Here is a 50,890-nt window from a genome sequence, read left to right as displayed (position 1 = left end):
CGCGGCGCGCAGGGTGCCGGCCTGGCGCAGCGCGTCGGCACCGGCGGCCACAGGGGCGAGTACGGACAGGGCGAGGGCCAGGGCGGCCGGCGTCCAGGCGCCGTGGAGCCGGCCGCCGGTGGTGGCGGCACCGGCGGCGACGACGCCGACGAGGGCGAGGACGACCAGCACGTCCTGGACGGCGGCGAAGGCGCCCTCGTGCCGTGCCTCGGCACGCTGCGCAGCGGTGAGCCGGCGGCCGGCGGCGGCGAGCTGGGCGCGGCGGCGGTCGAGGGCGCCGTGGGCGAGGAGTTCGCGGATGCCGTCGACGGTGTCCACCGCGTCGGCGGACAGCCGGGCGGTCGCGGCCCTGGTGACCTCGCCGCGGGCCGTACGGCCGCCGGTCCCGAGCAGCGCGTGGGCCACCAGCGCGGCCGCGGCGGCCAGGGCGGCGGCCAGCAGCCAGGGGTCGAGCAGGCCGAGGACGGCCGCACCGGCGGCGAAGACGAGGGCGGAGGCGAGGAGCTGGGCGATGGTGTGGGCGTAGAAGAACTCCAGCGCCTCGATGTCGTTCATGGCGGTCGCGGCCAGGTCCCCGCTGCGGCGCCTGGCGATCCGGGCGGGGGCGCTGCGGGCGAGACCGTCGTAGACGCTGACGCGCAGGCGGGCCAGGACGCGGTAGGCCAGGTCGTGGGAGAGGTCCAGCTGCCGCCAGGTGGCGACCGCGCGCAGCAGCACCAGTCCGGCGAGGGCGCCGACGGTGGCGCCGTCCGGGGCGGTGCCGTCGATGACGGCCTGCCCGGTGGCGTGGGCGAGCCAGGTGCCGAGGACGACGAGGGAGGCCTGGTCGGTCAGGCAGGCGGCGGCGGTGCGCGCCGCCATGGCCCGGTGCGGGCGCAGGGCGGGCAGCAGGCGCCGCAGCGCTCGCCGCGGCGGGCCCTCCGGCGGGGCGGGCGTCGCCGATTGCTGGTCCATGCTTCCTCCCGCCCGTCAGGGCTGCAGGTCTGCGGCGGCGAGCGCGGCGTACGTGCCGCCGTCGTCGGTGAGGCTGCGGTGGTCGCCGACCGCGTCGAGCCGGCCGCGGTCGAGGACGACGATGTGGTCGGCATGCCGTACGGCGGCCAGGCGGTGGGCGACGATCAGGCAGGTGCGGCCGTGCGTGAGCCGCCGCAGCGCCTGGGTGATACGGGTCTCGCGGGCCTCGTCGACGGCGCTGGTGGCCTCGTCCAGGATCAGTACCGGCGCGTCGGAGAGCAGCGCGCGGGCGAGGGCCAGCCGTTGGCGCTGGCCGCCGGAGAGAGTCGCCCCGCGCTCGCCGAGTACGGTGGCGTAACCGGCGGGCAGCGCCGCGATCTCGTCGTGGATCCCGGCATCGAGGCACGCCGCGGCCAACTCCTCCTCGCTCGCGTCCGGGCGGGCCAGTCGCAGGTTGTCGGTGACGGAGGCGTGGAAGAGGTAGGTGTCCTGGGCGACGACGGCTATTCCGCGGCGCAGCGCGTCCAGTGCGAGGTCGCGGATGTCGGTGCCGTCGAGCCGGACGGCGCCGGCGTCGGGGTCGTGATGGCGCTGCAGGAGCGCGAGCAGCGTCGATTTGCCCGCCCCCGACGGGCCGACGAGAGCGGTGGTGCGCCCGGCCGCGCAGGTGAACGTGACGCCGGCCAGGGCGGGCCGGGCGGCGCCGGGGTACGTGAACGTCACGTCGGCGAAGGTCAGGGCCGGCGCCGTGGTCCAGCCCCGGCGCAGCGTGCCGGTGTCGGGGACGGCGGGCCGGGCGGTGCGCAGGGCGGCGATGCCGTCGGCGGCGGAGACGCCGAGGTAGCCGGCGTGCCACTCGCGCGACAGGTCGCGCAGCGGCCGGAAGCACTCGGAGGCGAGCATCAGCAGCAGGTACGTCTCGGCTCCGGTGGCGTTGCCGGTGGCGGCGGAGACGCAGGCCAGGAGGACGGAGACGAGCGTGCCCGCCTGGATGGCCAGGTCGGTCAGGGCCGTGTCCACCAGGGAGACGCGAAGCTTGGCAACCGTGGCCCGGTGCATCTGCGCGGAACGCTCCTCCAGCGCGGCGCGCTTGCGGCCCACGGCCCCGGCGGCGCGCAGCACCGGCATGTGCTGCAGCGCCTCAAGGTAGTCGGCGGCCAGGTGCTCGTACGTGTCCCAGTGCTCCTTGCCGCGGCCCGCGAGCGCCCGGTCCCACAGCCGCGGGGCGAGCAGGGCGAGGGCGACGGCGGCGGCGAGGACCGCGGCCGCCACCGGGTTCAGCACGGCCACCCAGATCAGCAGCGCGGGCGTGGCCAGGCCCACGACGGCCAACTGGGGCAGGTAGCGGGAGAGGTACGTGTTGACGCCCTCGACGCCGTCGACGACCGTGGCGCGCAGCGCACCGGCCCGCGCCGCGACGCGGTGGGCGGCGCCGAGGCGGCCGAGCTGCCCGACCAGCTCATCCCGGAGCCGCAGGCGGATGAGGGCCCCGGCGCCTGCCGCGGCGATCCGCTGCCGCCAGGTCAGCAGCGCGCGCAGGGCGACGCCCGCGACGACCGCGCCGAGCAGGGCGTGCAGCCGGCCGTCCGCGCCCCGGGCGATGTCGGAGAGCGCCACTGCCAGCAGCGCGGCCTGCGCGACGTGGGCGGCGGTGACGGCAGCGAGCAGCGCGGTGGCGCCCAGCAGCGGGCCGCGGGCCGTGCGTGCCGCGCGCAGCAGCTCGGGGTGCACCATCATCGGGCCTCGCCCCCCGCGGAGTTCGGGACGTCGGCGGGACGTCCGGCCGGTGCGGGCGGACGGGGCGCCGGGGCGGGCGCCAGGGCGGTCGGCGTGTCGGGATAGCACACCGGCCAGCCGCGTACCGGATCACGGCCCACCCGCCCGTCGACGCCGAAGACGTCCCGCAGCAGGTCCGGAGTGACCACGTCCGCCGGCGGGCCGTCCGCGGCCACCCGCCCGTCCCGCAGTGCCACCAGCCGCTCGGCGAACCGAGCCGCCAGACCCAGGTCGTGCAGGACCATCAGCACCGTCATGCGGCGCTCGGTGCGCAGCCGGACCACGAGCTGCAGCACCTCCAGCTGGTGGCGCAGGTCCAGGTACGTGGTGGGCTCGTCGAGCAGCAGCAGCGGGGCGTCCTGTGCCAGCGCGAGGGCCAGGCGTACGCGCTGGCGCTCGCCGCCGGACAGCTCGTCGACGTGCCGGTCGGCCCAGTCGGCGACGCCGACGTCGGCCATGGCGCGGCGGCTCACCGCGTCGTCGCCGTCGCGCAGCATGCCGAGCGGGCCCCGGGTGGCGTAGCGGCCCTGTCGCACCAGCTGGCGTACGGTCATCCCCGGTACGGCGGGCGCCGTCTGGTGCAGCAGCGCCACCCGCCGCGCCGCCGCCCGGCGGGGCAGCCCGGAGACGTCCGCCCCCGCCACCCGGATCCGGCCGGCGTCGGGTCGCAGCATGCCCGCGGTGAGGCGCAGCAGCGTGCTCTTGCCGCAGCCGTTGAGACCGACGAGGGCGATCAGCTCCCCGGCGCGCACGGACAGGCTCACCTCGTCGAGAACACGCCGCCCCGGGTAGCCGAAGCCGACCCGGTCGACCGCCAGGGCGGGCGGGTCGCCGGCACCGGGGCCCGGCTCGTCGGGGGCGAGGCCGGGCGCCTTCGATGCGGCGGTCGCGGGCTCGGTCACGTCGTGCTCCTCGTGGGTACGCGGGCGGGAGCCCGGTTCGTACGGCTCACAGTTCGGTGGTGTGGCGGCGGGCGACGGCCAGCAGGACCACCGCGCCGACCGCCGTGGTCACCGCGCCGACGGGGATGCTCAGATGTCCGGCACCCCACGACACGGCGGCGCGGGAGGAGAGTTGGGCGACGGCGTCCGCGCCGCACACGGCGACCGCACCGGCCAGCGCGGCGCCGGGCAGCGCGAGGCGCAGGTCCGCGCCGAGCAGCGCGAGCGCCACGTGCGGCACCAGCAGCCCGACGAAGCCCAGCGCGCCGACGGCCGCGACCGCACCCGCGGTCAGCCCCACCGCGCAGGCCAGCGCGAAACCCCGGGCCCGGGACGAGGCGAGACCCGCGGCCCGCGCCACGTCCTCGCCGCAGCGCAGCAGCATCAGCGGACCCGCCGTCAGCCAGGCGGCCGCCCCCCACGCCAGCGCCCAGGGCCACAGCAGCGCCCAGTGGTCCCACGTGCGGGCCTCGGTGGTGCCGACCAGCCACTGCACGACGCTGCCCAACTCGCCCGGCGCGACGAGCAGCACCATGGCCGTCAGCCCGCCCAGCACGGCGGAGACCAGCACGCCGTGCACCGCCACCGCCGCCGGGTCGGAGCGGTCCCGCCCGGCGAGGAGCCACAGCAGGCCCGCCCCGGCGCAGCCGCCGGCGACGGCGGCGACCACGACGGCGGTGGGCGACGCCCAGCCGGCCAGACCTGCGGCGGTCGCCGCGACGGCGCCGAGCACCGCCCCCGGGGTCACACCGGTGACCTCGGGCCCGGCCAGCGGGTTGCGCAGGGCGGCCTGGAGCACCAGCCCCGCGAGCCCCAGGCAGGCGCCCGCGACCAGCGCCACCAGGACGCGCGGCACGCGGAGCTGCCAGACGATGTGACGCGTCGTCGGGTCGACGGCGCCGCCCGTGAGCGCGGGCCACACCTCGCCCGGCGCGACCGCGCCCCCCGCCAGCAACCCGGTGACTGCGGCCAGCAGCACGGCTGCCGTCAGGCAGCCCAGCACCAGTCGCGGCCTGCGTACGGTCTGCGTACTCACCCGGCGCCGCCCCCGTCGGCCAGGCCGCGGCCGCCCGCCGCGTCGGTGTGCGACGCCGCAACCGGCGCTGGCGCCGGCGCCGGGAAGCGCCCGGGACCGGCCGGACTGCTGTCCACCGCGGTGCCGCCCGCGTCGGCGGGGCCGTCCCCCGCGTCGGCGGAACCGCGCCGCTTCCCCCTCGTACGCCACGGCCCGTCCTCTCGCCGGCGGTCCCGGCGGCCCCGGCGCCGGCCGGTCCGCAGCAGGGCCACCCCGGCGGGCACGCCGACCAGCGCGGTCCAGGCCCCGACTGGCGTCTCAACCGGCATCAGCACCAACCGGGCGGCCTGGTCGGCCCAGACGGTGAGCACGGCGCCCCAGGCCGCGGTCCACGGCAGCAGCCGCACCACGTCGGCCCCCGGCCGCAGCCGCCGGGCCAGGTGCGGGGCGAGGAAGCCGATCCACGCCACCGGACCGCACACCGCGACCACGGGGGCGATCAGCAGCACGGCCACGGCCAGCGCGGCCAGCCGGGCCCGCCGCACCCGTACGCCCAGGGCGCCGGCGTCCTCGTCGCCCAGCCGCAGCACCGCGAGCACCGGCGCACACAGCACGAGCAGCGGCACCGCCGCCACCAGCCAGGGCCACACGCCCGCCCAGGACTGCCAGGTCAGGCCGGAGAAACTGCCCAGCAGGTAGCGGTAGATGAGCTGCAGGTCGAGGTGGTCGGCCATGACCATCAGCACCAGCAGCCCGCTCTGCAGCGCGGCGTTGACGGCGGCGCCGGTGAGCAGCACCGCGGCGGGGCTGCGACCGAAGCCGGCGGCGAGCAGCGTCAGCACCCCGCCGGCGACCGCGCCGGCCACGGCCAGCAGCGGGTGCAGCCAGCCCGGCAGGGTGAGGGCGAGGACGAGCGGCGCGGCCACGCCGACCGCGGCGCCGGAGGAGACCCCCAGCATCTCCGGTACGGCCAGCGGGTTGCGCAGGGCCTCCTGCAGTACCAGACCGGCCGCGCCCAGGCAGGCGCCGGCCGTGAGCGCCAGCAGCAGCCGGGGCAGCCGGATCTGCTGGACGACGAGCGCTTCGAAGCGGGCCACCCCGTCCCCACCGGCACCGTCGCCGAGGAGTGCGCCCGGCAGCCGGGCCGGCGGCACGGCCGGGGTACCGAGGCTCAGCGCGCACCACGCGGCCGCCAGGAGGAGGGCCGCGGCGACCGCCCAGGGAGAGGACCTCCGGAGGGCGGCCCTCATCGCAGAGCGGCCGTGGCCTCGTCCAGAACGATGCCGAGTGAGCGGGTGCCGCGGCCCTTCGCCCACACCTCCGGGTCGACCTCGATCACCTTGCCGTTCTGCACGGCCGGGATCTGCGACCACAGCGGGTTGCCGGCCAGCTTCTCGGAGAGCTTCTGGTCCACCGCGCCGAAGGAGAGGGTCTCGACGAACAGCACGTCCACGTCGTTGGCGAGGATCTCCTCCATGCTGTACGTGCCCTCGACGCCCCGGTCCCGCCACGGGTAGTCGCTGATCCCGGGGAACAGCCCCGCCGCGATGTCCCTGCCCGGGGCCGCCACGCCGAAGTTCTCGTCGCTTCCGAAGATGACGAGCGCCGTCTTGCCGCTCCTGTTCCGCTGTGCGCGCTCCAGCTTGCCGCGGAACCGCTTCTCCGCCGCCACCGCCTGCTCGCCGCGGCCGGTGAGCGCGGCCAGGTCCCGCAGGTAGGCCACGCTGTCCCGCCAGTCGTTCGGCTGGACCGGCCAGAACGCGGTCGCGCCCTTCAGCGCGGGAGCGAGCTTGCCGTGGGTGTCCTCCAGGCCGATCACCAGGTCGGGTTTGTGGGACAGGATCGCCTCGACCTCCGGGGCGATGAACCCACCGGGTATGACGGGGACCTCGTCCGCCTGCTCCTTGCCCAGGAAGTCCGGGTGGGCGAGGACCTGGGAGTTGGTCGCGGTGGGCACCATGCCCAGCTCGGTCAGCATGTCGTCGCAGAGCGCGACCAGGCAGACGATCCGCTTCGGGGGGCGCTCGGGAGCCACGTGCACGCCGCGTGCGTCGGTGATGCGGTCCGCCTCGTCGACGGGCTCGACCGGCGGCAGTTCGGCCGCCGGGCTGCCGGTGCCGTCCCCGGAGCCCTTGCCGGACGACGTGGCTTCGCCACAGCCGGCGGCGAGCAGGGCGCCGGCGAGCGTCAGGGCGGCGGTACGGAACAGGGCGGATCTGCGGGAGCGCGGCATGGGCGGTGGTTCTCTTTCGTCGGCGGGAAGCTGGCCAGCGAGGGTGTCGCGTGACCACCCCCATCGAGCAGTCATGATAATCGTTTTCAATTTACTCGACCACTGCCCCCCCCCGGAGGAGCCTTGTGACCGCCCTGCAAGGGCCGATGTCGGGGGGGTGATCGGGCCGGGCGGGGCAACGGCCCCGGCCGGGACGGCGACGCGCCCGGGCCGGTCCCGGCGCCGAACGTGCCGAGGACGGCTCAGGCCGTCTCCGGCACGGGCGTGACGAGCGCGCCGCGGTCGAGGAAGCCGGCGAGGTTCTCCAGGGTCAGGCGCTCCATCTCCGCGCGGGTCTGGACCGTGGCGCTGCCGACGTGGGGGAGGAGCACGACGTTGTCCAGCGCGAAGAGGGCCTCGGGGACGTGCGGTTCGGCGGCGAAGACGTCCAGGCCGGCGCCGCCGAGAGCGCCCGTCGTGACCATCTCGACCAGCGCGTCCTCGTCGATGACGCTGCCGCGGGAGACGTTGACCACGTAGCCGCCGGGGCCGAGCGCGCGCAGTACGTCGCGGCTGACCAGGCCGCGGGTGCCGGCGCCGCCGGACGTGGCGACGATCAGCACGTCCACCGCGGCGGCCAGCGCCTCGGGGGAGCCGGCGTACGCGTAGGCGGTGCCGGGCACCCTCCTTCGGCTGTGGTAGCTGACGGGGCAGCCCAGCGCGGCGAACCGGGCGGCGATGGCGCGGCCGATGCGGCCGAGGCCCAGGACGCCCACCCGGGCACCGCTGACCCGGCGCATCAGCGGGAAGCCGCCGTCGCGCGGCCACCGCCCCGCGCGTACGAAGCGGTCGGCCGCGGAGAACCCGCGGAGCAGGTCGAGGGTGAGCCCGAGCGCCGTGTCGGCCACGCAGTCGGTGAGCACGTCGGGGGTGTTGCTCACCAGCACGCCGCGCCGGCGGGCGAGCGCGGTGTCCGTGGTGTCGTAGCCGACCCCGAAGCTGATGACGGCGCCGAGGCGGGGCAGCGCGGTCATCAGGTCGGTGCCGACGCCGAAACGGCCCGAGGTCACGGCGGCGACGACGTCCCCGCCGTGCGCGGCGAGGAACGCCGCGCGCTCCGGGCCGTCGTCCGGCAGCTCCAGGGCGTCGTACGAGGTGCGCAGGGTCTCGGCGAGCGAGGGCCCCAGCGGGCCGACCCGCAGGACGCGGCCGGCCGCGGCCCTCCCGGGGCGGGTCATGCGTCGGCTCCTTCCCCGGCCGCGCCCCGGACCGCGCCTCCGGCCGGCTCCCGGTCGAGCGCCGGGCGCTTGGGGTCGAAGCGCCAGCCGGGCACGAGGTACCGCATGGCGACGGTGTCGTCGCGGGCGCCGAGGCCCTCGCGGAGATAGAGCTCGTGCGCGGCCTCCAGCCGGTCGTGGTCGACGGTGACGCCGAGGCCCGGCGCGGTCGGGACGTCGATCCCCCCGTCCTCGATGACCGGCGGGTCGACGGTGAGCCGCTGGCCGTCCTGCCAGATCCAGTGCGTGTCGATGGCCGTGATGTCTCCGGGGGCGGCAGCGGCGGCGTGGGTGAACATCGCCAGGGAGATGTCGAAGTGGTTGTTGGAGTGCGAGCCCCAGGTGAGCCCCCACGCCTCGCACAGCTGGGCGACGCGGACCGACCCCGCCAGGGTCCAGAAGTGCGGGTCGGCCAGCGGGATGTCGACGGCGCCGGCGCGTATCGCGTGCCCGAGCTGCCGCCAGTCGGTGGCGACCATGTTGGTGGCGGTGGCCAGACCGGTCGCGCGCCGGAACTCCGCCATCACCTCCCGGCCGGAGTAGCCGTCCTCGGCGCCGCAGGGGTCCTCGGCATAGGCGATGACGTCGCGCAGGGCGCGGCCGTGGCGGACGGCGTCGGCGAGCGGCCAGCAGCCGTTGGGGTCGAGGGTGATCCGGGAGTCCGGGAAGCGCGCGGCGAGCGCGCGCACGGTCTCGACCTCCTGTTCGCCGGGCAGCACGCCGCCTTTGAGCTTGAAGTCCGTGAAGCCGTAGCGCTCCCGGGCCGCCTCGGCGAGGGCGATGACGGCCTCGGGGGTCAGGGCCTCCTCGTGCCGTCGCCGGCTCCAGGCGTCGACGGCGTCCGGCTCGGCGCGGTAGGGCAGGTCGGTGCGGTTGCGGTCACCGACGAAGAAGAGGTAGCCGAGGACCGGTACGCGGGTGCGCTGGGGCCCGTCGCCGAGGAGCTCGGCGACGGGGACGCCGAGGAACTGGCCGTGCAGGTCCAGCAGGGCCGCTTCCAGGGCGGCCTGGACGTGCACGGTGGTGCGCAGATCGTAGGTCTGCGCACCGCGGCCCCCGCGGTCGCGGTCCCGGAACTCCGCGCCGACCGCGCGGACGACGGACCGGTGCCGCGCGGGGGACTGGCCGGTGACCAGCGGGGCAGCGTCCTGCAGGGTGCGCCGGATCGCCTCGCCGCCCGGCACCTCACCGACACCGGTCCGGCCGTCCGAGTCGGTCAGCAGGACGACGTTGCGCGTGAAGTAGGGGCCGTGCGCGCCGCTGAGGTTCAGCAGCATGCTGTCGTGGCCCGCCACCGGAACCACCAGCAGCGCCGTGACGACGGGGGTGCCGGAGGCGACGGGCGCGGCGGAGCCGTCAGTCCCGGGTGAGCCGGCCATCGACCTGCCTCCACAGTCCGAGGGAGTTCGTCTCGTCCACCGGCGCGGGCAGCAGCCCGGCGGGGACGTTCTGGTACGCGACCGGCCGCAGGAACCGGTCGATCGCGAGGGTGCCGACCGAGGTGCTGCGGCCGTCGGAGGTGGCGGGGTACGGGCCGCCGTGCACCATCGCGTGGCCTACGTCGACGCCGGTGGGCCAGCCGTTGAAGACGATCCGCCCCACCTTGTCCTCAAGCAGCTCCAGCAGCGGCGCGGCGAGTTCGCCGTCGTCGGCGGCGGCGTGCACGGTCGCGGTGAGCTGGCCTTCGAGGGCACCGAGTACGGCGCCGAGCTGCCCGGCGTGCTCCAGGCGCACCACCAGGGACGCGGCGCCGAAGACCTCCTGCTGCATGGCCGGCTCGGCCGCGAAGGCGTCGCCGGTCGTGGTGAAGAGGCGGGCCCGTCCCGGCGCCGCGATGTCGTCGCCGACGGGACCCGCGGCCACCTGCGTCACGTGGTCGAGGCCGCCGAGGCGGGCGACGCCCTCGGTGTACGCGGTGTGGATGCCGTCTCCGAGCATCGGCAGGGTCTGGCCGGCGGCGATCGCGGTGGCGGCCGAGTCGGTGAAGGCGTCGAGGTCGGCACCGGCGACGCCGAAGACGAGGCCGGGACAGGTGCACAGCTGGCCGGCCCCGGTGGTGAGGGACTCGGCGAACTGCCGGCCGAGTTCCGCGGCACCGTCGCGCAGCGCGCCGGGGAGCAGCACGACGGGGTTGATGCTCGACATCTCCGCGTAGACGGGGATGGGCACGGGGCGGGCCGCGGCGGCGCGCATCAGCGCGGTGCCGCCGGCGCGGGAGCCGGTGAAGCCGACGGCGCGTATGTGCGGGTCGGTGACCAGGGCGACGCCGACGTCGCTGCCGGCGCCGAAGACCATCGAGAACACGCCCTCGGGCAGGCCGTGCCGGGCCACCGCCCGCTGGATCGCGGTACCGACCAGCTCCGAGGTGCCGGGGTGGGCGCTGTGGGCCTTCACGACGACGGGGCAGCCGGCGGCGAGGGCGGAGGCGGTGTCACCGCCGGCGACGGAGAAGGCGAGCGGGAAGTTGGACGCCCCGAAGACCGCCACCGGGCCGAGCGGGACCCGGCGCTGGCGGATGTCGGGTCGGGGCAGCGGCGTGCGGTCGGGGAGCGCCGGGTCGATGCGGGCGCCGGCCCAGTGCCCCGCCCGGACCAGGTCGGCGAAGAGCCGGAGCTGGCCGGTGGTGCGGGCGAGTTCGCCCCGCACCCGGGCGCGCACGATGCTGGTCTCGCGGACGACCCGCTCGACCAGGTCGGCGGAGATCGCCTCGATCCCGGCGGCGATGTCCTCCAGGAAGGCGGCCCGGGCGTTCGGCGCGGTGGCCCGGAACGCGGGGAAGGCGTCGGCGGCGAGGGCGGCGGCCCGGGCGGCCTCCGCCGCGCCGCCGAGGCCGAACGCGGGGGAGAGGCGCTCCCCGGTGCGGGGGTCGACGCCGTGCACGGTGCCGTGGGTCCCGTGCACGCGCTCGGCGCCGATCACCATGGCGCCGGACAGCGCGCCGCCGCCTCCGGTGCCTCCGCTGCCTCCGGGGTCGCCTCCAGTGTCGTCGTGCGTCATGTCAGACCACCTTCTTCACGAGTTCGGCGAGTTCCGCGTGCTCGTCCCCGGTGAGATCGGTCAGCGGGGGGCGCACCGGGCCCGCCGGGTGGCCGGCGGCGGTGAGCCCGGCCTTGACGATGGAGACGGCGTAGCCGGGGGCGCGGTCGCGGATCGTCAGGTACGGCAGGACGAACTCGCGCAGCCGGGCGTAGACCTGGTCCTTGTCGTGGGCGCGTACCGCCGCGTAGAAGTCGGCGGCCCACCGGGGGGCGAAGTTGAAGATAGCCGAGGAGTATGTGGTGGCGCCGAGTTCGAGGTACGGCAGGGCGTAGGTCTCGGCGGTGGGGAGGCCGCCGATGAGGACGAGGCGGTCGCCGTGCTCGGCGTGCAGCCTGGCCATCAGGTCGATGTCGCAGACGCCGTCCTTGAACCCGACGAAGTTCGGGAACTCCGCCACCAGGCGGGCGACGGTCCCGGCGGTGAAGCGGGCGTTGGCGCGGTGGTAGACGACCACGCCGAGGGAGGTGGCCGCGCACACCCGCGCGACGTGGGCGTGGAGGCCCTCCTGTCCGACCTCGGTCAGGTACGGCGGCAGCAGCAGGATCCCGTCGGCACCGTTCTCCTCGGCCTGCCGGGCCATCGCGGTGGCGGTCGCCGTGCCGTAGCCGGCGGCGCCGACGACGGGCAGGCCGTCCGCGGCCTCGGCGACCGTGGCCCGCAGCACCGCCTCCACCTCGGTGTGGGTGAGGGAGAAGAACTCGCCGGTGCCGCCGGGGGCGAAGAGGCCCGCCACGTCGTAGCCGGTGAGCCGCTGCAGGTGGGCGCGGTAGGCCGGCTCGTCGAAGGCGTAGTCCGCGGTGGTGTGGGTGACCGGGAAGGACAGGAGGCCGGAGCCCAGGACGCGGCGTAGGTCGTCAGGCGAGAAGCGGGCCATGGGGGTTCTCCAGGATCGGATGGTGAGCGCAGCAGATCGTCAAGCTAACAGATCAGGCACAGACATGAAAACATCGTCTACATATGCAATCCTCGTGCAGAGGCTGCGCATTCCCTTGACGCTTCTCCGGGTGCCCCTCTACCGTGCGTTCACTGATCGAGACGGCATCTACATTTGTGGACGCAGATGCGGATGCCGCGGTGGAGGAATCCCATGTCCCCTGTTTCCGACCCCCGCCCGGCCCGTGCCGGTGGACGCCGTCGGCGTGCGGCCGTATCGCTGGTGCTCTCCACGGCGCTGGCGGCCAGTGCCTGCACCGTGGCCAACAGCGACTCGGTGACCGCGGACGGCGACGCGCTACGCGTCGTGCTGCCGGAGGAGCCGCCCACGCTGGAGCCGTGCGAGGCTTCCCTGACCTCGACGGGGGTGGTGGTGCGGTCCAACATCACCGAGCCGCTGACCGAACGCCACCCCGGCACCGGCGAGCTGGAGCCGAAGCTCGCGACCTCCTGGAAACGCACCTCCAGCACGGAGTGGACGTACCGGATCCGCAAGGGGGTGACGTTCAGCGACGGCTCGCGCTTCGACGCCGAGGACGCCGCCTACTCCATCGACCGGGCCGTCAACTCCGAGCTGGGCTGCAACGTGGAAGGGTACGTCTTCGGAGACACGGACCTGAAGGTGGCGGCGCCGGACGCGCACACGCTCACCGTGGCCACCCCGAAGGCGGATCCCATCCTTCCGCTGCGGCTCTCCTTCATCGAGATGGTGCCCACGTCCACCGACGCCGAGAAGAAGGTCCGCGAGCCGGTCGGCACCGGCCCCTACCGGATCGCCAACTGGGAGCCGGGCCTGCGGCTCACCCTGGCCACCAACAAGCGGTACTGGGGCCGGGCTCCGGCCTACGGCAGCGTGGACTACCAGTGGCGCACCGAGGGCAGCGTCCGTGCCGCCATGATCGCCAACGACGAGGTCGACGTGGCCACCTCGCTCAGCCCCGAGGACGGCGCCGGCGACGCCGCCGAGCAGTACCCCAACAACGAGACCACCGCCCTGCGGATGCAGGTCACCGAGCCGCCGCTGGACGACAGGCGGGTGCGCCAGGCGATCAACTACGCGATCGACCGCGAGGGCATCGTCGGCTCGCTGTTCCAGGGGAAGGCAAAGGCCGCCGCCCAGCTCGTGCCCCGGGGAGTCGTCGGATACAACGAGAGCCTGCAGCCCTGGCCGACCGACCTCGCGAAGGCCAGGAGGCTGCTGGCCGAGGCGGAGGCCGACGGGGTCGACGTGGACCGGTCGATCCGGTTGATCAGCCGGACCGCGCTGTTCCCGAAGGTCGACGAGACCGTGCAGGTCATCCAGAACCAGCTGAACGACCTCGGCCTCGACATCGACATCGAGATGAAGGACACCGCGGGCAGCACCGAGTTCCAGGAACGCCCCTTTCCCGAGGACGCGGGCCCCTACCTGATGCTGATCCAGCACGGCAACCAAGCCGGTGACGCCGCCTTCAGCATGGATCAGTACCTGCTCAGCAAGGGCTACCAGAGCTCCGGAGGCACCGCCGCGTTCGACCGGAAGATCAGGGCCGCCGAGGCCCAGACCGGAGCCGAGCGCCAGGACGCGCTCGCCGAGGTCTTCGCCGACGAGCCGGACGAGATCTCCCAGTACGCCTACGTCGCCCACATGTACGGGGTCATCGCCCTCGCCCCGGACGTGCGCTACCGACCGAACTCCGCAACCGGTGACGAGATGCGGCTCGCCGAGTTCACCCCCGCCGACTGACCGTGCCCTGCGGCCGGTGCCACGCCCGGCGCCGGCCGCGGGCGACCGACTCCCACCTGGGGACAGCGATGTTCCATTTCGTCCGCCGCCGCATGCTGAGCAGCGTCCTGCCGCTGGTCGCCGTGCTGCTCGGTGTCTTCGTGCTCGCGAGGCTCACCGGTGATCCCGCATCCTTGTACCTGCCCGAATCCGCCACCCCCGCCCAGCGCGCGGCCTTCACCGAGCGCAACGGCTTCGACGACTCGATATGGCAGCAGATCGCCGACTACTTCGGCGGCGTGTTCCAGCTCGACTTCGGCGAGTCGCTGCGCACCGGCGAGTCGGCGGCGACGATGGCGCTGCGGGCCTTTCCCGCCACCCTCCAGCTCGCCGGCGCCACCATGCTGATCGCCGCGGCCGGCGCCGTGGTCATCGGCAGCTGGGCGGCCTTCCGCCCCAACTCCCTGGCCGACCGCATCGCCTCGTTCCTGTCCATGACCGCCGCCAGCGTGCCGGACTTCTGGTTCGCGATCACCGGCGTGTGGATCTTCGCCGTCGGCCTCGGGGCGCTGCCCACCTCGGGCGTCAGCGACGGCATGCTGTCCTGGGTGCTGCCGGTCGCCACCCTGGCGATCCGCCCGCTGGGCGTCCTCACCCAGGTCGTGCGCGGCGCCATGGTCTCCGCGCTGTCCGCGCCGTACGTGCGGCTGGCCCGCAGCAAGGGCGCCGGCAGCGTTCGGGTGGTCAGCCACCACGCCCTGCGCAACGCCGCGGCGCCCGCGCTGACCGTCGCCGGCGACCTCACCGTCTCGCTCGTCAACGGAGCGGTGGTCGTCGAGACGATCTTCGGCTGGCCGGGCATCGGGAAGCTGATGATCGACTCGATCACCGGCCGGGACTTCGCGGTGCTGCAGGCCGCGGTGCTGCTCACCGCGATGACCATCTTCGTGCTGAACATCGTCATCGACGTCTGCTACGCGCTGCTCGACGCGCGCGTCCGCGAGACGGCGACGGTCTGAGGAGGACACCGTGAGTTCCCTGTCCGACAAGGCCGCGGACGGCCGTCCCGGCACCGGCCCCGACGCTCCCGCCGCGGGCGCCGAGCCCGCTGCCCCGGCCCGCGACAGCCGGGTCAGCCTGTGGCGCATGCTCCTGCGCGACCGGGTCGCGACCGCCGCGGCGGCGGTGCTGTCGCTGGTCGTGCTCACCGCCGTGTTCGGCCCGCTGCTGGTCGGGTCCGCCGCCACCGAGCAGGATCTCGACAACACCAACCAGCCCCCGTTCTCCTTCGACGACGGGTGGCTCGGCATCCTGGGCACCGACCCGCTCGGCCAGAGCGTGCTGGCGCGGCTCGTCGTCGCCGCCCGCACCACCTTCAGCGTGGCGGTCCCCGCGGTGGCGCTCGCGCTGGCGATCGGCGCGCTGGTCGGCATGTGGGCCGGCTACCACCGCGGCCTGCGGGAGACGCTCGCGATGCGCGTCGCCGACATCATCATGAGCTTCCCGTCGCTGCTGATGGCGGTCGTCGTGCTGTACGTCTTCTCGCCCAGCGTGGCCAACCTCGTCGTGGTGCTGGCGATCACCCGCATCCCGGTCTACCTGCGCACCGCCCGGGCGGAGTCCACCGAACTGCAGAGCCGCCTCTTCGTCGACGCGGCCAGGACCTTCGGCACCTCCAGCGGTGCCATCATCCGGCGGCACGTGTTCCCCATCGTGCTGCCGACCCTGCTGACCCTGGCCACCCTGGAGTTCTGCTACGTCATGCTCGCGGAGTCCTCGCTGAGCTTCCTCGGCATCGGCATCCAGCCGCCCGACGTCAGCTGGGGCCTGATGGTCTCCCAGGGGCGCAGCTATCTGCAGACCGCGTGGTGGCTGACGTTCTTCCCGGGGCTGGCCATCATCGTCACGACGGTGTCGGCGACCGTGCTGGCCGCCTGGGCGCGGCTGGCCACCGACCCCGCCCAGCGCTGGCGGCTGACGCTGCCGCGCCGGGCCCGCCGCGCCCGCAACGCACCGGCACCCCAGGAGGCACAGTCGTGACCGGCACCGTCCTTGAGGTCGACGGCCTGAGCGTCGACATCCGCACCCCGCACGGCACCGTACGCGCCGTCGACAAGGTGAGCTTCAGCGCCCGGCGCGGCCGGACGCTCGCGCTGCTCGGCGAATCCGGCTGCGGGAAGTCGATGACCGCCCAGGCCGTCGTCTCGCTGCTGGACCCCACCGCCGAGGTCGCCGGGGGCCGGGTCCTGCTGGACGGCACCGACCTGGTCGCGGCCGACGAGCAGACCCGCCGCGCGATGGCGGGTCCCGAGCTGGCGATCGTCTTCCAGGACGCGCTGACCGCGCTCAACCCCGTCTACACGGTGGGCACCCAGCTCGCCGAGCCGTTCCGGATCCACCGCGGGCTCTCCCGCAAGCAGGCCCGCCGGGAGGCCGTCGACCTGATGGCCAGGGTCGGCATCCCCGAGCCGGAGACGCGCGTCGACACCTACCCGCACCAGTTCTCCGGCGGCATGCGCCAGCGGCTCCTGATCGCCGTCGCCGTCGCGCTCTCGCCGTCCGTGCTCCTCGCCGACGAGCCGACCACCGCGCTCGACGTCACCGTGCAGGCGCAGATCATGCAGCTGCTGCGGGAGCTGCGCACCGAGCGGGACATGAGCGTCGTGCTCATCACCCACGACCTGGCGCTCGTCGCGGAACAGGCGGACGAGGTCGCGGTGATGTACGCGGGCAACGTGGTCGAGTCCGGGCCCGTACGGGAGGTCTTCGACCGGCCCCGGCACCCGTACACCAGGGGCCTGCTGGATTCGGTGCCGGTGCACGCCGCCCGCGGCGAGCACCTGAAGTCCATCGGCGGCGCCCCGCCGGACCTGCACTCCATCCCGGCCGGCTGCGTCTACCAGGACCGCTGCCCGCTGGTGCGGGACCTGTGCCGGACCCGCCGGCCGGAGCCCGCCGAGGTCGCGCCCGGGCGCACGGCCGCCTGCCATTTCTCTGCCGAGGTGAAGTGATGACCCACACAGCCGACACGGCCGGCACAGCCGGCACGGCCGACCCGTCCGGCGAGCCCCTGCTCCAGGTCCGCGACCTGACCAAGACGTTCCCCGTCCGCAGCGGCGGCCGGACGCGGCAGCTGCGCGCGCTGGGCGGCATCTCCTTCGACCTGCGCCGCGGCGAGACCCTCGGCCTCGTCGGAGAGTCGGGCTGCGGCAAGTCCACCCTGGCCCGCACGCTGCTCATGCTGGAGCGGCCCGACAGCGGCACGGTCCGCTTCGACGGCGTGGACCCGTTCACGCTCAGGGGAGCCCGGCTGCTCCAGTGGCGGCGCCGGGTGCAGATGGTCTTCCAGGACCCGTTCGCCTCCCTCAACGCCCGGATGACGGCGGGCGACATTGTGAGCGAGCCGTGGCGCACCCACAAGGACCTGTTCCCCTCCGCCAAGGAGCGCGGCGCCCGGGTGCGCGAACTGCTCGGCCTCGTCGGGCTGCGCGCCGGCGACGAGCACCGCTACCCGCAGGAGTTCTCCGGCGGCCAGCGGCAGCGGATCGGGATCGCCCGCGCGCTCGCGCTCGACCCGGACGTGATCGTCTGCGACGAGCCCGTCTCCGCGCTCGACCTGTCCGTACAGGCCCAGGTGCTCAACCTCCTGAACGACCTGCAGCGGCAGCTCGGCGTCTCCTACGTCTTCATCTCCCACGACCTGTCGGTGGTGCGGCACGTCGCGGACCGGGTCATGGTGATGTACCTCGGCGGGATCGTGGAACAGGGCGGCACCGAGGCCGTCTTCGGCCGCGCCCTGCACCCGTACAGCGCCGCGCTGATGTCCGCCGCCCCCTCGCTCGACGAAGCCGGGCGCGGCCGGCAGATCATCCTGGAGGGCGAGCTTCCGTCCCCGCTCTCGCCGCCGTCCGGCTGCCGTTTCCGCACCCGGTGCTGGAAGGCGACCGACGAGTGCGCGGCCGCGTCGCCGGAGCCGGCCCCCGACCCGGAGGACGGCGGGCACACCGCCGCGTGCTTCCACCCGATGGGGAAGGAGGCCGAGCCGGTACCGGCGGGCCGGGGAGCGCGGTGACGCTCACCGGCTACCTCGTGATCGCGGCCGCGGTGGTGCTCGCGTCCTGCCTGCAGGCGTCCATCGGCTTCGGCATGGGGATGTTCGCCGCGCCGGTGGTGGCGCTGGTCGACCCCGCGCTCATCCCGGGCACGCTCATCATCATGGCGGCCATGGTCACCCTGCTGGTGGTCATGGCCGAGCGGGAGCACATCGACCTGCGCGGCACCGGCTGGGCGCTCGTGGGCCGGGTGCCCGGCACCGTGGCCGGGGCGCTGCTGGTGGCGACGCTGCCGGCCCGCGGCCTCGCGCTGCTGCTCGCGGGCGTGGTGCTGGTCGGCGTCGCCCTCGCCTCGCTCGGCTGGGCGCCGCGCCCGCGCCGGCAGAACCTCGTGCTGGCCGGCTCCGCGTCCGGGCTGCTGGGCACGGCGACGTCGATCGGCGGACCGCCGATGGCGCTGGTGTGGCAGGGCAAGGACGGTCCGATGCTGCGCGGCACGATGAGCGGCTTCTTCCTCATCGGCTCCGTGCTGTCGGTGGGGATGCTCGCGCTCACCGGCTCCATCGGCACCGACACGCTGGTGGCGGCCGCCCTGCTGACGCCCGGGCCGGTGCTGGGGTATGCGCTGTCACGCCACGTCAACCGGCTCCTGGACAAGCGGCGGCTGCGCTGGTCAGCCATCGCGATGTCGGCGCTGGGGGCCGTGCTGCTGATCGGCCGGCAGCTGATCTGAGGGGCCCGGCCGCGGAACGTCTCCTCGGTGTGGCCCGACTGGTGCGGGGTGAGCACGACGTTGTCGAACCCGGTGAAGTCCAGGTGCGACGGCGGCGGTGCACCGGGCTCGCGCGGGTTGCGCCACCACACGTCGACCGCGGCGCCGGCGATGGCCCGTTCGGACAGGGCGGCGTGCAGCGCCTCCTCGTCCACCACCGGCCCGCGGGCCACGTTGACGAGGACGGCGGACGGCTTCATCGCGGCCAGCGCCGCCGCGTCCACCAGCCCGCGGGTCTCCTCGCTCAGGGGCACCGTGACCACGACGACGTCGCTGCCGCCGAGCAGCTCGTGCAGCCGGTCCCGGCCGCCGACCCAGTCGACGTCCACCCCGGCGGGCAGCGGCGCGGCCGGGTCGCGCCGTACCGTGCGCACCCGCATCCCGAGCGCGGCGGCGGTACGGGCCACCGCGGTGCCGATCTCGCCGAGGCCGAGGACGCCGAGGACCCGGCCGGCGAGGACGCCGCCGAACGGATAGGCGTCGTCGACGATCGCGTTGCGCCAGACGCCGGCCCGCATGTCCCGCTCGGCGCGCGCGACGTCGCGCAGGAGCATCATCGACACCATCATCACGTGCTCGGCGATCGAGCGGCCGTGGTGGAAGGTGTTGGCGACCTGGACGCCGGGCCGGAGCGCGGCCAGGGGGATCTTGTCGTAGCCGGCGCCGGTGACGTGCAGCAGCCTGAGCCGCGGCATCCCCGCCAGCAGCCCGGCGGGCGCCGCCGAGCACACCAGGACGTCCGCCGTCGCCGCCGCGGCGCGCACCGCCGGATCGTTGCCGGAGGCGGTGGGCGAGCCGTACGCGAAGGTCCAGCGGTGCGCGGGCCCGGCGCCCTCCGCGGTGAGCACGTCCCGGAACCGGCCCATCACGGGCTCGGTGACCAGGACGTGCAGCGGCGCGCTCACCACCGCGGGCACGCGGGGTCGAAGGCGGGCTCGAACCGGCGCATGTAGCCGGTGTCGTCGCGCTCCCGGATACCGCAGTCGACGTACTGCCGGTGCAGCCGGGCGAGCGCGTCCCGGTCCAGCTCGACGCCCAGGCCGGGGCCGGCGGGCACGGCGACGGCGCCGTCCCGGAAGGTGAGCGCGCCGGGCACGATCACGTCGTCCGCCGGGTCCTTCCACGGCCAGTGCGTGTCGCAGGCGTAGTCGAGGTTGGGGGTGGCGGCGGCCAGGTGGGTCATGGCCGCGAGGCTGATGCCGAGGTGCGAGTTGGAGTGCATGGACAGGCCCATGCCGAAGGTCCGGCAGATGCCGCCGAGCAGCTGGGAGCGGCGCAGGCCGCCCCAGAAGTGGTGGTCGGAGAGCACGACCTGGACGGCCTCCGCGCGCACGGCCGGCGGCAGGTGGTCGAAGGCGACGACGCACATGTTGGTGGCCAGCGGCATGGACACCTCGCGGGCCACCCGGGCCATGCCGCCGATGCCGGGGGTGGGGTCCTCCAGGTACTCCAGCACGCCGTCGAGCGCTCGGCCGACCTCGATGGAGGTGGCCACCGTCCAGGCGGTGTTCGGGTCCAGGCGCAGCGGATGGCGGGGGAAGGCGGCGCGCAGCGCACGTATCGCCTCGACCTCCTCGTCGGGGGCGAACACGCCGCCCTTGAGTTTGATCGCGGTGAATCCGTAGGCGTCGACGACGCGGCGGGCCTGGCGGACGAGTCCGTCGGGGTCGAGCGCGGCGCCCCACTCGTCCTCGTCCTGACCGGGGTGGCCGGCCCACTTGTAGAAGAGGTACGCGCTGTACGCCACCCGGTCGCGGACGGCACCCCCGAGCAGGTCGCTCACCGGCCGCCCGACGATCTTGCCCTGGAGGTCGAGCGCGGCCACCTCGAAGGGGGAGACCACGCGGTCTGCGGCGGCGGAGGTCATCACCATTCCGCCCATGCCGTGGCCGCCCTCGCCGCTGTCGTCGGCGAGCGACGCGGTGACCGCGCGCAGCAGCCCGTTCACGTCGAAGACGTCGAGGCCGACGAGGTGGCGGCCGGCCTCCTCCAGCCGGCGCAGGTGGGGGAGGTCGCCGTAGGACTCACCGAGGCCGTGGACCCCGCTGTCGGTCACCACCTCGACGACCGTGCGCAGGGCGAAGGGCTCGTGCACCCCGACGGTGTTGAGGAGGGGGAGGTCGCGGAAGGCCACCGGGGTCACCCGTACGTCGGCGATCCGGTGCTTCTCGGCGGGCGCAGGAGGGGCGCCCGGGGCACCTGAAGCAGAAGGGGGCATGGCGGCATCCTGTCATGAATCTACGAATGAAGACAATGCCTACGTATGGGGATCTCTTCGCTGACGGTTTCGTATGCGGATGCAAGGTGTATCCATGGAGGGCGGCCCGCCATCGGATGCCCGTCCCGTATGATGGAGCGTACTTTCCCAAGGGGTGACAGAGTGGTGGAAAACGACGCCGCGACAGGCCTGCCCGAGTCGAAGTCCGGCCGCGGCCCTGTCAAGTCGGCCGAGCGCACGGCCCGGATCATGGAGGTGCTGGCCGAGTCCGCGGACGCGTTGAGCCTGAGCCAGCTTCAGGAGCGCACCGGCTATCCGCGCTCCAGCCTCTACGCACTGCTGCGCACCCTGACATCCCTGAAGTGGATCGAGACCGCGGACGGCGAGCAGAGCTACGGCGTCGGCCCGCGCGCCCTGCTCGCCGGCACCGCCTATCTCGACCACGACCCCGCGCTCCCCATCGCCGTCCAGCAACTGGAGAGCCTGCGCGCCGCCACCGGCTACACCGCACACTATGCGCGCCTGGACGCACCCCACATCATCTACCTGGCCACCAGGGAGGTCACCGAGCCCAAGCGCCTCGTATCCCGGGTCGGGCGGCAGCTGCCCGCGCACGCCACCGCGCTGGGCAAGGCACTGCTGGCCGAACGCACCCCGGAGGAGGTGGACGCGATCCTTCCCGAGGAGCCGCTGGCCCGGCTCACGGAGCACACGGTCACCACCCGCTCCGCGCTGCACGCCGAGCTGGAGGCGAGCCAGGCGCGCGGCTGGGCGCTGGAGCGGGAGCAGAACACCCCGGGGCTCTGCTGCGTCGCGACCTCGGTCGGCTACCGCATCCCGGCCACGGACGCGATCAGCTGCTCGATGCCGGCGTCCCGTGCGTCCGACCGCGAGGTCGACCACGTCGCCCAGACGATGCTGCAGCACGCCAACGAGCTGGCCCAGACGCTGCGCCGCAAGGGCATCAGATAGCCGGGAGCCGACCGGGAAGCCGGCGGCCGGCGGACACCGGCGTCTGCGGCACGGGAACGGCTTCCCTGCGCCGGGGGCCGGTCGTCACGGGCCCAGCAGACGGTCCAGGAAGGCGTTGCTGAAGACCCGGTGGGGGTCCAGGGCGTTGAGGACACCTGTGGCCTGGTGCCATTCGCCGGTGCCGTACGAGGCCGGGACGGCCGTGCCGATGACCTCCTCGTCCGTCCAGGCCGCCGTGTCCGAGTAGGCCCAGCCCTTGGACCACTCCACCCGCGTGGCCGCGTACCGGCCGTCGAAGGTGCGCAGGCAGAACCGCTCCAGTTCGCGGTAGAACTCCGCCGCGCCCGGCGTCGTGGGCTGGGTGAGGACGTCCACCCATACCGCGCAGTCCCATTCCGGGTGGTCCGGATGCGGGCGGATGACCGACAGGAGCGGCGGGCCCGCGCCCGGGGCCGCCGTGTCGCGGGGCTGGTCCAGGCCGCAGACGCGGATCTGCACCTGGCCGTTGACGGGGAAACGTCCCCTGGCGGCCCACGCGTGGAGGCGCTCGCGGTAGTAGCCGGCGAACTCGGAGATCACGCGCTGGACGTCGGCGCGGCTCGTGAGGAACGCGTAGCCGTTGGCCGTCTCGCGCAGTGTGGTGGGGCGCAGGTAGAACGTCAGGTGGTGGGAGGCGCCCCACAGGTCCTTCGCCACGGTGGTGGTCAGCCCGGTCGCCGCCACCGTGAACTGCGCAAGCCCGAACTCCGGCGCCAGGTACCACGCGCCCTCGCCGACCATCCGCCCGAGGAGCCGGGAGACCGGCGTCGGCAGCGAGTCGCTGAAGGGGTAGTTGTACGGTCCCCAGACCGGCCGCGAGGTGATCGGACGCTCCGGGCTCAGGCTCCACACCTTCAGCCACGGGCGATCGGTGAACGCGAACCAGATCGCCTCCACGCGGCCCGTGGCGGACATGAAGTCGGCCATGGTCCGACCGCCAGCCGCGGCGGCGCTGCCCGGCGGGGCGAACAGTTCGTCGGCGCCGATGTCGACCCGGCTCACGCAGCGCAGCGGGGTCTCCTCGCCGGCCTGCAGCACGGCCTCGACGACGAAGGCGCGGCCCAGGTGCGCGGCGAGCGCCTCGCACTCCGGGTCCCGCCCGCGCCGGAAGGTACGCAGCACGTACGCGCCCTGCCCGGCGTCCCACACCACGGCGGTGAGGGAGAGGACGAGGTTGCTGAGGCTGCCGTACGTGTGGCCGGGGCGCGCCGCCTCGCCGTCGGCGGGGACGCTGGCGCCGTGTGCGTCGATGGCGAGTGCGCCGCCGAGGGACAGCTCTCCGGGCGCCGGGGTGTTGGTCACGCCCAGCCCGTGGTCGGCCATGAAGCCCATGAGCGCTTCGAGGAGCACGCCGGTCTGGGCCCGCACCGCGCCGGGGGCACCGGGGGGCGGCTCGGCGAGTTCCATACGGGTCAGGTGCCCGGTGGTGTCCAGCAGCAGGACGCGCGCGTCGGAGGCGGTGGCCTGGGTGATGGTGAGCGGACTCCAGGTGTGCGACATGCCGCGGGCGCGCAGCCGCCAACCGGAGGCGTGCGCCCAGTTGGCCAGGTCGGCGACCTCCTGGCCGGTGCGGGGTGCGCAGGCCCACAGCCCGTGATGGGTGATCTCCCCGGCCCAGTTGACGTACGGCGAACGGTACGGAACCAGTCCGCCCGGCAGTTGGGGCGCGCTGGTCGATGCGGCGGCGTGGGCGGCGGCCGGCGGCAGGGCGGTGAGCCCGCTGACTCCGGCGGCGGCAGCGGTGCGCAGGAGGCCACGTCGCGACGGTAACTCCGGTGAGTTTGCCATGCGTACAACATTAGTGGCCATATGAATCCATTTTGGCGAACCGCTGCTTTTCGCCGGTCTTTCGAGGTCGTGGTGGCGCCCCGGTTGTCGGCCGCCGCCCGCCGCCGCGCCGCGGTACTGCGCGGCTGACGGCGGCGGGCAGTGCGACGCGTCAGCGTGACGACGCTTCCGGCGGGAGCAGCGTGACGGTGTAGGCGTCGTGGTGGTCGGTCCACGGGACGGTGACCGAGGCCGCGCCGTCCGCGACCGCCAGCAGAGTTGCCGGGTTCTGCTGCTCGGGCCAGGCGTACTCGTTGACCTGGAAGTCCCACATCCGGAGGTACTGCTCCTGGGACCGGTTCCAGAATATCGAGAGGTCGGGCTCGTTCCAGACGTCCCACTCCGGATTGATCCCGGCGGCCCGGACGTCCGAGATCAGGCGGTCGAGGAAGGCGTCGTACTCCGTCCAGTCGCCGTTGTCGCCGGGGAAGCGGGGGATGGCGCTGCCGTCGGCGCCCCAGAGGTCGTGCGGCAGCATGGTGAACGTGCCGCCGAGGTCGACGGTGCGCCGGTAGTGGGCGAGGGTGGACTCCCAGCGGCGCTCGTAGCCGCCGGCGACCCAGCCCCGTGGTCCGGAAGGCGAGCCGGTCAGGGGCCTGCGAGGGCGCCCGCGGCCCGGTGGTGGTCCCGGAGGGTCTCAGGACGTCCGGGCCGGGGGCGCCTGCGGCCTATCCGTGGTCGATGCGGTAGAGACCGGAGTCGCTGTTGCCGCCGCCGAAGGAGCTGCCCCACTCCAGGAGGTAGAGCGAGCCGTCCGGGCCGAAGGTCATGTCCATCGGCTTGATGAACCTGGTGCCCGACAGGAAGTCGTTGACCGACGCCGGCCCGCCGCCGTCGGTGCGCAACTCCTTGAGGTAGTTGCGCGACCACTCGTAGAAGAACGCCGAGCCGTTGAACGACTGCGGGAACTTCGTGGTGGAGGGGTTGTCCGCGTCGTAGCGGTACACGGGGCCGGCCATCGGGGCGATGCCGCCCGAGCCGAGCTCGGGGAACTCCGCCGAGGCGCCGTAGCCGTACCACATGTGGGGCTTCTGGACCGGCGGCAGCTCGGTCAGCCCGGTGTTGTTGGGGGACTCGTTGACGGGGTTGGCGCAGTCGAACTTCGGGCCGACCTGGCCGTTGTCGGGGTTGTACGGGGCGTAGGGCTCGTTGTCGCCGTGGCAGAAGGGCCAGCCGTAGTTGCCCGGCTCGCTGATGACGTTGTACTCGCCCATGCCCGCGGGGCCGCGGTTGTCCGTGGCACCCTGCCGGTCGGGGCCGTAGTCGGCCATGTGCACGTCGCCGGTGGCGGGGTCGACGGTGAACCGGAAGGGGTTGCGGAAGCCCATGGCGTAGATCTCGGGGCGGGTGTTGTCCGTGCCCGCGGGGAAGAGGTTGCCGTCGGGGACGGAGTATCCGCCGCCGTCGTTGGGCCGGATACGCAGGATCTTGCCGCGCAGGTCGTTGGTGTTGCCGGCGGTACGCGCGGAGTCCTGCATCTCACGGCCCAGGCGCCAGTCCAGCGGGGCGTAGCCCTGCCAGGCCGGGTCGAGGTTGGGTGCCGTGTCGTCGCCCGTGCCGATGTAGAGGGTGCCGTCCGGGCCGAACTCGAGGCCGCCGCCGGTGTGGCCGGGTTCCGGGAAGGTCCGGTCCCGGTAGGCGGGGATGTCGATCACCTTCTGCTCGCTCGACAGATCCAGGGTGGTGCCCTCAAGGGAGAACGCCGACACCCTGTTGACGTCCTCCGCGCTGCCGGCGGGGGAGTAGTTGAGGTAGACCCTGCCGTTGGCGGCGAAGTCCGGGTCGAGGGCCAGCCCGATGAGCCCGTCCTCACCGCCGGTGTACACCCGGAGGGTGCCGGCGGTAGTGGTGGACCGGGTCGCCGGGTCGAAGACGCGCACGTCGCCGCCGCGCTGGATGTAGATCACGCGGCCGTCCGGCGCGACGTCCAGCTCCATGGGGTCGTGGGTGCCGTCGTCGAGCGTCACCTTCTCGAACGTGTCCTGGTCGGGCGCGTCCGCCCCGCAGTCGCCCGGCACGGTGCCCGACGTCCACCGCACGCCGCCCATCACATGGTTGCGGAAGCCCTCCTCCGCGTAGGCGGCGGCGTCGTGTCCCATGGCGGTGGCCCAGACGCGGCCGCCGGAGGCGACGCTGCACCAGGAGATGGGGTGGTCCTCGCCCATCGCGAACCGGCCCGGGTCGTAGGTCGACTCGTCGACCGTGGCGAGCACGTGGACGTTCGGCCGCGGGTTGGGGTCGAAGTTGTACCACTCCTCGGGCCGTGTCCAGGATGCGGGGAGGTCCTGCGTGGAGGGGTGGTCCGGGTCCTCGACGTGGACGGTGCCGTTCTGGATGCCGGCGGCGTGGCCGGGCATGTGGGCGCCGCCGTTGATGGTCTCGTCCCACCAGGGGAACTCGCCCTCGATGCCCGCGTCGAGGCTGTTGTGGACGGCCACGACGCCTCCGCCGCCGGTGACGTAGTCCTGCATGGCCTGACGCTGTGCGTCGGTGTCCCAGACCATGCCGGAGTTCTGGAGCATGATGACGGCGTCGAAGCCGGAGAGCTCGGCGTCGTTGAAGACGGCCGGGTCCTCGGTCTGGACGAGTTCGATGTCCTGCTCGGCCGCCTCCTCCTGGAACATCCGGATGCCGGCCGGTATGGAGCCGTGGACGTAGCCGACCGCCCTGGTGAACAGCAGGACCCGGGACTCGGCGGCCTCGGCGTGGGAGGCGGTCGCCGTCAGGGCACCGGCGGCGAGCAGCGGCGCCATGGCGAGCGACACGAGGGCGCGCGGGCGTGAGCGGTGTCGTTCCTTCATGTGGGGGGTTCCTCTCAGGTGGGATGCGGCTCCGGCGTTCCCGCTGCGCCGGGTGCACCGCGCGTGGTGGCCCCGATGTGGTCCGGGTGGTCCGGGTGTTCCGGATGTGCGGCGGCCGGACCTGCCGCTGTCAGACCGGTGCCGTGCCGTCGGCAGGGCGGCCCGCGGTCAGCACGCTGATGCCGGGGGGCGTGTCGTCCGGGGCGCGCCGGATCCGGTACACGGCGACTGCCGCGGGGGAGCGCCGGACGGGCGGGTCGACGTATGACCCGGCCGGGCGAGCAGCCCGCGGCGGCCGAACGGTGACGACGGCGACGAGGACATGGGTGTGACCTCTCGTGGGGGGTCCGTATCGCATGTCCGGCCGGTCACGGGCCTCGGTTCCACCCCGGGTACTCCACGTGGCCCGTGAGGAGAGTCCCTGACGGTGCGGGCGATGCGATGCCTGGGTGGTGCGGCGCGCCGCCTGAGGCGGCAGTGTTCGGTATTTCGAGCACTGGTCGACTAATTGAATGTTGATACGTATGATGACCGTGCTTTACGGAAGCGTCAAGAGCTTCCACGATCGGGGTGGGTCCGGGGTCAGGGCTGTCGAGAACCGGAGGTGTGATGAACAAGGTGCTTGTGCTCGTCGGTGATGCGACCGAGGAGTTGGACGCGATGTATCCGATCTTCCGTGTGCGCGAGGCGGGTTACCGGGCGGACGTGGCGGCGCTGACGCGTCGGGACGTGCAGTTGGTGATCCACGACTTCGAGCCGGAGTCGGACGCCTACACGGAGAAGAACGGTCGCAGGCTTCCCGTCGACCTGGCCTTCTCGGAGGTCGATCCGACGGAGTACGCGGGTTTGGTCATCCCCGGTGGCCGTGCTCCCGAGTACATCCGTCTCGACGCGGATGTGCGCCGTATCACCGAGTACTTCTTCGCCCGGGATCTTCCGGTGGGCACGGTGTGCCACGGACCGCAGGTGCCCGCGGTCTACGGCCTGTTGAAGGGGCGCAGGACGGCCGCGTTCGGGCCGCTGGCCGGTGACATGGTCAACGCCGGCGCGACGGTCGTCGACGAGCCCGACGTCGTCGACGGGAACATGGTCTCCTGCCGGGGCTGGCCGGATCTGCCGGAGTGGTCGCGGGCGTTCGTGTCGGTGCTGGAACGCTCCAGCGCCCCGGCCTGACCGCCGCCGCGTGAGCTTCCCCGCGGGCGGCGCGCGCCCCGGTGCCGAGGGACGGACGGTCCGGGTGGCCGGGCGGGAGACCTTTGTGCGCGAGGCGGGTTCCGGCCCGGCCGTCGTGCTGCTGCACGGCTCCGGCCCGGGCACCACGGGCGCGGCGTGGGAGCCTGCCATGGCCGCGCTGGCGCCCGGCTTCCGCGTCATCGCGCCCGACTTCGCCGGCTTCGGCCGGAGCAGCCCGCTCCCGCGCTCGCGGTCCGGCGGGGAGCACCCGTACGGCCGCCGCGCGTGGACGGCGCAGATCCTGGGCCTCCTGGACGAACTGGCCCTGGACCGCTGCGCGGTCGTCGGCAACTCGATGGGCGGGGCCATCGCGCTGTCGGTGGCCCACGCCCGGCCCCGGACGGTCACCCGCCTGGTGGGCATCGGCACCCTCGGGCTCGACATGCCGCTGCCGCCGGGCCTGGACCGGCTCTGGGCCTACCGGCCCGGGCGCTCGGCGGCCCGCGGGCTCCTCGAACTGCTGCACGTCGACGCGGCGTTCCGCACCGACGAGGCCGTCGAGGCCCGTCTGGCCGCCACCCTCGAACCGGGTCCGCGCGAGGCGTTCGCCGCCATGTTCCCGCCGCCGCGCGAGAGATGGGTCCGCGACCTCGCGCTGACCGCCGACGAACTGGCGCAGATCCGGACACCCACACTCCTGGTGCACGGCGTGGACGATCGCGTCGTGCCCCTGGAGTCCAGCACGCTGCGGCTTCTGCGCCTGCTGCCGGACGTACGGGCGCACCTGTTCGGAGCCTGCGGCCACGCCTCACCGGCCGAACGACCGGCAGAGCTGCACCGACTCCTGACAACCTTCCTGGAGGAGCCATAAACGACTTCGCGATCCTGCGCGCACCCACCCAAGTGATCTTCGGCACCGGGATGGCCGCGACGACGGGCCAGCTCGCCGCCGGATACGGCGGCCGGGCGCTGGTCGTCACCGATCCGAACCTCGCCGGATCGCCCGGACTCGACTCGGTGCGCACCTCGCTGCACGAGGCGGGTGTCGACGTGCGCGTCTTCTCCGAAGCTGTCGTGGACGTGCCGGAGAGCACCATCGCGGAAGCGGTCGCGTCCGCCGCGGAGCACCGGCCGGACGCGGTCGTCGCCGTCGGCGGCGGCAGCACCATCGACCTCGCGAAGGTCACCGCGCTGCTGGCGAGCCACCCGGGCCCGCTGAGCACGTACTACCCCGTGGAGTCGGTGCCGGGTCCCGTGCTGCCGCTGATCGCGGTGCCCACCACGGCCGGGACGGGTTCGGAGGTCACACCGGTCTCGGTGATCACCGATGCGAAGACGCGGATGAAGGTCGGCATCGCCAGCCGGCACCTCATCCCCCGGCACGCGCTCTGCGACCCGCTGCTGACCGTGAGCGCACCGCGTACCGTGACCGCTCACTCGGGGATGGACGCGCTGGCCCACGCCGTGGAGTCCTTCATGGCGATCAGCCGGCCCCCGACCGCGTCCTCGGTACTCGCCCGGCCGCAGGTCGGCAAGAACCTGCTCTCCGACACCCTCGCCCTGACCGCGGCCGGCGGCATCTCCGCGAACCTGGCCCGCGCCGTCGACGACGGGGACGACCTGGACGCCCGGTCGGCCATGCTCTACGGGAGCCTGCTCGCCGGCATCGCCTTCGGCAACGCCGGCGTCACCGCGGCGCACGCCCTCCAGTTCGCGGTCGGGGCGGCGACCGGCACGTCGCACGGGCTGGGCACCGGCCTCCTGCTCCCGTACGTCATGGAGTTCAACCGGCCGGCGCGCCGCACCGAGATGGCCACCCTGGCCGGGGCCATGGAGTGCGCCGATCCCGTGACGGCGGTCCACGAGCTGGGCCTGCGGGTCGGACTGCCCGCGTCGCTGGCCGAGATCGGGGTCGAGGCCGGTGACGTCCGCGGACTGGCCGAGGCGTCGATCGGCATCAGGAGGCTCATCGACAACAACCCCGTGCCGCTCGACGTGGACGCGCTGGAACAGATCCTGAGGGCGGCCTGGCACGGCGAGCCGAACCGGCTCAGCACGGCACGCGGATGAGGCCGCGGACCGCGCGCCCGGGGTGTGCGGTCCGCCGCGGGACGCCGGGCCGCGGGCGCCGGCCCTAGGGCCTGTGCCCTAGCGGCGCAGCCGCACCGGATCGCCCGATGCGGCGCGGCGGGCGAGCCAGGCCTCGGTGATGTGCGTGAACATCGCCTCGGCCGCGCCGTCCGGATCGTGGTCGGCGATGCGTTCGCAGATGCGGCGGTGGCCGCGGTTGGACGCGACGCACATGGCGCGCTCGGGCCGGCCCATGTACCGCGCGGTGTTGATGACCTGGCTCTCCAGTGAGCGCACCACGGCGCGGGCGATGCGGTTCTCCGAGGCCCGCATGATCGTGTCGTGGAAGGCGCGGTCGTACTCGGCGTACGTGACGTGGTCTGCCACGAGTTCGTCCATCCGGTCCACGAGCGTGCGCAGCCGGCCGACGACGTCCGGGGTGGCGATCCGTGCGGCCACGTTGGCCATGTCGGACTCCAGCAGCCGTCGCGTGACGACCAGGTCGTCCAGGATGGCCTGGCTGTCGTCCTCCTCGATGGCAGCCCCCAGGACCAGCTCGTCGAGCATGTTCCACCGCGCGGGCGCGGTGACCATGGTGCCGGAGCCCTGGCGGACCTGCACCAGGCCCTTCTCCTGCAGGATCTTCATGGCCTCGCGGACGACGGTCCTGCTCACGCCGAACGTCTCGCAGAGCGCCGGCTCCGGCGGCAGCGGCGTACCGGGCGGATGCACACCGCGGACGATGCGGCCCACCAGCTCGGCGGTGACCGCCCGCGCGAGGTTGGCCGGTCGTTGCACCCAGCCCGGCGAGGCCGAAGTACTCGCGGTGGCGTCCTGCGATGCCGTCATGTTCCCTCCGTCGGACCGCGACCGCTCCCGCCGCGCACCGGCCAGTATACGTGACGGACCCCTTGACCTCATACGTCATACGACTTACGTTTCCGATGCCCGGGGCACACGGCGAGCGAACTGAACCCTCCGGAGAGCGAGCGGCGATGATGCGGACACTGTGCGCGACCACCCTGGTCGCGGCGTTGGTGCTGACCGGCTGCGGCAGCGCGGGATCGGACTCCCCGTCCGGCTCCGCGGACGACGGCAAGCTGGTCGTCTGGGACTGGAAGTCCGGTGAGGAGGACGCCGCCGCGTACGTGGAGAAGGCGAAGGCGGACTTCGCGGCCCGGCATCCCGACGTGACCGTCGAGTTCGTGGCCCAGCCGTTCGACCAGTACTACACGCTGCTCGGCACGGCCATGCAGTCCGGCACGGGGCCCGACGTGATGCTCTTCAACGGCGGCGGCCAGCTCCGTGACCGCGCCGACGACCTGCTTCCGCTCGGCGACCGCGTCGCCGCGGAGCGGCGGCGGCTGGCGGGGTGGGACGCGTTCACCCGGGACGGCACGGTCTACGCGGCGCCGGTGACGCTGCAGGGGCATCCGATCTACTACAACAAGGCGCTGTACGAGGAGGCCGGGCTCGACCCGGAGCAACCGGCGGCCACGTGGGACGAGTTCACCGACGACTGCGCGACCCTCGCCGAGGAGACCGGAGCCAGCTGCTTCTCTCTCGGGAACAAGGAGGGCTACGGCATCCAGTTCTTCCTCTCCGCGCTGGGCTCCGGTGTCCTCGGGCCCGCGGAGTACGACGACTGGATCGCCGGGAAGCGCGACTGGACGTCCCCGCGGGTGCGGCGGATCTTCCAGCTCTGGAAGGAGACCGAGGAAGCCGGTCTCAACAACGGGGGCGCCAACTCGACCGCGCTGTTCAACGAGGCCTTCGCCCGTTTCGAGTCCGGCGACGCGGCCCACGTCGTCGGGCTGATGTCCGACGTCGGCCACTGGAAGGAGTTCGGTGAGCTGCTCGGCGAGGACGACGTCGGCGTGATGCCGGCCCCCCGTGTCGAGGCCGGCGCCGAGCCCAGCCTGCCGTACGACGGAGGCATCGGATACGCGGTCGCGAAGCGCACCGCGCACCCGAAGCTCGCCGTCGACCTGGTGCGTTCCCTGACCTCCGAGGACGCGCTGCGCGCCTTCGCCGACGGCGCCGGTGCGATCGCCTCCGACACCGGGATCGACGTGCCCGGCGGCGGCCCCGCCCTGGCCTCGATCATGCAGGAGGTCGAGTCCGGCAAGCCCGCGCTCCACGTGGCGCTGTCGGCCGGGACCCTGGACCTGATGGGGCGGCTGTCGCAGCAGTTGCTGAGCGGATCGGCCAGCGTCGACGACGCGGTGCGCCAGCTGGCCGACTCCGACCGGGCGGACTGAGCCCGTGGCGCTGGGAGAATCACCGCCCGCGCCGGGCGCCGCCGGGGCCGGACGCGGCGGGGGCGCGGAGCCGGCCCGGCGCGCGCGCAGCGTCCCGGCCCCGCCCCGGTTCGGGACCGGGCGCAACGCCGACCGGCTCGCCCCCTACGTCCTGGTCGCCCCCGCCGTCCTGGTCCTCGTCCTGCTCCGGTTGGTCCCGCTGTTCCTCGGCGTCAACTTCTCCTTCACCGGCGACGGCGACCGCGACGGTGCGGCGGTGGGTTTCGACAACTACACGGAGCTGCTGCGGGACCCGGTCTTCCGCACCGCGCTGAAGAACGTCGGACTGCTGGTGCTGCTGCTGCCGGTCGCGGTGGCGATCCCGGGCCTGCTGGCGACGTTCATCTACCTGCGCGTGCCCGGACACCGGCTCTTCCGCAGCGTCTACTTCTTTCCCGCCGTGCTCTCGCCGGTGATCATCGGAGCGATCTTCAACCTCCTGCTGGCCTTCGACGGCCCGCTCAACTCGGCCCTCGACGGCGCGGGCGTCGGCCCCGTCGACTGGCTCGGCGACCCCGGCATCGCCATGTTCACCGTCGTCGGCGTGCACGTCTGGGCGACGTTCGGCATGGCCCTGGTGGTCTTCCTCGCCGGATTCGCGACGCTGGACGGCACGCTCCTGGACGCCGCACGGGTCGACGGCGCCTCGCTCGCCCAGGTCATCCGCCACGTGATCGTCCCCGGTCTGTCCCGCACCATCCAGTTCGTCTTCGTGACCACGATGATCGGGATGCTGACGTCCATGTTCGGCCTGCTCTACGTGATGACCGGCGGCGGCCCCGAGGGATCCACCTACCTTCCGGAGTACTACATCTGGATCCAGCAGGGGCGGATGAACCGCCCGGCGCTCGCCTCGGCCGCCTCGACCGTCCTCTTCCTCATCATGCTCGTCGTGGGGCTCGCACAGATCGCGCTGCTCCGCCGCACGGGGAGGGAGGACTGATGCGCGGCCCGCGCGCGGGCCGGTGGCTGCTCGCCGCGCCGATGGCCCTCCTCGCGCTGGCGACGGTCTACCCCCTGGTCTTCACCGGGAACGTCGCCCTGAAGTCCCGGAACGACTACATCCGCGACCGGTTCTCCCCGGCCCGCTCCCCGCACTGGGACAACTTCGCCACCGCCTGGACGAACGCCGACATGGCCCGGTACTTCGTCAACTCGCTCGTCGTCGTCACGGCGTCCGTCGCGCTGCTCCTGCTGATCGGGTCGATGGCCGGCTACGCGCTGAGCCAGCTGAACTTCCGCGGCTCCCGCGTGCTGTTCCTGGGCTGCCTCGCGGCGCTGTTCGTGCCCTTCCAGGTGATCATGGTCCCGCTGGCGCGGATGCTGGTCGAGAGCGGGCTCATGGACACCTATCCGGGGCTGGTCCTCGCCTACGTCGCACAGTTCCTGCCGTTCACCGTCTTCCTGATGACGAGCTACTACACCGGCGTGCCCGGCGAACTGGTGGACGCGGCCAGGATCGACGGGAACACGCTCTACGGCGTCTACCGGCGGATCATGCTCCCGATGGGCCGGCCCGCGCTGCTCTCCGTCGGCATCCTCGACACCCTCTTCTGCTGGAACGACGTGCTCATCGCCCTGCTGGTGATGCAGTCCCCCGAACACCGCACGCTCATGACCGGCGTCACCTCGCTCCGCGGCCAGTACTCGGACAACATCCCCGCCTTCGCCTCCGGGGTGCTCATCGCCGCGCTGCCCGTCCTGCTCATCTACCTCTTCTTCCAGCGCCAGATCACCGCCGGCATCACGGCCGGTGCCACGAAGGGATGACATGCGGATCACCGGGTTTCGCACCCTGACGACGGTCCAGGAGTGGGGCAGGCCCGTCGGCGACGCCAACGGCGTCATCGCCGACGGCGCCGTCCCCGTCCCGCTCGTCCTCGTCGACACCGACGAAGGGATCACCGGAGTCGGCCTCGGACCGCACGTCGGGCTGGACGGCGTCTTCGCCGCCCTCGACGGCGAGGACCCGCGCTGCGTGACCGCGCTCTACGACCGCATGCTGCGGCACACGTTCAAGGCCGGCCACGCCGGCGCCGTGTTCGGCGCCGTCGGCGCGTTCGACACCGCCCTGTGGGACATCAAGGCGCAGGCGGCGGGGGAGCCGCTGTGGCGCCTCCTCGGCGGCCGCGACCGCACGGTGCCCGCGTACGCGTCCGGACTCGACATCGGTCTGGACGACGACGGCCTGGCCGCGGTCTACCAGACCTACGCCGAGCACGGCCTGCGGGCGGCCAAGCTCAAGGGCGGCCTCGACGTCGAGCGGGACCGGCGGCGCCTGGAGCTGGTGCGGGCGGTGCTGACCAGGGCCGGACGCGGGCGGCGGCCGGCCCTGATGCTCGACGCCAACGAGTGCTGGGCCCGCAAGCAGGCCGTCCGGCACGTCTGCGAGCTGGAGCGCACCCTGGACCTCACCTGGGTGGAGGAGCCCGTCCGCCGGTGGGACGCGGAGGGGCTGGCCGTCGTCCAGCGGGCCGTGCGCGCCTCGGTCGCCTGCGGGGAGAACCTCACCGGGCTCGACCAGTTCCGCCCGCTGCTGGCGGCCGGTGCCGTCGACATCGTCCAGACGGCGGCCGTGTGGGGCGTGACCCACTTCCTCCGGGCCGCCGCCCTGGCCCACGCCCACGACCTGCCGGTCAGCCTGGTCGGCGACACCCCCGTCGGGCTGCTGCACGCCGCCACGTCGGTGCCCAACCACCTCGTCAGCGAGCTGCAGAACCTCGGCCCGCCCGCCGGCCTCACCGTCGACCTGCAGGTCGCGGACGGCGCCTTCGTCCTCGGTGACACGCCCGGCCTGGGTATCCGGGTCTACGAGGAGCAGATCGCGTTGCGGCGGCGGGCCGCCGGCCCGCCCGCCGGCCCGAACGTCCGGCCGGAGCACGCGGGACGGCGACTGCTCGCCGCGGCCGACGACGGCACCGCTCCCCGGCACCCCACGAACCGCGTTCCACCGCGCCCGGCCAACCACGTACCGCTGACCCCGGCCTCGGGCGCACACCCCCCGCAACCACATGACGAAAGGACGTGACGTGCACCCGCCGTTCACACCGCACCTGAGAACGTCCCCCGCAGCCGCGATCGCGGCCACAGCCCTGGCCGCGGGACTGCTCGCCGCCGTGCCCGCCCCGCAGGCGCACGCCGCCCCCGGGCACACGCTCGTCGTCGCCCCCGCCGGCGCCGAGAGGGCCGACGACGACGGCCCCGGCACCTTCGGCCGGCCGCTGCAGACCCTGGCGGAGGCGCAGCAACGGGCCCGGCAGCTCGCCGCCCGGGGAGACCGGAACGTCACGGTGACCCTGCTGGACGGTACGTACCGGCTCACCTCACCCCTGCGGTTCGGCGCCGCCGACTCCGGCCGCAACGGGCACACCGTCGCCTGGCGGGCGGCCCCCGGGGCGGAGCCCGTGCTCACCGGCGCGGACCCGGTCACCGGCTGGGAACTCGACGACCCCGGCACGGGCATCTACAAGGCGGACGTCGGCACCGGCTTCGACAGCCGGCAGCTCTACGTCGACGGCCTCCCCGCCCAGCGGGCCCGGATGGGGCTCTCCCCGTCGGACATCACGCTGAACGCGGACGGCTTCACCCTCGACAACCCGGACCTGGACCACCTCGCCTCGCTCCCGGACCAGAAGCGCATCGACCTCCAGGCGAAGCTGTCCTTCACCAACCGGTTCTCGCCGGTGGAGAGCATCTCCGGCCGCACGGTCCGCATGCAGCAGCCGGCGTGGGACAACAACACCTACGGGTACGACACGATCCAGTCCCCGTTCCGGAACCCGACGTTCTGGCTGCTGAACTCCAAGAGCTTCATCGACGAGCCCGGCGAGTGGTACCTGGACACGACCGCCGGAACGCTCTACTACAAGCCGCCGGAAGGCCGGCACCCCGCGGACCAGCGCGTCGAACTGCCGCGGCTGGAGACGCTGCTGGAGGTCGGCGGCACCTACGACGAGCCGGCCCGCGACCTGAGGTTCACCGGCATGACCTTCACCGGAACCACCTGGCTGCACCCCAGCACACCCGACGGCTACGCCAACCAGCAGACGGGCTCGTTCCTCACCGGCGTCCAGGCGCACCGGCCCGACGACGCCTTCACCTCGTGCGCCGTCGGCTGCAAGGGCTTCGAGGGCGCCCGCAACGGCTGGGCGCAGGCACCCGCCGCCGTCCAGGTCTCGGCGGCCGAGGGCATCTCCTTCGAGGACAACACCTTCGTCAACCTCGGCTCGGTCGGGCTCGGCATCGGCAACGACGCCAACGCGCACGCCACCGGCGTCGGGCTGGGCGCGCACGACGTGTCGGCCGTGGGCAACACGTTCACCGCGAGCGCCGGCGGCGGCATCGTCGTCGGCGGGGTGCGCCCCGACGCGCACCACCCGTCCGACGAGCGCATGACCAACCGGGACATCCTGCTCGGCGACAACACCATCCGTGCCACGGCTCTGGAGTACCTCGACCAGGACGGGATCTTCGCCAGCTACGTCACCCGGCTGACCGTCGAGCACAACGAGGTCTCCGACATGCCCTACACGGGCATCGGCATCGGCTTCGGCTGGGGGGCCAACGACCCCGGCGGCAGCCCCGAGTACGTCAACCGCGGGCTGTACGACTTCCAGCCGATCTACGACACGCCGACGACCCTGAAGGACGTCCGCGTCGAGGGCAACCACGTGCGCAACGTCGTGCACACGATGTTCGACGCGGGCTGCGTCTACACGCTCTCCGCGATCCCCGGCGGCGTCGTCGGGGAGAACTTCTGCGAGCGGAGCGGGCAGTTGGGGCTGTACTTCGACGAGGGCTCCCGCTACGTGACCGCGAACCGCAACGTCCTGCTCGGCACCGCCGGACAGTGGGCACACGCCAACATCCAGAACGGCAACCTCACCGGCGACCTCACCCTGACCGACAACTACGCCACCAACCCGGCCATCACCGGGATCGTCGACGGCCAGCGCGGCAACACCGTCCGGGGCACCGTCACCTTCAACCCCGGCGACGTCCCCGCCGGCGCCCGGGAGATCATCTCCGGCGCGGGCCCCAGGGGCTGAACACCCCGGCAGCGTCCCCGAGGCACCTCACAACCGCTGCTGGACATGCAGAGGAGCATCCCTGCGCCGCGGCTTCCCCCCCTCGACCGATGGGGGGAAGCCGCGGCGGTCGCTCGCCTACTGCGGCGGGTTGTCGTAGCAGGCTCTCCGTATGTCGTAGAACCAGTCGAGGTAGTCGGAGTGCGTGTCGCGGCCCATGACCCTCAGGAAGGAGTCGTCCTGGGTCCGCATGCTGGTGAAGTTCGCGCTTCCCGTGTAGACGCGCGGCACGATGTCGTCGTCGTAGAAGCCGTCGATCATCATGATCTTGGTGTGCGGCTGCACCTTCTCGGCGGCACCGGATCCCGTGGAGGTGAAGCGGCAGGGCGTGGCCTGGATCTGCTCGAACGTCGGCGCGGTGCCGCGGGGCGGCGGGTTGAGCGCCTGCACGATCTGCGGCGCGGTCACCGGTTCCCCCTCCTTGGTGGCGGCACTGTAGACCACGTCCACCCAGCAGCCCTGCCGGCGCAGTTCCCGCAGTTGCTTGGCGATCCACAGCCGCCAGGTGTTCCACTCGCTCATCACGATGCGGATGTCCGTCTGGCGCCGGACGCCGTCCGCGTCCTCGTAGTGGCACTCGACCAGCTTGAGGATGTTGACGATGGTGTCGCCGGAGCCGATGGGCGTGCTCGCGTTCTGCTCGTCGGGCTGGTGCCGGGGGTAGAAGTGGGCCCTGTACGTGGAGCCGGTGGGGCCGGCCCAGAAGTAGTCCGTGTTCCGCACCATGGACCGCAGGTCCGCGAAGTAGCGTCGGTAGTCGGCGTACACGGACGCGTCGCTGAGGGTGAAGGCGTCGTTGTACGAGTTGGTCTCGTACCAGGACGACAGGTTCGACGAGGTCTGCCAGGCCACGTGCGCGTACTCGGCGCCGTCGACGACGACGCTGGAGAACGTCGCGAACTTCATGTGCGCGCGACGGGACGCGATGCATCCGCGTCCCGTCGGACAGGTGATGATCTCCGAAGCGGTGTTGCCGCTGAGCAGGATGGCGAGGCTGATGGCGCTCTCGACGTCCGGGCTGGCGTGATCACCGTTGAGGAGCACCCTGACCTGTACGCCGCGGAGGATCGCGTCCGTCAGCGCGGTGAGCGCCTCCGACGACTTGCCTTCGTCCGCGAACTGGAACATGGCCAGGTCGATCTCGCCGTCGTCCGGTGTCGCCCTGATCAGGTTGATCAGCTGACTGATCACCGCCTCGCGCTGCGCCGGGCCCTGCGTGGGGTCGTTGAACACCGGCCCGTCGAGCACCGGCGCCGCCGCCGCGGCGCGCGTCCCGCCGCCGGCCCGGGCCTCGGCGGCGACGGCACCCTGCGGCACGAGCAGGCTGAGCAGCAGCAGGAGCGGGAGGATCGTCTGTCGCGGACTGCGCATGGGTGGTTCTCCTCTCGTTCGGCATAAGGGCGGGGGAACCGCACCCGCCGGGGCAGAGGGGGCAGGTGTGGTCGGCGGAGGGGCGCAAGCGCGGGCGTGCGGGTCCGGCGCGGCGGGTGGCGAGCGCCCGGCACGCCGGGGTGTGAACCCCGGCGTGCCGTCCCCCGATGCCCCCGTGGCCGTGGCTTCAGGCCAGGTACCAGCCGCGCCAGCCGCCGCTGAAGTAGCTGTACCAGATGTTGCCCGCCCGGGTGAGAACCTCGATCTGGCGCTGGCCGTTGCCGTTGCGGTAGCAGTTCCACGTGTTGTCCGCCCGGCCGTTGTTCGGCATCCGCTTCCAGCCGCCGCTGTTCGGCCAGGCGTGCCAGATGGTGCGGCTCGGGGCGATGACGAAGGCCTCGCCCCAGGGGCAGTCCGCGACGGCGGTGCCGGGCATCCGGCAGCCGTAGTAGCCGAACCGCAGGGTGGTCTCGCCGGGATTCGACGGCGAGCAGGCGGCGGCCGGGCGCACGTCCTGCGGTTTGGGCTGCAGGGCGTGCGCCGAGGCGGGGGAGACCAGCGCCGTGCCCAGCGCCAGCCCCGCCGATAACGCGAGAAAGGTCTTGTTGTTGCGCACTGTGGGGGCCTCCTCAGGTGGCCGAGCCGTCCGGCAGGGAAGAACGAACGTACGTTTCCTGCGGCCCGGTGCGCGTCCCGCAGGGGGTTGAGCTTTGCGCCACAACCCCCGTGGCAGCCCGGCCGGGCTGCAACGGCCGTGGTAGTCCGCGGGCCTGATGCCGCCTCAGGCCAACGCGGCTAGGCTGCGGAGATGCGGATGCTGCGCGTCTCCGTACTCCGGCACCCCCTGGCGGTGGACATCGCGCTGGCGCTCGGATTCCTGGCGTGCGCGCTGCTGCTGGGCCGGCAGCGGCCCAGCGAGGGGTATCAGCCGCTGACCGTGTCGGGCTACGCGCTGACCGTGCTGGTGAACCTGGCGGTCGCCGCCCGCCGGCTGGCACCCGTTGTGGTCACCGCGGTGGTGTGCGGGCTCTGGGCGGTGTACGTGGCGGCCGGCTTCTGGCCGGCGGTGAACAGCCTGGCGTCGCTGCTGGCGCTCTACACCGTGGCGGCCGAGCGGCCGTTGCGCGCCGCCGTCGGGTGCGCCGCGGGGGTGGGCGGGGTGTGGGTGTACGGCGGGGTCGTCAGCCCGCGGGGGTCGATGTCGGCGGTGGTCGTGCAGGCCGTCGTCTTCTCCGCCGTCATGATCCGGTTCGGTGCGGCGGCCAGGGAGTCCGCGGCGCGCGGGGAGCGGCTGGCGGAGCTGGCCGGGCAACTGCGCCGCGAGCGCGACGAGAAGGCCCGGCGCGCGGTCGTGGAGGAGCAGACGCGGATCGCGCGGGAGCTGCACGACGTGACCGCCCACCACGTGTCGGTGATCTCCCTGCAGGCGGGCCTGGCCCGGTACGTGCTCGCCCGGGACCCGGACACGGCCCGCCGGGCGCTGGAGACCATCGCGGCCACCAGCGGCGAGGCGCTGGACGAGATGCGCCGGATGCTGACGCTGCTGCGCGCCGGTGGCGGCGCGGGCGGTGTGGACGGGGTCGGTGTGGACGAGGGCGGCGGCGCGGCTCCCTTCGCGCCGGTGCCGGGCCTGCGCCGGCTGGACGAGGTGCTGGCACGGGTACGGGCCGGGGGCGTGCCGGTGGAGCTGGTGGTCGAGGGCGACGTACGGCCGCTGCCGCCCGGCGTGGAGCTGTGCGCGTACCGCGTGGTGCAGGAGGCGCTGACCAACGTACTCAAGCACGCCCGGCCGGCCAGCGCCGAAGTACGCCTGACGTACCGGCCGTACGCCCTGGAGCTGCGCGTCACCGACGACGGCCAGGGCGCCGATCCGGCCACTGTGGCGCCCGGGACGGGCCACGGCTTGATTGGCATGAGGGAACGCGCGAAGCTCTACGGAGGGGCCGTGACCGCCGCCCGGCGCCCCGACGGGGGCTTTGAGGTCCTGCTCAGCCTGCCGACATCGGGAGGGCAGCGCTGAGCGGACTCGGCGGGGGAGGGGGCAGCCGCCGCGATGGCGATCAGGGTGCTCGTGGTCGACGACCAGTTTCTCGTACGCGCGGGCATCACGGGACTGCTGGGTGCCGCCGACGGCGTGGAGGTCGTGGGCGAGGCCGCGGACGGCGCGGAGGCCGTGGCCGAAGCGGCAAGGACCCGCCCCGACGTCGTCCTTATGGACGTCCGCATGCCGGGGATGAACGGCATCGAGGCGACCGAGCGGATCCTCGCGGAGGCCCCCGAGCCGCCCCCGCGGATCCTCGTGCTGACCACCTTCGATCTCGACGAGTACGTGTACCGGGCGCTGCGCGCCGGGGCGTCCGGATTCCTGCTCAAGGACATCGGGCCGGAACGGCTGCTCGCCGCGGTGGCCGCGGTGGCGGGCGGCGACGCGCTGTTCGCGCCGAGCGTGACGCGGCGGCTGGTCGAGGCGTTCGCGCGCAGCGCCGGCGCGGACGCCCTGCACCCCGCGAGGGCGCTCCCCCGGGGCCTCGACGAGCTGACGGCCCGGGAGACGGAGGTACTGCGGCTCACCGCCCGCGGGATGTCGAACGTGGAGATCGCGGAGCGGCTGTTCATCAGCGAGGCCACGGTCAAGACGCACCTCAACCGGACGATGGCGAAGCTGGCCCTCGGCAGCCGCGCACAGGCCGTCGTCGTCGCCTACGAGAGCGGCCTCGTCGCCCCGGGCGGCTGACCCGCTGAAGGAGCGGGTCCCGGCCGCCGTCCCCGCGGACGACGGGCACCCGCCCCGGCCGGGTGGGTAAACGGTTCAACGTTGTCGTCCACCGGCGGGCCTGTCAGAGGTATTGACCGTGGACTGAAACCGTTTTAACTTCCCTTTCACTCCGCAACTGCAGCCGAGGAGGCTCCCGTGGTAGCGATGCTGCGCGAGCGCTCAGGGCGACCGACGGTGCGCCACCGTTCGCGACACCCGTCAGGCGCTCCATCCAAGCGAAAAGGCTTTCACAGGCGCCGCAGTTGGACGCTGTTCCTCCTGATGATGCCCGGGCTGGCGTACTTCCTGGTCTTCCAGTACGGCGCGCTGGTCGGCAACGTCATCGCCTTCAAGGACTACGTGCCCTTCGAAGGCCTCTGGGACAGCCCATGGGTCGCTCTGGACAACTTCCAGCGGATGTTCGAGGACGCCGCGTTCTGGGACTCGGTGCTCAACACCCTGCTGATCTCGGTGCTCCAGCTCGTCTTCTTCTTCCCCGTCCCGCTCGCCCTCGCGCTGCTCCTGCACAGCCTCACCTGGAACACCCTCCGCCGCTTCGTGCAGTCGGTGGCGTACCTGCCGCACTTCCTCTCATGGGTGATCGTCGTCGCCCTGTTCCAGCAGGTCCTCGGCGACACCGGCATGCTGAACAGCTACCTGGGCGACATCGGGCTGCACACCGTCGACATCATCGGCAACCCCGACGCCTTCAAGCCGCTGGTCGTCGCGCAGGTGATCTGGAAGGACGCCGGGTGGGGGACGATCATCTTCCTCGCCGCGCTCTCGCTGGTCGACGAGCAGCTGTACGAGTCCGCGGCCATCGACGGCGCGGGACCCTGGCGGCGCTTCTGGCACGTCACCCTGCCCGCCATCCGCCCGGTCGTCATCCTGCTGCTCATCATGCGCCTCGGAGAGATCCTCTCCGTCGGCTTCGAGCAGATGCTGCTGCAGCGCGACGCGGTCGGCCCGGAGGCCGCCGAGGTCATCGACACCTTCGTCTACTTCCAGGGCATCGTCGGCGGCGACTACGGCTATGCCGCGGCCGCGGGCCTGTTCAAGGGCGTGGTCGGTGCCGTGCTCGTGTACGCGGCGAACAAGGTCGCCCACCGCCTCGGCGAACAGGGGGTCTACAAGTGAGAACCCGAGCCGTCCGGCCCGGCTGGATGGAGAAGCCGAAACCCCTCACCCAGGCCGCCAAGGCCCTGGCCCTCGTCGTCGTCGTGCTGCTGGTCTGCGTGCCGTTCCTCGTCATCGTGTCCACCTCGCTCGCCTCCCAGCGCGAGGTGGTCGACAACGGCGGCTGGGTGCTGTGGCCGCAGGATCCGACACTGCAGGCGTATCGCGACATCCTCGACGGCGGCATCGTCACCCACGCCCTCGGCGTCAGCGCCGGCGTCACCGTCGTCGGCACCCTGCTCAGCCTCACCTGCACGGTGACCCTCGCCTACGCCCTGGCCCGCCCCGGCGTCTTCGGCGGGAAGCCGGTGCTGCTCCTGATCCTGTTCACGTTCCTCTTCCCGCCCGGCATGATCCCCAACTTCCTGCTCGTCAAGGAGCTGGGACTGCTCGACAGCTATGCCTCGCTGATCCTGCCGGTGCTGATCAACGTGTTCAACCTGGTGGTGTTGCGCGCCTTCTTCCAGGGCGTCCCCGAGGAGCTCTTCGAAGCCGCCCGGCTGGACGGCGCCGGGGACCTCCGCGTGCTGCTGATGATCGTGCTGCCGCTGTCGAAGGCCGCCCTCGCCGTCGTCGGCCTGTTCTACGCCGTGGCGTACTGGAACGCCTGGTTCTATGCCTCGCTCTACCTCGAAAGCGACCACTGGCCGCTGCAGCAGGTGCTGCGCACCTACGTCATCGCCGGCACCGGGCTCACGGACACCACCACCGGAGAGGCCACGGTGAACGCGCCGCAGACGATCCAGATGGCCGTCCTGGTGATCGCCACCGTGCCGATCCTGCTCGTCTACCCCTTTCTGCAGAAGTACTTCACCAAGGGCGTGCTCACCGGCGCCATCAAGAGCTGACACCGCCACCCGACCCCAGCCAGAAAGGTCACTCCCTCATGACCGGAATGTCCAGACGCGCCGTACTGTCCTCGATGGGCGCGGCGGGCGCCGCCGTCTCCGTACCGGGGCTCCTGACCGCCTGCTCCAGCAGCTCGGACGGGGGCGACACCGCGAACGCGGGCAAGGAACTCGCCCCCTGGCCGGCGTACCGGCCGGCGCCGGGCGCCAAGCCGGATCTCCCCCCGACCGATCAGGGGGTCCAGCCCGGCTACACCTCCTATCCCGCCGACCTGACCAGCTCGGTCGCCCGCACGCCGGGCGACGGTTCCACGGTGCGGGTCATGTCCGTCACCTTCGGCACACCGCCGAAGGAGGCGGCGCAGAACCGGTTCTGGCAGGCGATCGAGAAGGCGCTCGGCGTCAAGGTCGAGTTCACGATCATTCCGCAGACCGACTACCAGCAGAAGATGGCGACGGTGATGGCCGGCGACCCGGACTCGCTGCCGGACATCATCAACGTCTTCACCGGCTTCGTCCTGCCCCGGGAGGCCGAGTTCGTCCAGCGCCGCGCCCAGGACCTGACGCCGTTCCTGTCGGGCAAGGCCGTCAGGGACTACCCCAACCTGGCCGGCATTCCCACGCACGCCTGGCGCGACATGGGCCGCATCGGCGGGCGCATCTACGGCGTCCCGCTGGAGCGCCCGGTGACCGGCAGCACGCTGTGGCTCAACCAGAAGCAGTTCACCGACGCGGGGATGGCGGAGGGGTGGACCTCCGACGACTTCGCCGCCGTCGCGAAGGGGGGAACCCGCGGAAAGACGTATGCGCTTGGCGCGTCCGCCGACTCGCTGTTCGGCAACGCGGTGCACTCCGCCGCCCACAACGCTCCGCAGCGCTGGGCGGTGGACAAGGACGGCACGTTCCACGCGAACTACACCGACGAGCGGTTCAAGGCGTCCGTCGCCTTCCAGGCGCAACTGCGCAAGGACGGCTACTACCACCCTGACGCCACCTCGCTGTCCACTCCCGACCTGGAGACCCTGTTCTACAACGGCACTGTCGGCTCGATGCAGAACGGCTTCGGCGCGTACCAGCACCTCTACGCCGACGCCGAGGGCCTGATGTCCCCGGCGCCCGCGCTGCCCTACAGCGTGGCCGGAACCCCCGGCGGACACGTGGCCGCCCGCCGCTCCTTCGGCTACACCATCCTGAAGAAGGCCAAGAAGGAGCGCATCGAGATGCTCCTGCGTCTGCTCGACTACCTGGCCGCCCCCTTCGGCACGAAGGAGTGGGAACTCACGCACTTCGGTCTTGAGGACGTGCACTTCACCCGCGGAAAGGACGGTTCGCCGCAGCCGAACAAGCTCGGCGAGGTGGAGAACAACACCAACCTTCCCTTCAAGTACCTGGCCGAGGCGCCCCAGGTGCTCTTCCTGCCCGGCCGGCCCGATGACGTGCGGGCCCTGCACGCCTGGCAGCAGAAGGCGGTCCCGGTGACGATCCGCGACGCGTCCTACGGACTGCAGTCGCGCACGAACACCAGGCGGGGCACCACCCTCCGGGCGTCCATGGATGACACCGTCACCGCGGTCATCGCCGGGCGCGCCTCGCTGTCCGACTACGACGCCGCGGTCGAGGAGTGGCGTTCCGGCGGCGGCGACAAGATGGCCGAGGAGTACGCCGAGGAACACGCCGCCCTCACGTGAACCGGCGCGGCAACGGCGGCACAGGCGGATACGGGAACGGACGAAGGGGACGGGCGGCGGGATGGCGACGAGAGGGCGCGTCACGATCCGGGACGTGGCAGCGCGGGCGGACGTGTCTGTGGCAACGGTCTCGCGCGTGCTCAGCGGCAGGCACCGCGTTCCGCCGGCCACTCGTTCCCGGGTGCTGCGCGCGGCGCGCACCCTCGGCTATGTCGCCAACGTCCACGCCCGTGCCCTGGCCGGCGGCGGCCGCAAGCTGGTGGCCGTCGTCCTGCGGCAGGTGACGAGCCCGTTCTACGCGCAGGTTGCCGAAGGCGTGGAGGCGGAGGCCGCCGCGCAGGGCTGGCTGTGCCTGGTCGGCGCCACCGGCGGCGACCCCCGCCGGGAGACGGAGGTGATCCAGCTCATGCGCGAGGAAGGAGCGCGCGTGGTGATCCTCGTCGGCGGGATCGTCGAGACCCCCGCCTACCGCAAGCGCGTCACCCACTACGCCGAGGTGCTGGACGCCGCGGGCTCGCGCCTCGTGCTGTGCGGCCGGCCGTCGCCCGACCCCGACCTGCCCGCGCTGGTCGTCGAGTTCGACAACGAGGCCGGGGCCAGGGCGGCGACCACCCACCTGCTGTCGGCCGGGCACCGCCGGATCGCGTTCCTCGGCGGCCTGCCGGGCAACACCGCCATGGACGCCCGGGTCGCCGGCTACCGAGCGGCCCTGGCGGCGCACGGCCTGCCGCCCGAGGCCGCCCACGTCGTCGACTGCGGGCTGGGACGGACCGCGGGACTGCACGCGACGACGGCGCTCCTCGCGGACGGGCCGCGGTTCACCGCCGTCTTCGCCGGAGACGACATGGTCGCCGCCGGAATCCTGCGGGCCGTCGCCGACGCCGGCCTGAGCGTCCCCGACGACCTGTCCGTCGTCGGCTACAACGACATCCCTCTCGCCAAGGACTTCCATCCGCCCCTGACCACCGTCCGTACCCCCGCCGAGGAACTGGGCCGCGCCGCGGTGTCCCTCGCCCTGCGCGATCCGCGGGAGACGCCGGGCACCCGCCACGTGCTCGCCACCCACATCGTCATACGCGACAGCGTCGGCCCGCCCCGTCCGATCACATGCGGCGACACACACGGAGGACACCACCCGGTATGACCGCCACGCGACCGCCGGCCGGCCCCGGCGTCCCCTCGGCCCCCGACCCCCGTACGGCCCCGATCACCGGCTACACCAGGGCGCACTGGGAGAGCGCGGCGGACACCCTCCTCGCCGCCCTCCTCCCCTACGCCTCGCCCGGCCTGGCCCAGTACGGCCTCCCCGGCCGGCCCGGCCACTCCGGCCCCTGGTCCGACGGACTGGAGGGGTTCGCCCGTTCCTTCCTCCTCGCCGCCTTCCGCATCGCCGGCGCCGGCGGAACCGACCCGCGCGGCAGCACCGCCGTCCGCGACCTCATCGAGCGCTACGCCACCGGACTCGCCGCCGGCACCGACCCCGGCCACCCGGAGCACTGGCCGCCGATCACCGACGGCGCCCAGTCCATGGTCGAAGCCGCCTCCGTCGCCATCGCGCTGCACGAGACCCGCCCGTGGCTGTGGGACCGGCTCGACGGCGCCGTACGCGAGCGGGCCGCCGACTGGCTGGGCGGATTCGTGGGAGCCACCGTCAACGACTCCAACTGGCGCCTCTTCCAGGTCGTCACCGAGGAGTTCCTCGCCTCCGTCGGCGCGCCGCACAGCCGCGCCGAGATCGACGCCGGCCTCGCCAGGCTCGACGACTGGTACCGCGGCGGCGGCTGGTACACCGACGGCGACGGAAGGAAGTTCGACTACTACAACGCCTGGGCGATGCACCTGTACCCCGTGCTGTGGGCCCGCATCGCCGGGCGCCGCGCCGACCGCGGTCTCGTCGCCACCCACCGCGCCCGGCTGCGCGAGTTCCTCGGCGCCCACCAGTACTTCTTCGGCTCCGACGGCGCGCCCGTCCACCAGGGCCGGTCGCTGACGTACCGCTACGCCGTCGCCGCCCCCCTCTGGGCCGGCGCCCTGGCCGACGCCACGCCCCTGCCGCCCGGCCGCACCCGCCGGCTGGCCTCCGGTGCCCTCAAGCACTTCGCCGACCGCGGCGCGCCGGACGCCGAGGGACTGCTCAGACTCGGCTGGTACCGGCCGTATCTCCCGCTCACCCAGCGCTACTCCGGACCCGCCTCCCCGTACTGGGCGAGCAAGGCGTTCCTCGGCCTGCTGCTGCCCGCCCGCCATCCGGTCTGGACGGCCACCGAAGAGCCGGGCCCCGTCGACACCGCCGACCGCGTCCTGGCCCTGCCCGCCCCCGGCTGGCTCGTGCACTCCACCTGTGCCGACGGCATCGTACGGCTGGTCAACCACGGCAGCGACCGGCTGCCCCCGCCGCCCGCCGCCGCCGAGGACAACCCCCACTACACCCGGTTCGCGTACGCCAGCGCGGCTGCGCCGGAGACCCCACCGGCCGGCGGGGTCCGCGGACCCGACAACCAGATCATGTTCCTGGACGCGCCGGGGGCCTCCGGGCGCGGCCGCATCCAGCCGCTGCGCGTCGGCGGACGCCAGGCGGCGTCCTGGCACACCCCCGTCGGGCAGGAGCCGTACGGAGCAGACTCGCGCGTCACGACCGTCAGCGTGGTGCACGGTCCCTGGGAGGTGCGCCTGCACCGCCTCCGGGCCCCGGCCGGCACCGCCGTGCGCGAAGGCGGCTGGGCGGTGGCCTGCGACAGCGTGCCGCCCACCGCGGAGAGCGGCGCGGGCTGGGCGCTGGCCCGCCGCCGCGACGGCCTGACCAGTGCGCTGGTCGGCCTGCTCGGATGGGAGGACGACGGCACCCCGGCCCCCGGCGAGGTGGTGCACGCCCGCGGTCACAACGCCTACGGTGAGCACTCGGCGACGCCGGTTCTCACCCTGCCGCCGCACCCGGGCGGCACGCGCCTGCTCGTCACCCTGGTCGTCCTCACGGCCGATCCGCGTCTGTGCCGCGACACCCGTGCCCTGCGCACCGGCACCCGCGCCCGGCAGGCGCCGGACGGCACCGTCGAGATCCGTTTCCCGGACGGCACGGTCGAGCAGGTGCGGGCCGCTGTCCTCACCGCCGGCCACACGGCGGCGGAGCCCCGGTAGAAGCCCGGCGACGGCCCTGCGCGGTATTCCCCGGACGGGCCGGGATCGGCCGGGCGCGGAGCCGGCGCGTCACGCCGTGCGGTCGAGGCGGGCGAACTCGACACGGTGCGCGAGGGGAGCGCCCGTGTGCAGCCGTTCGGCCTCGTCCACGACGGCGGCTCCCAGGCGCCGCAGTTCGTTGCCCTGGGATCCGGCGATGTGCGGGGTCAGGATGGCGTTGGGCAGGTCGAACAGCGGGGAGTCCGCCGGCAGCGGCTCGGGGTCGGTCACGTCGAGCACGGCGGTGAGACGACCGGTGGCGAGCTCGCGCACCAGTGCCTCGGTGTCCACGAGGCTGCCGCGGGCGGTGTTGATCAGCGACGAGCCGTCCGGCATCAGGGCCAGCCGCGCCGCGTCGATCATGCGCCGGGTCTCGGGCGTGGCCGGGGCGTGGACGGAGACGATGGAGCTGCCCGCGAGCAGGTCGTCCAGACCGGACTTCCGCACCCCGAGGCTCCGCGCACCCGCCGCGTCGACATACGGGTCGTAGAGAAGAACCTCGAAGTCGAACGGCCGCAGCAGTTCGATCACGCGCCGCCCGACGGCGGAGGCGCCGATGATCCCGACGCGGCGCCCCATGTTGCCGACCTCGCCGAGGGCCGGGCCCGGCATCCGGTGCCTGTCCGCACCGTGGTGCTCCCGCGCCGCGAAGGCGCCCTTGCCCAGCAGCAGGATCATGCCGAGGGTGTACTCGGCCACCGGCAGCGCGTTCTGCGCGGCGGCCGACGACACGGTGAGACCGCGCGCTCTGCTCTCCGGCGGGAGCAGCCACTTCACCGTCCCGCCGGTGTGCAGGACCGTGCGCAGCCGCGGCAGGGCGCCGAGCGCACGGTCGTCCAGGGGCGGGCACCCCCAGCCCGTCACCAGCACCTCCACCTCGGGCAGTCGTGCGCGGGGCCCGGGATCACCGAAATCCGTGACCACGCACGCGGGATCGATGTCGAGCAGCTCCCGCAGCCGGGCCAGCAGGTCCGGCGGGAAGAGCAGGGGCAGGTTCGGTGCATCCATGGCGAACAGGGCCGTGGGGCGCCGGCTCATCGGGTGAACCCTTCTAGTCCGTGGCGGAAGCTTCGCCCACGTGCGGGCGGACCGAGTTGCGGACGACGATGTGCGTGCCCAGCAGCACGTGCTCGGCGGACCCGGGCGTCTCGCTCTTCAGGGCGAGCCGCACGGCGGTGCGCCCCAGCTCCTCGTGCGGGACGTGGACGGTGGTGAGGTCGATGTCGGCGGACGGGGGGAGGTCGTCGAATCCGACCATCGACACGTCCTCGGGGACGCTCAGCCCCCGTTCCCGCAGCGCCGCGCGCGCGCCCGCGGCGAGCTGGTCGTTGCTGGTGAAGACGGCGGTGAAGTCCCGGGGCCCCGCGTCGAGCCGCTCGCGCATCATGCGGTAGCCCTCGCGCCGCTCCATCGTGCTGTCGACCTCCAGCGCGGGGTCGTGCGGTACGCCGTGCGCGGCCAGGGCGGCGCGGTAGCCGGCGATCCGGCTCTCCGGCGTCGTGTACCCGGCCTGCCGCCCGAGGAACAGGATGCGCTTGTGGCCCGCCGAGAGCAGGTGGCTCGTAGCGGCGAACGCGCCGCCGTGGTTGTCGTACTCGACCACGATGGCCGGCACGTCGGGGCCCAGCGGCGGGCGGCCGCACAGGACCAGCTGCGAGCCGGCCACGGCCAGGGCGCGGGCGTAGCCGACCATGCGCGCGTGGTAGGCCTCGTCGGGATTGATGTTCCCCACCAGGATGACGGCCTCGGCGTGTTCTTCGCGCAGCAACTGGATCGCGGCCAGCTCTCGCTCGGGATCTCCGCCGGTGGTGCCGACGGTGCAGAGCCTGCCCGTACGCGCCGCCTCCTCGTGCACCCCTTGCGCCACGTGTGCGTAGTGCGGAGAGGTGACGGTGTTGACGACGATGGCCACGCTCTTGGGCCGCACACCCGCGAGTCCCCGGGCGTGGGCGTTGGCCACGTAGTCGAGTTCGCGTACGGCCCGCATGACCTTGCTGCGCGTGGCGGGGGCATTGGGGTACGTGCCGGAGAGGATGCGGGAGACGGTGGCGACCGAGACGCTGGCACGTCTGGCGACGTCCCGGATCGTCGCGGGACGGGGCCTTCCGTCGCCGGACACGTCCCGACGAGGCATCCGACCTCCCTGCGTCCCGTTTCGGCGCCTCAGCATGTTAACCGCTTGAGGCCGATGATGAGCCGATCGGTGTGCGACGTCAAGCACGCGCGGCGGATCGCTCCGAGGCGACCGGAGGCCGCGAGGTGACGCGCCATGACCAGGGGAGTCATCAGTCGGCTCATGCGCCACACGCATCCGGGATCCGCCACTCTTGACGTGACCCCTTCATCGTGCTTGCATCCCAGACTGTGTAAACGGTTTAACTCACGCGCCAAGGCGAGCCCGCGCGGCCGGGGACACGAGGGCTCGCAGAACGAACCGGACCACGCCCTGCCGGCCGTGCGAACAACCCCCCACGTATACGAGCATGAGGAGTTCTCATGGAGCACAGGCACAGGCGTCGACGCAGGTTCCGCCGGGCCGGTGCGGCAGCGGTGGCGGTGGCCGGAGCGACGGTCCTCGTCGTCGCCCTCGCGCAAGCGGGCACCGCGTCCCCCGGCACCGGCGGCGCCCGGGACGCGACCGCGGCGGCGGCCGCGCGTCCGATGGAGAACCTGGGGCGCGGGGTCGTGGCCGTGCGGTCGGACAGTGACAGCGTC

Annotated in this window: 40 protein-coding genes and 3 pseudogenes; 23 read left to right on the top strand and 20 right to left on the bottom strand. The window is 73.3% G+C overall.

What is annotated here, in order from left to right; genetic code table 11:
- The 10 genes from ABD317_RS04740 to kdgD form a co-directional block, all read right to left on the bottom strand.
- A partial coding sequence (locus tag ABD317_RS04740; protein WP_344288113.1) for an ABC transporter transmembrane domain-containing protein occupies window positions 1-954 on the bottom strand: 954 nt, incomplete at its 3' end.
- Window positions 955-969: 15 nt separating this feature from the next.
- The gene (locus ABD317_RS04735; protein WP_344288111.1) at window positions 970-2,691 is read right to left on the bottom strand and encodes an ABC transporter ATP-binding protein/permease; all 1,722 of its coding nucleotides are present in this window, start codon (window positions 2,689-2,691) and stop codon (window positions 970-972) included.
- On the bottom strand, window positions 2,688-3,548 hold the full coding sequence (locus ABD317_RS04730) for an ABC transporter ATP-binding protein (protein WP_344288121.1): 861 nt from the start codon (window positions 3,546-3,548) through the stop codon (window positions 2,688-2,690). Before ABD317_RS04730 ends, ABD317_RS04735 begins: the two co-directional genes overlap by 4 nt.
- Window positions 3,549-3,678: 130 nt before the next feature.
- Window positions 3,679-4,662, bottom strand: coding sequence for a FecCD family ABC transporter permease (locus tag ABD317_RS04725; protein ID WP_425582271.1), 984 nt, complete (start codon window positions 4,660-4,662; stop codon window positions 3,679-3,681).
- A gap of 41 nt (window positions 4,663-4,703) precedes the next feature.
- Complete coding sequence (locus ABD317_RS04720; RefSeq protein ID WP_344288108.1) at window positions 4,704-5,936, bottom strand: FecCD family ABC transporter permease; 1,233 nt, start codon at window positions 5,934-5,936, stop codon at window positions 4,704-4,706.
- On the bottom strand, window positions 5,933-6,919 hold the full coding sequence (locus ABD317_RS04715; protein WP_344288106.1) for an ABC transporter substrate-binding protein: 987 nt from the start codon (window positions 6,917-6,919) through the stop codon (window positions 5,933-5,935). The genes ABD317_RS04720 and ABD317_RS04715 overlap by 4 nt, the downstream gene beginning before the upstream one ends.
- Before the next feature lie 242 nt (window positions 6,920-7,161).
- On the bottom strand, window positions 7,162-8,136 hold the full coding sequence (locus ABD317_RS04710) for a 2-hydroxyacid dehydrogenase (protein WP_344288103.1): 975 nt from the start codon (window positions 8,134-8,136) through the stop codon (window positions 7,162-7,164).
- Window positions 8,133-9,554, bottom strand: a complete 1,422-nt coding sequence (locus ABD317_RS04705) for an enolase C-terminal domain-like protein (RefSeq protein WP_344288101.1) — start codon at window positions 9,552-9,554, stop codon at window positions 8,133-8,135. Before ABD317_RS04705 ends, ABD317_RS04710 begins: the two co-directional genes overlap by 4 nt.
- A complete protein-coding gene (locus ABD317_RS04700; protein WP_344288099.1) occupies window positions 9,532-11,172 on the bottom strand; it encodes an aldehyde dehydrogenase (NADP(+)) in 1,641 nt (546 codons plus the stop codon). Before ABD317_RS04700 ends, ABD317_RS04705 begins: the two co-directional genes overlap by 23 nt.
- Before the next feature lies 1 nt (window position 11,173).
- Window positions 11,174-12,088, bottom strand: coding sequence for a 5-dehydro-4-deoxyglucarate dehydratase (gene kdgD, locus ABD317_RS04695; RefSeq protein WP_344288097.1), 915 nt, complete (start codon window positions 12,086-12,088; stop codon window positions 11,174-11,176).
- Between the two features lie 282 nt (window positions 12,089-12,370).
- Here kdgD and ABD317_RS04690 point away from each other — a divergent pair, with 282 nt between their 5' ends.
- From ABD317_RS04690 to ABD317_RS04665, 6 genes are all read left to right on the top strand, one after another.
- A complete protein-coding gene (locus ABD317_RS04690) occupies window positions 12,371-13,873 on the top strand; it encodes an ABC transporter substrate-binding protein (RefSeq protein ID WP_344288095.1) in 1,503 nt (500 codons plus the stop codon).
- 68 nt (window positions 13,874-13,941) lie between these two features.
- On the top strand, window positions 13,942-14,871 hold the full coding sequence (locus ABD317_RS04685) for an ABC transporter permease (protein ID WP_344288093.1): 930 nt from the start codon (window positions 13,942-13,944) through the stop codon (window positions 14,869-14,871).
- A gap of 10 nt (window positions 14,872-14,881) precedes the next feature.
- Window positions 14,882-15,892, top strand: coding sequence for an ABC transporter permease (locus tag ABD317_RS04680; protein WP_344288091.1), 1,011 nt, complete (start codon window positions 14,882-14,884; stop codon window positions 15,890-15,892).
- Window positions 15,889-16,863 carry an ABC transporter ATP-binding protein gene (locus tag ABD317_RS04675; protein WP_344288089.1) on the top strand — a complete coding sequence of 325 codons (975 nt, stop codon included), beginning with the start codon at window positions 15,889-15,891 and terminating at the stop codon, window positions 16,861-16,863. Before ABD317_RS04680 ends, ABD317_RS04675 begins: the two co-directional genes overlap by 4 nt.
- Entirely contained in the window at window positions 16,863-17,924 is a 1,062-nt protein-coding gene (locus tag ABD317_RS04670; RefSeq protein ID WP_344288087.1) for an ABC transporter ATP-binding protein, read from the top strand. Before ABD317_RS04675 ends, ABD317_RS04670 begins: the two co-directional genes overlap by 1 nt.
- 74 nt (window positions 17,925-17,998) lie before the next feature.
- The gene (locus ABD317_RS04665; protein WP_344288119.1) at window positions 17,999-18,637 is read left to right on the top strand and encodes a sulfite exporter TauE/SafE family protein; all 639 of its coding nucleotides are present in this window, start codon (window positions 17,999-18,001) and stop codon (window positions 18,635-18,637) included.
- A gap of 44 nt (window positions 18,638-18,681) precedes the next feature.
- Here ABD317_RS04665 and ABD317_RS37745 read toward each other — a convergent pair.
- Both ABD317_RS37745 and ABD317_RS04655 read right to left on the bottom strand, forming a co-directional pair.
- Window positions 18,682-19,542: pseudogene (locus ABD317_RS37745) on the bottom strand (2-hydroxyacid dehydrogenase); the annotation flags it as partial.
- Between the two features lie 35 nt (window positions 19,543-19,577).
- Window positions 19,578-20,894 carry a glucarate dehydratase family protein gene (locus tag ABD317_RS04655; protein WP_344288085.1) on the bottom strand — a complete coding sequence of 439 codons (1,317 nt, stop codon included), beginning with the start codon at window positions 20,892-20,894 and terminating at the stop codon, window positions 19,578-19,580.
- Between the two features lie 162 nt (window positions 20,895-21,056).
- On the opposite strand from ABD317_RS04655, the gene ABD317_RS04650 reads away from it, so the two are divergent.
- Window positions 21,057-21,866, top strand: coding sequence for an IclR family transcriptional regulator (locus tag ABD317_RS04650; RefSeq protein ID WP_344288082.1), 810 nt, complete (start codon window positions 21,057-21,059; stop codon window positions 21,864-21,866).
- Window positions 21,867-21,950: 84 nt separating this feature from the next.
- Here ABD317_RS04650 and ABD317_RS04645 read toward each other — a convergent pair whose 3' ends face one another.
- From ABD317_RS04645 to ABD317_RS04635, 3 genes and pseudogenes are all read right to left on the bottom strand, one after another.
- Complete coding sequence (locus ABD317_RS04645; RefSeq protein WP_344288080.1) at window positions 21,951-23,693, bottom strand: cholesterol oxidase substrate-binding domain-containing protein; 1,743 nt, start codon at window positions 23,691-23,693, stop codon at window positions 21,951-21,953.
- A 151-nt stretch (window positions 23,694-23,844) separates the two neighbouring features.
- Window positions 23,845-24,210: a hypothetical protein gene (locus ABD317_RS04640; protein WP_344288078.1), complete on the bottom strand. Its 366-nt coding sequence runs from the start codon at window positions 24,208-24,210 to the stop codon at window positions 23,845-23,847.
- Window positions 24,211-24,406: 196 nt separating this feature from the next.
- Window positions 24,407-26,533 (bottom strand): annotated as a pseudogene (locus tag ABD317_RS04635) (ThuA domain-containing protein); the annotation flags it as partial.
- Between the two features lie 609 nt (window positions 26,534-27,142).
- Here ABD317_RS04635 and ABD317_RS04630 point away from each other — a divergent pair.
- The 3 genes from ABD317_RS04630 to ABD317_RS04620 are packed head-to-tail and all read left to right on the top strand — an operon-like array spanning window position 27,143 to window position 29,776.
- The gene (locus ABD317_RS04630) at window positions 27,143-27,706 is read left to right on the top strand and encodes a DJ-1/PfpI family protein (RefSeq protein ID WP_027751803.1); all 564 of its coding nucleotides are present in this window, start codon (window positions 27,143-27,145) and stop codon (window positions 27,704-27,706) included.
- Window positions 27,707-27,716: 10 nt separating this feature from the next.
- On the top strand, window positions 27,717-28,577 hold the full coding sequence (locus ABD317_RS04625) for an alpha/beta fold hydrolase (RefSeq protein ID WP_344288075.1): 861 nt from the start codon (window positions 27,717-27,719) through the stop codon (window positions 28,575-28,577).
- 32 nt (window positions 28,578-28,609) lie between these two features.
- Window positions 28,610-29,776: an iron-containing alcohol dehydrogenase gene (locus ABD317_RS04620; protein ID WP_344288074.1), complete on the top strand. Its 1,167-nt coding sequence runs from the start codon at window positions 28,610-28,612 to the stop codon at window positions 29,774-29,776.
- A gap of 78 nt (window positions 29,777-29,854) precedes the next feature.
- Here ABD317_RS04620 and ABD317_RS04615 read toward each other — a convergent pair whose 3' ends face one another.
- On the bottom strand, window positions 29,855-30,625 hold the full coding sequence (locus ABD317_RS04615) for a FadR/GntR family transcriptional regulator (protein WP_344288072.1): 771 nt from the start codon (window positions 30,623-30,625) through the stop codon (window positions 29,855-29,857).
- Window positions 30,626-30,771: 146 nt separating this feature from the next.
- Between ABD317_RS04615 and ABD317_RS04610 the strand changes: the two genes are divergently transcribed.
- From ABD317_RS04610 to ABD317_RS04590, 5 genes are all read left to right on the top strand, one after another.
- Window positions 30,772-32,037: an ABC transporter substrate-binding protein gene (locus ABD317_RS04610; RefSeq protein ID WP_344288070.1), complete on the top strand. Its 1,266-nt coding sequence runs from the start codon at window positions 30,772-30,774 to the stop codon at window positions 32,035-32,037.
- A gap of 151 nt (window positions 32,038-32,188) precedes the next feature.
- A complete protein-coding gene (locus ABD317_RS04605) occupies window positions 32,189-33,019 on the top strand; it encodes a carbohydrate ABC transporter permease (RefSeq protein ID WP_344288117.1) in 831 nt (276 codons plus the stop codon).
- Window positions 33,019-33,846, top strand: a complete 828-nt coding sequence (locus ABD317_RS04600; protein ID WP_027751797.1) for an ABC transporter permease subunit — start codon at window positions 33,019-33,021, stop codon at window positions 33,844-33,846. Before ABD317_RS04605 ends, ABD317_RS04600 begins: the two co-directional genes overlap by 1 nt.
- Before the next feature lies 1 nt (window position 33,847).
- On the top strand, window positions 33,848-35,104 hold the full coding sequence (locus ABD317_RS04595) for a mandelate racemase/muconate lactonizing enzyme family protein (RefSeq protein ID WP_344288065.1): 1,257 nt from the start codon (window positions 33,848-33,850) through the stop codon (window positions 35,102-35,104).
- Window positions 35,088-37,124, top strand: coding sequence for a right-handed parallel beta-helix repeat-containing protein (locus ABD317_RS04590; RefSeq protein WP_344288063.1), 2,037 nt, complete (start codon window positions 35,088-35,090; stop codon window positions 37,122-37,124). The genes ABD317_RS04595 and ABD317_RS04590 overlap by 17 nt, the downstream gene beginning before the upstream one ends.
- Window positions 37,125-37,241: 117 nt before the next feature.
- Here the strand turns inward: ABD317_RS04590 and ABD317_RS04585 are convergent, their stop codons facing one another.
- Window positions 37,242-38,534: a phospholipase D-like domain-containing protein gene (locus tag ABD317_RS04585; protein ID WP_344288061.1), complete on the bottom strand. Its 1,293-nt coding sequence runs from the start codon at window positions 38,532-38,534 to the stop codon at window positions 37,242-37,244.
- A 187-nt stretch (window positions 38,535-38,721) separates the two neighbouring features.
- Window positions 38,722-39,150: a hypothetical protein gene (locus tag ABD317_RS04580; RefSeq protein WP_344288059.1), complete on the bottom strand. Its 429-nt coding sequence runs from the start codon at window positions 39,148-39,150 to the stop codon at window positions 38,722-38,724.
- Between the two features lie 192 nt (window positions 39,151-39,342).
- Between ABD317_RS04580 and ABD317_RS04575 the strand changes: the two genes are divergently transcribed.
- The 7 genes from ABD317_RS04575 to ABD317_RS04545 all read left to right on the top strand — a co-directional run bounded on the left by ABD317_RS04575 (window position 39,343) and on the right by ABD317_RS04545 (window position 48,136).
- Window positions 39,343-40,554, top strand: coding sequence for a sensor histidine kinase (locus ABD317_RS04575; protein WP_344288057.1), 1,212 nt, complete (start codon window positions 39,343-39,345; stop codon window positions 40,552-40,554).
- 33 nt (window positions 40,555-40,587) lie between these two features.
- Window positions 40,588-41,268: a response regulator gene (locus tag ABD317_RS04570; RefSeq protein ID WP_344288055.1), complete on the top strand. Its 681-nt coding sequence runs from the start codon at window positions 40,588-40,590 to the stop codon at window positions 41,266-41,268.
- Window positions 41,269-41,571: 303 nt separating this feature from the next.
- A complete protein-coding gene (locus ABD317_RS04565; protein ID WP_344288053.1) occupies window positions 41,572-42,426 on the top strand; it encodes an ABC transporter permease in 855 nt (284 codons plus the stop codon).
- A gap of 26 nt (window positions 42,427-42,452) precedes the next feature.
- Window positions 42,453-43,313 carry a carbohydrate ABC transporter permease gene (locus ABD317_RS04560; RefSeq protein ID WP_344288115.1) on the top strand — a complete coding sequence of 287 codons (861 nt, stop codon included), beginning with the start codon at window positions 42,453-42,455 and terminating at the stop codon, window positions 43,311-43,313.
- A 38-nt stretch (window positions 43,314-43,351) separates the two neighbouring features.
- Complete coding sequence (locus tag ABD317_RS04555; RefSeq protein ID WP_344288051.1) at window positions 43,352-45,001, top strand: extracellular solute-binding protein; 1,650 nt, start codon at window positions 43,352-43,354, stop codon at window positions 44,999-45,001.
- A 61-nt stretch (window positions 45,002-45,062) separates the two neighbouring features.
- On the top strand, window positions 45,063-46,145 hold the full coding sequence (locus tag ABD317_RS04550) for a LacI family DNA-binding transcriptional regulator (RefSeq protein WP_344288049.1): 1,083 nt from the start codon (window positions 45,063-45,065) through the stop codon (window positions 46,143-46,145).
- Window positions 46,142-48,136 (top strand): DUF2264 domain-containing protein, encoded by a 1,995-nt coding sequence (locus ABD317_RS04545; RefSeq protein WP_344288047.1) that lies wholly within the window; start codon window positions 46,142-46,144, stop codon window positions 48,134-48,136. The genes ABD317_RS04550 and ABD317_RS04545 overlap by 4 nt, the downstream gene beginning before the upstream one ends.
- Before the next feature lie 69 nt (window positions 48,137-48,205).
- Here ABD317_RS04545 and ABD317_RS04540 read toward each other — a convergent pair whose 3' ends face one another.
- Window positions 48,206-49,213: a hydroxyacid dehydrogenase gene (locus tag ABD317_RS04540; RefSeq protein ID WP_344288046.1), complete on the bottom strand. Its 1,008-nt coding sequence runs from the start codon at window positions 49,211-49,213 to the stop codon at window positions 48,206-48,208.
- Between the two features lie 13 nt (window positions 49,214-49,226).
- Window positions 49,227-50,309, bottom strand: a complete 1,083-nt coding sequence (locus tag ABD317_RS04535) for a LacI family DNA-binding transcriptional regulator (RefSeq protein WP_344288044.1) — start codon at window positions 50,307-50,309, stop codon at window positions 49,227-49,229.
- A gap of 362 nt (window positions 50,310-50,671) precedes the next feature.
- Here ABD317_RS04535 and ABD317_RS04530 point away from each other — a divergent pair.
- A pseudogene (locus tag ABD317_RS04530) lies at window positions 50,672-50,890 on the top strand (hypothetical protein); the annotation flags it as partial.

It is taken from the genome of Streptomyces synnematoformans, assembly GCF_039531005.1.
GTDB classification, from domain to species: Bacteria; Actinomycetota; Actinomycetes; order Streptomycetales; family Streptomycetaceae; genus Streptomyces; species Streptomyces synnematoformans.
Note: the sequence above shows the minus strand (reverse complement) of the source record. Positions and strands in the feature narration are given on the sequence as shown.

Excerpts from the sequence above, each read along its gene's own strand:
- ABD317_RS04735 (WP_344288111.1), bottom strand. The coding sequence starts at position 2,691 with ATGATGGTGCACCCCGAGCTGCTGCGCGCGGCACGCACGGCCCGCGGC.
- ABD317_RS04720 (WP_344288108.1), bottom strand. The coding sequence starts at position 5,936 with ATGAGGGCCGCCCTCCGGAGGTCCTCTCCCTGGGCGGTCGCCGCGGCC.
- ABD317_RS04715 (WP_344288106.1), bottom strand. The coding sequence starts at position 6,919 with ATGCCGCGCTCCCGCAGATCCGCCCTGTTCCGTACCGCCGCCCTGACG.
- ABD317_RS04710 (WP_344288103.1), bottom strand. The coding sequence starts at position 8,136 with ATGACCCGCCCCGGGAGGGCCGCGGCCGGCCGCGTCCTGCGGGTCGGC.
- ABD317_RS04705 (WP_344288101.1), bottom strand. The coding sequence starts at position 9,554 with ATGGCCGGCTCACCCGGGACTGACGGCTCCGCCGCGCCCGTCGCCTCC.
- ABD317_RS04700 (WP_344288099.1), bottom strand. The coding sequence starts at position 11,172 with ATGACGCACGACGACACTGGAGGCGACCCCGGAGGCAGCGGAGGCACC.
- kdgD (WP_344288097.1), bottom strand. The coding sequence starts at position 12,088 with ATGGCCCGCTTCTCGCCTGACGACCTACGCCGCGTCCTGGGCTCCGGC.
- ABD317_RS04685 (WP_344288093.1), top strand. The coding sequence starts at position 13,942 with ATGTTCCATTTCGTCCGCCGCCGCATGCTGAGCAGCGTCCTGCCGCTG.
- ABD317_RS04670 (WP_344288087.1), top strand. The coding sequence starts at position 16,863 with ATGACCCACACAGCCGACACGGCCGGCACAGCCGGCACGGCCGACCCG.
- ABD317_RS04665 (WP_344288119.1), top strand. The coding sequence starts at position 17,999 with ATGGGGATGTTCGCCGCGCCGGTGGTGGCGCTGGTCGACCCCGCGCTC.
- ABD317_RS04655 (WP_344288085.1), bottom strand. The coding sequence starts at position 20,894 with ATGCCCCCTTCTGCTTCAGGTGCCCCGGGCGCCCCTCCTGCGCCCGCC.
- ABD317_RS04645 (WP_344288080.1), bottom strand. The coding sequence starts at position 23,693 with ATGGCAAACTCACCGGAGTTACCGTCGCGACGTGGCCTCCTGCGCACC.
- ABD317_RS04640 (WP_344288078.1), bottom strand. The coding sequence starts at position 24,210 with ATGCTGCCGCACGACCTCTGGGGCGCCGACGGCAGCGCCATCCCCCGC.
- ABD317_RS04630 (WP_027751803.1), top strand. The coding sequence starts at position 27,143 with ATGAACAAGGTGCTTGTGCTCGTCGGTGATGCGACCGAGGAGTTGGAC.
- ABD317_RS04615 (WP_344288072.1), bottom strand. The coding sequence starts at position 30,625 with ATGACGGCATCGCAGGACGCCACCGCGAGTACTTCGGCCTCGCCGGGC.
- ABD317_RS04610 (WP_344288070.1), top strand. The coding sequence starts at position 30,772 with ATGATGCGGACACTGTGCGCGACCACCCTGGTCGCGGCGTTGGTGCTG.
- ABD317_RS04600 (WP_027751797.1), top strand. The coding sequence starts at position 33,019 with ATGCGCGGCCCGCGCGCGGGCCGGTGGCTGCTCGCCGCGCCGATGGCC.
- ABD317_RS04595 (WP_344288065.1), top strand. The coding sequence starts at position 33,848 with ATGCGGATCACCGGGTTTCGCACCCTGACGACGGTCCAGGAGTGGGGC.
- ABD317_RS04590 (WP_344288063.1), top strand. The coding sequence starts at position 35,088 with ATGACGAAAGGACGTGACGTGCACCCGCCGTTCACACCGCACCTGAGA.
- ABD317_RS04585 (WP_344288061.1), bottom strand. The coding sequence starts at position 38,534 with ATGCGCAGTCCGCGACAGACGATCCTCCCGCTCCTGCTGCTGCTCAGC.
- ABD317_RS04575 (WP_344288057.1), top strand. The coding sequence starts at position 39,343 with ATGCGGATGCTGCGCGTCTCCGTACTCCGGCACCCCCTGGCGGTGGAC.
- ABD317_RS04570 (WP_344288055.1), top strand. The coding sequence starts at position 40,588 with ATGGCGATCAGGGTGCTCGTGGTCGACGACCAGTTTCTCGTACGCGCG.
- ABD317_RS04565 (WP_344288053.1), top strand. The coding sequence starts at position 41,572 with ATGATGCCCGGGCTGGCGTACTTCCTGGTCTTCCAGTACGGCGCGCTG.
- ABD317_RS04560 (WP_344288115.1), top strand. The coding sequence starts at position 42,453 with ATGGAGAAGCCGAAACCCCTCACCCAGGCCGCCAAGGCCCTGGCCCTC.
- ABD317_RS04555 (WP_344288051.1), top strand. The coding sequence starts at position 43,352 with ATGACCGGAATGTCCAGACGCGCCGTACTGTCCTCGATGGGCGCGGCG.
- ABD317_RS04550 (WP_344288049.1), top strand. The coding sequence starts at position 45,063 with ATGGCGACGAGAGGGCGCGTCACGATCCGGGACGTGGCAGCGCGGGCG.
- ABD317_RS04545 (WP_344288047.1), top strand. The coding sequence starts at position 46,142 with ATGACCGCCACGCGACCGCCGGCCGGCCCCGGCGTCCCCTCGGCCCCC.
- ABD317_RS04540 (WP_344288046.1), bottom strand. The coding sequence starts at position 49,213 with ATGAGCCGGCGCCCCACGGCCCTGTTCGCCATGGATGCACCGAACCTG.
- ABD317_RS04535 (WP_344288044.1), bottom strand. The coding sequence starts at position 50,309 with ATGCCTCGTCGGGACGTGTCCGGCGACGGAAGGCCCCGTCCCGCGACG.